Origin of the sequence: Virgibacillus sp. Bac330 (assembly GCF_003667845.1) — a bacterium.
GTDB lineage: Bacteria > Bacillota > Bacilli > Bacillales > Amphibacillaceae > Virgibacillus > Virgibacillus chiguensis.
This window is the reverse complement of sequence record NZ_CP033048.1, coordinates 115,343-173,013: the sequence shown is the minus strand read 5'-3', so window position 1 is coordinate 173,013 and position 57,671 is coordinate 115,343. Positions and strand designations below refer to the sequence as shown.

General features: G+C 38.5%; 40 protein-coding genes, 4 pseudogenes and 1 other annotated feature (2 of these 45 running past the window's edge). Of the genes and pseudogenes, 18 read left to right on the top strand and 26 right to left on the bottom strand.

Annotated features, from left to right (window positions below):
- Window positions 1-251 carry the 5' portion of an IS200/IS605 family transposase gene (gene tnpA, locus D9780_RS00745; protein ID WP_121638915.1) on the bottom strand. Its footprint begins 181 nt before the window's first position, so 251 of the gene's 432 nt are visible here — the first part of the coding sequence; its start codon is at window positions 249-251; its stop codon lies beyond the left edge, outside the window.
- 340 nt (window positions 252-591) lie between these two features.
- Between tnpA (D9780_RS00745) and D9780_RS00740 the strand changes: the two genes are divergently transcribed.
- The 5 genes from D9780_RS00740 to D9780_RS20910 all read left to right on the top strand — a co-directional run bounded on the left by D9780_RS00740 (window position 592) and on the right by D9780_RS20910 (window position 5,328).
- Window positions 592-882 (top strand): DUF4181 domain-containing protein, encoded by a 291-nt coding sequence (locus D9780_RS00740; protein ID WP_240458758.1) that lies wholly within the window; start codon window positions 592-594, stop codon window positions 880-882.
- A 747-nt stretch (window positions 883-1,629) separates the two neighbouring features.
- Complete coding sequence (locus D9780_RS00735; RefSeq protein ID WP_121638913.1) at window positions 1,630-3,213, top strand: Vga family ABC-F type ribosomal protection protein; 1,584 nt, start codon at window positions 1,630-1,632, stop codon at window positions 3,211-3,213.
- A gap of 412 nt (window positions 3,214-3,625) precedes the next feature.
- Window positions 3,626-4,048: a MarR family winged helix-turn-helix transcriptional regulator gene (locus D9780_RS00730; protein ID WP_116277821.1), complete on the top strand. Its 423-nt coding sequence runs from the start codon at window positions 3,626-3,628 to the stop codon at window positions 4,046-4,048.
- A 13-nt stretch (window positions 4,049-4,061) separates the two neighbouring features.
- Window positions 4,062-4,664 carry an alpha/beta hydrolase gene (locus D9780_RS00725; RefSeq protein ID WP_121638912.1) on the top strand — a complete coding sequence of 201 codons (603 nt, stop codon included), beginning with the start codon at window positions 4,062-4,064 and terminating at the stop codon, window positions 4,662-4,664.
- 190 nt (window positions 4,665-4,854) lie between these two features.
- On the top strand, window positions 4,855-5,328 hold the full coding sequence (locus tag D9780_RS20910) for a hypothetical protein (protein WP_162985751.1): 474 nt from the start codon (window positions 4,855-4,857) through the stop codon (window positions 5,326-5,328).
- Between the two features lie 19 nt (window positions 5,329-5,347).
- On the opposite strand, the pseudogene D9780_RS00720 reads toward D9780_RS20910, so the two are convergent.
- From D9780_RS00720 to D9780_RS00705, 4 genes and pseudogenes are all read right to left on the bottom strand, one after another.
- Window positions 5,348-6,302: pseudogene (locus D9780_RS00720) on the bottom strand (calcium/sodium antiporter).
- A gap of 506 nt (window positions 6,303-6,808) precedes the next feature.
- A pseudogene (gene tnpA / locus D9780_RS00715) lies at window positions 6,809-7,065 on the bottom strand (IS200/IS605 family transposase); the annotation flags it as partial.
- A gap of 218 nt (window positions 7,066-7,283) precedes the next feature.
- The gene (gene ltrA / locus D9780_RS00710; protein ID WP_121638889.1) at window positions 7,284-8,546 is read right to left on the bottom strand and encodes a group II intron reverse transcriptase/maturase; all 1,263 of its coding nucleotides are present in this window, start codon (window positions 8,544-8,546) and stop codon (window positions 7,284-7,286) included.
- Between the two features lie 655 nt (window positions 8,547-9,201).
- Window positions 9,202-10,056: a VOC family protein gene (locus tag D9780_RS00705; RefSeq protein ID WP_121638911.1), complete on the bottom strand. Its 855-nt coding sequence runs from the start codon at window positions 10,054-10,056 to the stop codon at window positions 9,202-9,204.
- Window positions 10,057-10,352: 296 nt separating this feature from the next.
- Here D9780_RS00705 and D9780_RS00695 point away from each other — a divergent pair, with 296 nt between their 5' ends.
- The gene (locus D9780_RS00695) at window positions 10,353-11,111 is read left to right on the top strand and encodes a DUF3891 family protein (RefSeq protein WP_073009731.1); all 759 of its coding nucleotides are present in this window, start codon (window positions 10,353-10,355) and stop codon (window positions 11,109-11,111) included.
- Between the two features lie 391 nt (window positions 11,112-11,502).
- Here D9780_RS00695 and D9780_RS00690 read toward each other — a convergent pair whose 3' ends face one another.
- The 4 genes from D9780_RS00690 to D9780_RS00675 form a co-directional block, all read right to left on the bottom strand.
- The gene (locus D9780_RS00690; RefSeq protein ID WP_073009728.1) at window positions 11,503-12,600 is read right to left on the bottom strand and encodes a mechanosensitive ion channel family protein; all 1,098 of its coding nucleotides are present in this window, start codon (window positions 12,598-12,600) and stop codon (window positions 11,503-11,505) included.
- A 318-nt stretch (window positions 12,601-12,918) separates the two neighbouring features.
- Window positions 12,919-13,194: a YesK family protein gene (locus D9780_RS00685; RefSeq protein ID WP_162985750.1), complete on the bottom strand. Its 276-nt coding sequence runs from the start codon at window positions 13,192-13,194 to the stop codon at window positions 12,919-12,921.
- Window positions 13,195-13,389: 195 nt separating this feature from the next.
- Complete coding sequence (gene yfkAB / locus D9780_RS00680) at window positions 13,390-14,487, bottom strand: radical SAM/CxCxxxxC motif protein YfkAB (protein ID WP_121641394.1); 1,098 nt, start codon at window positions 14,485-14,487, stop codon at window positions 13,390-13,392.
- A 281-nt stretch (window positions 14,488-14,768) separates the two neighbouring features.
- Window positions 14,769-15,512, bottom strand: a complete 744-nt coding sequence (locus D9780_RS00675; RefSeq protein ID WP_121638909.1) for an EcsC family protein — start codon at window positions 15,510-15,512, stop codon at window positions 14,769-14,771.
- Window positions 15,513-15,694: 182 nt separating this feature from the next.
- On the opposite strand from D9780_RS00675, the gene D9780_RS00670 reads away from it, so the two are divergent.
- Entirely contained in the window at window positions 15,695-16,351 is a 657-nt protein-coding gene (locus tag D9780_RS00670; RefSeq protein WP_121638908.1) for a GntR family transcriptional regulator, read from the top strand.
- A gap of 650 nt (window positions 16,352-17,001) precedes the next feature.
- Here the strand turns inward: D9780_RS00670 and brnQ are convergent.
- The 5 genes from brnQ to D9780_RS00650 form a co-directional block, all read right to left on the bottom strand.
- Window positions 17,002-18,360, bottom strand: coding sequence for a branched-chain amino acid transport system II carrier protein (gene brnQ, locus D9780_RS00665; protein ID WP_077706289.1), 1,359 nt, complete (start codon window positions 18,358-18,360; stop codon window positions 17,002-17,004).
- A 239-nt stretch (window positions 18,361-18,599) separates the two neighbouring features.
- Complete coding sequence (locus D9780_RS20905; protein ID WP_162985749.1) at window positions 18,600-18,758, bottom strand: hypothetical protein; 159 nt, start codon at window positions 18,756-18,758, stop codon at window positions 18,600-18,602.
- A 165-nt stretch (window positions 18,759-18,923) separates the two neighbouring features.
- Window positions 18,924-20,675 carry an ABC transporter ATP-binding protein gene (locus D9780_RS00660; protein WP_121638907.1) on the bottom strand — a complete coding sequence of 584 codons (1,752 nt, stop codon included), beginning with the start codon at window positions 20,673-20,675 and terminating at the stop codon, window positions 18,924-18,926.
- 257 nt (window positions 20,676-20,932) lie between these two features.
- The gene (locus D9780_RS00655; protein ID WP_121638906.1) at window positions 20,933-22,537 is read right to left on the bottom strand and encodes an ABC transporter permease; all 1,605 of its coding nucleotides are present in this window, start codon (window positions 22,535-22,537) and stop codon (window positions 20,933-20,935) included.
- 13 nt (window positions 22,538-22,550) lie between these two features.
- Entirely contained in the window at window positions 22,551-23,432 is an 882-nt protein-coding gene (locus D9780_RS00650; protein ID WP_121641393.1) for an ABC transporter ATP-binding protein, read from the bottom strand.
- A gap of 537 nt (window positions 23,433-23,969) precedes the next feature.
- On the opposite strand from D9780_RS00650, the gene D9780_RS00645 reads away from it, so the two are divergent.
- From D9780_RS00645 to D9780_RS00620, 4 genes are all read left to right on the top strand, one after another.
- Window positions 23,970-24,527 carry a TetR/AcrR family transcriptional regulator gene (locus tag D9780_RS00645; RefSeq protein ID WP_240458757.1) on the top strand — a complete coding sequence of 186 codons (558 nt, stop codon included), beginning with the start codon at window positions 23,970-23,972 and terminating at the stop codon, window positions 24,525-24,527.
- A 1,455-nt stretch (window positions 24,528-25,982) separates the two neighbouring features.
- Entirely contained in the window at window positions 25,983-26,738 is a 756-nt protein-coding gene (locus D9780_RS00630; RefSeq protein ID WP_121638902.1) for a GTP cyclohydrolase II, read from the top strand.
- Complete coding sequence (gene ribD / locus D9780_RS00625; protein WP_121638901.1) at window positions 26,735-27,826, top strand: bifunctional diaminohydroxyphosphoribosylaminopyrimidine deaminase/5-amino-6-(5-phosphoribosylamino)uracil reductase RibD; 1,092 nt, start codon at window positions 26,735-26,737, stop codon at window positions 27,824-27,826. The genes D9780_RS00630 and ribD overlap by 4 nt, the downstream gene beginning before the upstream one ends.
- Window positions 27,827-28,483: 657 nt before the next feature.
- Window positions 28,484-31,612 carry a hybrid sensor histidine kinase/response regulator gene (locus tag D9780_RS00620; RefSeq protein WP_121638900.1) on the top strand — a complete coding sequence of 1,043 codons (3,129 nt, stop codon included), beginning with the start codon at window positions 28,484-28,486 and terminating at the stop codon, window positions 31,610-31,612.
- A gap of 185 nt (window positions 31,613-31,797) precedes the next feature.
- On the opposite strand, the gene D9780_RS00615 is transcribed toward D9780_RS00620, so the two are convergent.
- Together D9780_RS00615 and D9780_RS00610 are read right to left on the bottom strand one after the other, a co-directional pair.
- Window positions 31,798-32,400: a hypothetical protein gene (locus D9780_RS00615; protein ID WP_121638899.1), complete on the bottom strand. Its 603-nt coding sequence runs from the start codon at window positions 32,398-32,400 to the stop codon at window positions 31,798-31,800.
- Between the two features lie 702 nt (window positions 32,401-33,102).
- The gene (locus D9780_RS00610) at window positions 33,103-34,557 is read right to left on the bottom strand and encodes a hypothetical protein (RefSeq protein ID WP_121638898.1); all 1,455 of its coding nucleotides are present in this window, start codon (window positions 34,555-34,557) and stop codon (window positions 33,103-33,105) included.
- Between the two features lie 345 nt (window positions 34,558-34,902).
- On the opposite strand from D9780_RS00610, the pseudogene D9780_RS00605 reads away from it, so the two are divergent.
- From D9780_RS00605 to D9780_RS00595, 4 genes and pseudogenes are all read left to right on the top strand, one after another.
- Window positions 34,903-35,121: pseudogene (locus tag D9780_RS00605) on the top strand (IS3 family transposase); the annotation flags it as partial.
- Between the two features lie 200 nt (window positions 35,122-35,321).
- A pseudogene (locus D9780_RS00600) lies at window positions 35,322-35,537 on the top strand (transposase); the annotation flags it as partial.
- 181 nt (window positions 35,538-35,718) lie between these two features.
- Entirely contained in the window at window positions 35,719-35,937 is a 219-nt protein-coding gene (locus tag D9780_RS21320) for a UPF0236 family transposase-like protein (RefSeq protein ID WP_240458756.1), read from the top strand.
- Complete coding sequence (locus D9780_RS00595) at window positions 35,922-36,908, top strand: ISLre2 family transposase (RefSeq protein ID WP_240458755.1); 987 nt, start codon at window positions 35,922-35,924, stop codon at window positions 36,906-36,908. Before D9780_RS21320 ends, D9780_RS00595 begins: the two co-directional genes overlap by 16 nt.
- 310 nt (window positions 36,909-37,218) lie before the next feature.
- Here D9780_RS00595 and cydC read toward each other — a convergent pair whose 3' ends face one another.
- The 6 genes from cydC to sppA form a co-directional block, all read right to left on the bottom strand.
- The gene (gene cydC, locus D9780_RS00590) at window positions 37,219-38,940 is read right to left on the bottom strand and encodes a thiol reductant ABC exporter subunit CydC (RefSeq protein ID WP_121638896.1); all 1,722 of its coding nucleotides are present in this window, start codon (window positions 38,938-38,940) and stop codon (window positions 37,219-37,221) included.
- Window positions 38,937-40,673 carry a thiol reductant ABC exporter subunit CydD gene (cydD, locus tag D9780_RS00585; RefSeq protein ID WP_121638895.1) on the bottom strand — a complete coding sequence of 579 codons (1,737 nt, stop codon included), beginning with the start codon at window positions 40,671-40,673 and terminating at the stop codon, window positions 38,937-38,939. The genes cydC and cydD overlap by 4 nt, the downstream gene beginning before the upstream one ends.
- 373 nt (window positions 40,674-41,046) lie before the next feature.
- Window positions 41,047-42,060 carry a cytochrome d ubiquinol oxidase subunit II gene (locus D9780_RS00580; RefSeq protein ID WP_205601108.1) on the bottom strand — a complete coding sequence of 338 codons (1,014 nt, stop codon included), beginning with the start codon at window positions 42,058-42,060 and terminating at the stop codon, window positions 41,047-41,049.
- Complete coding sequence (locus D9780_RS00575) at window positions 42,060-43,409, bottom strand: cytochrome ubiquinol oxidase subunit I (protein WP_121638893.1); 1,350 nt, start codon at window positions 43,407-43,409, stop codon at window positions 42,060-42,062. The genes D9780_RS00580 and D9780_RS00575 overlap by 1 nt, the downstream gene beginning before the upstream one ends.
- A gap of 702 nt (window positions 43,410-44,111) precedes the next feature.
- Window positions 44,112-44,579, bottom strand: coding sequence for an RDD family protein (locus D9780_RS00570; RefSeq protein ID WP_121638892.1), 468 nt, complete (start codon window positions 44,577-44,579; stop codon window positions 44,112-44,114).
- A 12-nt stretch (window positions 44,580-44,591) separates the two neighbouring features.
- Entirely contained in the window at window positions 44,592-45,584 is a 993-nt protein-coding gene (sppA, locus tag D9780_RS00565) for a signal peptide peptidase SppA (RefSeq protein WP_077706302.1), read from the bottom strand.
- Between the two features lie 414 nt (window positions 45,585-45,998).
- Between sppA and pdxK the strand changes: the two genes are divergently transcribed.
- The gene (gene pdxK, locus D9780_RS00560) at window positions 45,999-46,805 is read left to right on the top strand and encodes a pyridoxine/pyridoxal/pyridoxamine kinase (RefSeq protein WP_121638891.1); all 807 of its coding nucleotides are present in this window, start codon (window positions 45,999-46,001) and stop codon (window positions 46,803-46,805) included.
- 69 nt (window positions 46,806-46,874) lie between these two features.
- Here pdxK and ileS read toward each other — a convergent pair whose 3' ends face one another.
- Window positions 46,875-49,955: an isoleucine--tRNA ligase gene (gene ileS, locus D9780_RS00555; RefSeq protein WP_121638890.1), complete on the bottom strand. Its 3,081-nt coding sequence runs from the start codon at window positions 49,953-49,955 to the stop codon at window positions 46,875-46,877.
- 130 nt (window positions 49,956-50,085) lie between these two features.
- Complete coding sequence (gene ltrA, locus D9780_RS00550) at window positions 50,086-51,348, bottom strand: group II intron reverse transcriptase/maturase (protein WP_121638889.1); 1,263 nt, start codon at window positions 51,346-51,348, stop codon at window positions 50,086-50,088.
- Between the two features lie 563 nt (window positions 51,349-51,911).
- Window positions 51,912-52,169: a binding site (T-box leader), on the bottom strand.
- 1,210 nt (window positions 52,170-53,379) lie between these two features.
- On the opposite strand from ltrA (D9780_RS00550), the gene D9780_RS00535 reads away from it, so the two are divergent.
- Complete coding sequence (locus D9780_RS00535; protein ID WP_116278476.1) at window positions 53,380-53,976, top strand: hypothetical protein; 597 nt, start codon at window positions 53,380-53,382, stop codon at window positions 53,974-53,976.
- A gap of 90 nt (window positions 53,977-54,066) precedes the next feature.
- Here the strand turns inward: D9780_RS00535 and helD are convergent, their stop codons facing one another.
- Window positions 54,067-56,364: an RNA polymerase recycling motor HelD gene (helD, locus tag D9780_RS00530; protein ID WP_162985748.1), complete on the bottom strand. Its 2,298-nt coding sequence runs from the start codon at window positions 56,362-56,364 to the stop codon at window positions 54,067-54,069.
- A 318-nt stretch (window positions 56,365-56,682) separates the two neighbouring features.
- Here helD and D9780_RS00525 point away from each other — a divergent pair, with 318 nt between their 5' ends.
- Entirely contained in the window at window positions 56,683-57,141 is a 459-nt protein-coding gene (locus D9780_RS00525; RefSeq protein ID WP_073009660.1) for an Hsp20/alpha crystallin family protein, read from the top strand.
- Window positions 57,142-57,283: 142 nt separating this feature from the next.
- Here the strand turns inward: D9780_RS00525 and D9780_RS00520 are convergent, their stop codons facing one another.
- On the bottom strand, window positions 57,284-57,671 hold the final stretch of the coding sequence (locus tag D9780_RS00520) for a heavy metal translocating P-type ATPase (protein ID WP_121638885.1). Its footprint extends 1,709 nt past the window's final position; 388 of the gene's 2,097 nt are visible here — the last part of the coding sequence; its start codon lies off the right edge, out of view; its stop codon occupies window positions 57,284-57,286.

Here is a 57,671-nt window from a genome sequence, read left to right as displayed (position 1 = left end):
CTTCCTTTTAGATACTGCAATATTTTACTTGGAGCAATACTTGGAGGACAAGATAATAATAAATGAACGTGGTCTTTCCCAACACTTCCTTGCAATATGGTAATTCCTCTGGCTTCACAACCTTGTCTTATCAAATCACGCACTCTCACCGCTTTATGCCCGCCCAAAACCTTATATCTATACTTTGTCACCCATATGACATGATACTTAATATCATACACAGCATGACTATTTTTTCTATATCCTTCCATACTTTCACCTCTTCACTTAGTATTGACAAAAAAGATAAGGCTAAAAGCGGATACCGTCTAAAGACGGTGGAGTTAGACCACGCATTTGTAAGTTAAAACAAGTTTATGCTCACGCTTGACGTCAAGCCCTCTTTAGTCAATTTTCCTCTTCATGAAGAAAAGGTGATGACTTGGCTAAGTTCGTAAAGTTGCCTCGTTGCGGTACAGTGGGGCAGAACGTCATAATAATATACTTTCCTATAGTTTCAGAAAAGGGTGTCTAAAATTGATTTACATCATTATGTTTTCTTTACTCGTTCTTCACATTATCCTCCGAAAACGGCTAGTGAAGAGATTGAACATGAACGTAAATGATGAAGAAGAAACAAGTAAGGAATATGTAAATAAACTTCATCGATACGGTGAAAAAACGCTTAACCTTTTAGTTCTGATCATCATTACAATAACCATCAAGGATTATCACGAATTTAGAGTATTTATCTTTATAAGTATGGCTGCCCTTTTCAGTTTTCGCACCTATATGGAATGGAAGCATATAAAGGAGAGCCAGCAATACCTGCTTAGCGGTACAACTATTGGATTATGCATTCTTGGTGCCATCGTTTACAGCATACTGGATACTATTATTTAAGCAAGCTATCGTGTTCTTATACTATTGTTCTTAGAAATACATAGCCCTTCGACATTTCTTAAGGTGGGAACCCCGCTAACTAAAAAACTTTCACTTTGCTATAAATAAGTACTAGTACATAAGCACTTTTACGACAAATGGTGCTTGCTGCATTTACCGACAGTATTAAATAAAGTGAATAAACTTTCAATTTTAGTTAGACAAAATAGCAAAAATTCTATATAATGGAATCAACAAATTACGGAAAGGGTGACCCAATTACATGAAGTATTAATCCTATTTACTGAAAAATTGTACAAAATGCAGCATTTGCAACAGAATCCTGTTCAATTTGTATGCATTTCAAACCTTTCAGAATAGGATGGTACGCTTTGTAATTGGCAAAACATTATTCACATTGCTTTTATATGTAGATATCACCAGCTTACATATACAGGCTTGTGTTTATTTATCATTGTCTTTACATTCGTCTTCTGTTCTGAAAAGTACAGGAGGCTTTTTTTTGTGCTATGGAAGTAGATTTATTCTATTTAGTAATGTTGATGAGATGCTACCATTTTCGATGGGTGGAAACCTTATAGCATGTTAGAAAAGCATAACTATGGATCAATCTTTATGACGATAGAACGGCGTCGTTTCGCTTATGCTAAAACACCTAACATCTCTACTTTCCTATTGTGCAAAAAATCCTCCTGTTCCCGCTAATTATTCGGTTTACATGAACCTATTTACACAGGAGGCGATCCTATGCATTTACTATTAGATGCAAGAAAGATTTCATACTATATAAAAGATCGTAAATTATTATCAATAGATGCATTACGTGTGCATCGAGGAAATCGAATTGGTTTAGTTGGTAAAAACGGTTGCGGAAAGACAACGCTATTAAAAATACTTGCACAGACCATGACAGCTGAAACGAGCCATATTTCTCTGTACGGTTCAATTGATTTAATACCACAATTAAAAGAAACAAAGGAAACAAAAAGTGGCGGTGAAATAACGCAAGCATATATAAACAAAGCACTCGCAAGAAAAGCAGACATTTTACTTGCTGATGAGCCAACAGCCAATTTAGACACCTCCCATATGGAAGCATTGGAAGCTAACTTACAAAACTGGCACGGTGCCTTCATTATTGTTTCTCATGATCGGGAATTTTTAGATGCCGTATGTACGAACATTTGGGAGCTAGAAGATGGCAGTCTTACAACATACAAAGGCAACTATTCTGATTATCAACAACAAAAAGAATTACAAATACAACAGCAAGAACAAGCGTATGATACCTATATAAAAAAGAAAGCACAACTAGAAGCAGCACTCGCTTTAAAAGAAAAAAAGGCTCAGCGGGCAACAAAAAAACCAAAGCAAACGAGCAACTCAGAAGCGAAAATAACAGGAGCAAAACCTTATTTCGCCAATAAGCAAAAAAAATTACGCAAAACCGCTAAAGCACTAGAAACACGCATTGAAAAACTAGAAAAAGTAGAAAAAGTTCGAGAAGTTCCCCTTCTTAAAATGGAGTTGCCGAATGAAACAGCAATTATAGGGAGAAACCTTTTACGAGTTGAAGATGTAACAGGAGAAGTACATCAACGTTTGTTATGGAATAAAGTTAGCTTTCAAATAAAAGGTGGCGATAAGGTAGCGATCATTGGAGCTAACGGAAGTGGGAAAACAACACTGATTAAAAAATTACTGCTACCAGCAGAGCAAGTTCACCATTCTCCAGCTATGAAAATCGGTTACTTTAGTCAAAATTTAGATGTACTTGATACGAAAAAATCGATTTTACAAAATGTACGTGAGACATCCCATCAAAACGAGACCTTAATCCGTACAGTATTAGGAAGGCTTCATTTTTATCGCGACGATGTCCATAAACAAGTAGCTGACCTTAGTGGTGGTGAACGTGTGAAGGTTGCTTTTGCTAAGTTATTTGTAAGCAATATTAACACCATTATTCTTGACGAACCGACTAATTTTCTTGATATTGAAGCAGTGGAAGCTTTGGAATCCCTGTTAATAGAATATCAAGGCACTGTCATATTCGTCTCCCATGACCGAAGATTCATTCAGACCGTCGCAACTAAAATTTTCGCTTTCGAAGATCAGACCATAAAGATTTTTGAAGGCACTTATGAAGCGTATAAGCAAGCATCATCGCAACCGAAAGAAGAGGCAAATGAGCACGAACGAATGGTTATTGAAACAAAAATCACTGAAGTACTAGGAAAATTGAGCATAGAGCCTTCAGACCAATTGGAACAAGAATTTCAAGAACTTGTCGCCAGAAAAAATGAATTACAAGCAAAGAAAAAACGGTAACTCTATGGAACGCTGGACGGAGATATTGCTTGGATAAGCAATATCTCTCTTACATAAACTAAATTTATGCAACAAGCTTTGATGATATTATACTGTACTGCATCGTATTAGTAAAAAATGGTCTTCGTTTATGTTTTTACTTGCCCCACAATGAAAATTGACATAAAATTAATAATCATTTTAACATGTAGCCTTCATTAATAATGTTTCATCTCGCTCTATCTATGTAAACTTTTTTAATCCATATACCTTTTTGCTTAACAATTAAAGACTTTCTGAATTCAAGAATTTAGGAAGTCTTCTGAACCATAAAACGGTAATCACCATACTTTGACACATGTTAGAAAACCATTTATATTTAATTAAGAATATATGAATTAATATATTTCGTAAGATAAGGAGATTGACAACTATGAAAGAAAATCTATCGTTAAAAGCTTTTGTCGTATTAATTAAAGCGTCAAAAGCGTTACAAGACTATGTTATGGAAGATATGAAGAATTATGGTATGAAAACTTCTGAATTCACCATTCTAGAAACACTTTATCATAAAGGAAAACAAACCGTTCGGGAAATTTCTGAAAGTGTACTAATTAAAACTGGTTCCATTACGTATGTTATTGATAAATTAGAAGAAAAAGGATTACTCCAAAGAAAACATTCCCAAGAAGATAGACGTGTCGTTTATATTGATATTACAGATAAAGGAAAGCAACTGATGGATGAAATTTTTCCAAAGCATCAGCAAGTCATTGAAGAACTCTTTACGGATGTAAGTGATGAGCAAAAGAAAGTCGTTATCGACGTGTTAAAAAAAGCTGGAAAGCGTTTATAAGGAGAGGTTTGAGATGAAACATATTTTTCAAAAAGGAAGCGACCCTACAAAACCTACATTGTTATTGTTGCACGGTACTGGTGGTACAGAACAGGATCTGCTTCCATTAGCTAAAAAAATAGATGAAGGGGCAAATGTCTTAAGCGTAAGGGGAAATATTCTTGAAAATGGCCTGCCTCGCTTTTTCAAGCGTTTAGCCGAAGGAATTTTCGATGAGGAAGACCTCATTTTTCGAACCAAGGAATTAAATACCTTTTTAGATGAGGCCGCGGAAACATATACCTTTCATAGAGATAACATCATTGCTATCGGATACTCTAACGGTGCAAATATCGCAGCAAGCCTACTTTTTCATTATCAACATGCACTTTGTGGTGCAATACTCCATCATCCTATGGTACCGCGTCGAGGTATAGCGTTACCAAATTTAGCTCATAAACATGTGTTTATCGCTGCAGGAATGAATGACCCTATTTGTCCAGCACAAGAGTCAAAAGACTTAACAAAAATATTAAAGGATGCCGGCGCAAATGTCCACTTGCATTGGGAAAATCAAGGTCACCAATTAACATTACAAGAAGTAGAAGCCGCAGCACAATGGTACCAACATTTATAAGCTTTTTTACGCTTACGTTTATTTGAATAGCTGACGATGTATGTAAAAGTGCGTGTTTCTTGCTCTCATTTCTGCGCCTGACTTGCTTAATCGACACGCATCTTGCTAATCTTTGTGCGCAACTTTCTTGATATGCCTCTCGCCTTTTTCCATTCCAGAGACAATTTTTTTTGCAAGCGTGCGCCCGCTATTGCTTCACACAATGAGCGGGCGAATTTTTGCATGGAACGAGCGATTTTCTTGTTTCGACGAGCGATTTTCTCACTTCGACGAGCGATTTTCTTACTTCGACGAGCGATTTTCTTACTTCGACGAGCGATTTTCTTACTTCGACGAGCGATTTTCTTACTTCGACGAGCGATTTTCTTACTTCGACGAGCGATTTTCTTACTTCGACGAGCGATTTTCTTACTTCGACGAGCGATTTTCTTACTTCGACGAGCGATTTTCTTACTTCGACGAGCGATTTTCTTACTTCGACGAGCGATTTTCTTACTTCGACGAGCGATTTTCTTACTTCGACGAGCGATTTTCTTACTTCGACGAGCGATTTTCTTACTTCGACGAGCGATTTTCTTACTTCGACGAGCGATTTTCTTACTTCGACGAGCGATTTTCTTACTTCGACGAGCGATTTTCTAAGTCGCTTTGGAGAGCGACTTAGAAATGTTTCCAGTCTGTGTTTAATTTCTTACTATGATATACACCGTATAAACGATGTAGCCTATAACTAATACAAGGCCTTCGCGTTTGCTAATGCGAAAGTTCGTGCGTGAAAAAGCAAGTAATAGTACGGTGATAGCAATCATTATCAAAATGTCCGATCGTAATTTTCCCGCTGACTTCTAATGGAGAAATGACTGCAGAAGTTCCTAGGACGAATAAAATGTTAAAAATATTGCTTCCAACAATATTTCCTAAGGCTATTTCACTTTCCTTTTTTAAAGCCGCTGTAATGGAAGTTACCAGTTCTGGTAAGGAGGTTCCAATCGCTATGATGGTTAAACCAACAAGAGCTTCACTCATTCCCCATGAATAAGCAATGTCCTTGCCGTTTTCCACAACCATCTGACCACCGAGGACAATGCCTAAAAGCCCAAGAATGGTAATTGTAATGTTTTTTCCCCATTTAACGTCTTGAACAGCAGTAACTTCACTTCCATTTTCACGACTCTTTAACGCTACTTCAATGACATAGAACATGAATACAGATAAAAACAATAAAAATACAAGCCCGTCACTTCGAGATATTGTATTTAAATTTAGTCCTTGCAATACTTTATCATTCATTAATATTAATAAAGCAACACTTGCTAGCAAAGTAAAAGGAATTTCTTTTCGAATTGTTTCATTCTCTACTTTAATTGGAAACAATACCGCTGCGACTCCAACCACAAGTGTTATATTAAAAATGTTGCTCCCAATAACATTCCCCATCGATACGTCTGCTGTCCCTTGTAATGAAGCAATAATACTTACCGTTGCCTCTGGAGAGCTTGTACCAAATGCAACAATAGTTAAACCAATTAGTATTGGTGGAACTCTTAGTAGTCTGGCAATATTTGACGAACCATCTACAAAGAAATCAGCACCTTTTATTAATAAAACAAATCCAACAATCAATAGAACATACGCCATAAATGTGATCTTCCTTTTCTGTCAATTAGTATGTCATTCTGCCAAGAGGTAGTGATCAATTTCACAACCATCTTTTAATTTAAGTAACTGTACAATGTAACGTTGTAACGTATTGATGTACTATATGTAGCATTTCGCAGCTCATAAAATAATTACATTACCGCTTATAGGCTTATTCCCCTCATTTTAATAACCACTACACATTTTAACGTATATGTAGCAAAAACGTTATTAGAAAGCCTTGAAAAAAAACACCATCGCTTTGCTTACACTATAAATCATAGTAATTTCATACTTTCTACTAGCAAAGAAAAAGGGCTCAGGGCGCCCAGTTAGCAACGTAGCAACTGCAACGAATCAACGAAAGTCTTAGGAATTATGCTCCTGCAACAGAAGTATGCCGGCGCCCTCTGTCAAACCCTCTTTAGTCCATCTTCCTGTTTAGAACGAACCGATGATGACTTAGCTTAGGGCGATTTCGTGAAGTCACCTAGTGGCTGGGCGCTGGAGTCGGACGTGGTTAAATAACCCATAAATTGAGATACACTCTGTTTTGGTGGTATACTCACCAAAACATGGACGTGGTCTCTGCATGCATTTGCTTCGTGTATTTCAACATCTTTTCTTTCGCAGAGTTCTCTAATTATTTCCCCTATACTTTTTTTTATTTTCCATAGATAATTTGTCTTCTATATTTTGGTGCAAAAACTAAATGATACTTACATCTCCATTGCGTGTGTGCTAAACTATTCTTGTCCTTCATTGGACATGCCTCCTTCTATGGTGAGATTTGGTGGTCGGGAAACCAACCTTATCTTACCATGAAGAGAGGCTTTTTTGACCCCACGCTAGAAGCTTTCTGGAACCCCTGGCATAGCCAGGGATTTTGGATTTTCTAAGACCATAATCGAGTAGGAGGGGGCGACTAACCCCCGACCTCTCACACCACCGTACGTACGGTTCCGTATACGGCGGTTTCATTTAAGTCCAACGCATCGTTTGATATCGTTTATGTAGACTCTTTAAGCCTAGGTTTGACCAGTATCGATCACCTAATGCTCTATGTAAGATCGGACTTTTAGCTATACGCCAATAAGCCTTTCTCGTGTTTGCCCACTCCCATGCTTTTCCTTTACTAATTCCAAGTTTTATTAAATTCTTGTATTTTGTTTTGACTTTCTTCCATTCTTTCCAGCGTATCATTCGCATCCTTCTTCGAATCCAGCTATCCAAAACTTCAAATATAGAGGGCGTCTCTGCTAGCTGATAGTAGCCTAGCCAACCTACTAAGTATCGATTTAGCTTTGCGATTCTATCCTGCATATTCATAGACTTCTTTCTTGAGGTTAGTTCTCTGACACGCTGTTTAAAGCGTTTGATACTTTCTTTAGAAACCCGAATCTTTGGGTTCTCTTTATGGAATGTGAAAGAAAATCCTAGGAATTTACGCTTCCATGGGCGGTCTACTGCACTTTTCTGTTCATTTACTTTTAATTTGAGTTTTCCTTCGATAAATGTAGTGATACTTTTCATCACTCGCGATCCCGCTCTCCTCGATTGAACATATATGTTACAGTCGTCCGCATAACGGACGAAATGGAGCCCCCTTCGCTCTAATTCTTTATCTAGCTCATCTAAAACGATGTTGGATAGCAACGGACTTAATGGTCCGCCTTGAGGGGCTCCTTCTGTGTTTGGTTGAACGATTCCGTCCTCCATAATGCCAGCTTGGAGATACCTACGTATAAGTTTAAGTACTCTCGGATCTTTGACCTTTTGGCTCAGTTTCCTCATTAATCGGTCGTGATGTACTTTATCAAAGAATTTCTCTAAATCCATGTCTATAACCCAGCGATAGCCATCTTTCATATAGCTTCTCGCTTTCCTAACCGCGTCATGTCCTCGTCTGTTTGGGCGAAAACCATAACTATGTTCAGAAAATGTTGCGTCATAGATGGTTGTTAGAACTTGTGCGATTGCTTGTTGGATGAAACGGTCTAGCACGGTAGGAATTCCTAGCTTCCTCACTCCGCCGTTTGGTTTCGGGATTTCGACACGGCGAACGGGTTGAGGATAGTAGGTACCTGATTCGAGTTGTTCTCGAACGGAAGCCCAGTGTTCCATGAGATGCGCTCGTAGGTTTTGTACGGGCATTTCATCCACACCGTGGCTTCCTTTGTTACGTTCGACACGTTTCAGTGCACATATTAAGTTTTCTCGTGATAGAATGCTTTCCAACATGATATCTAACTCCTACGTGAATGGCTCTTTCTTCTTGTGTGGCAATTTCTCTCAGCCCTTCTAGTGTCCCCCACGGGATTCACCGCTTCCTTCACTAGGAAGGTTTTCTTGTTTCTGCTTCATCAAGTATTGCGTACTCCGAAGCGACCATTCTTCTTCAATGATTCAGCCCTTCCTAGAAATATCTAGTACTACGGCTTCGGCTGACTTCTGACAGTTCAGCGAACACTTACATGTTCGGTTACGGCGTGTGCACCGCTTTTCTGTCAGATCTCCCGGGGTAAGCACACATTCTTCCTCTCCATATCCCCACTTCATTTACTCTGTGTACCCTTTGGCAGTAAGGACTTTGACTTGTTGTGCAGTCTCATCCAAGTACACCTAGCCTTCTATGAAGTTCGTGTTCCTAAGGGCGGAGATTTGCCGCCGACTTCCTTCAGATTCTGGGTCACCCCAGACACCCTTGTCTTAGGCTAACCACTACTACTGCCTTCGTGGTTCGGGACTCGAACCCTAGAGAATGTGTGCATGCCTGGCACACACAAAACAAGCAAAGTCCCCTTTGCTTGTTCTAATATAACGCTTGTTTTTCTCCCTCACTGATTGTTAAAATCCCGTTGGATCTTTTCTCCTTTTGAAATCCAAATCTGACAGTAGCTTATACGGATAGAAAAATTTCATTTCCAGACGGGTCGTCAACGTATAACCCCTCCCCATCCTTTGCTCGAATCGCATGCCATCCCTTTTTCTTTAACTGATCATGAATTAGATCTATTGCTTGCGCTTTCGGAAATGCAATAGAAAAATACTTTAGACCAGCACTATATTTTTCTGGTGGTAGAGCATTTTCTCCATTCCAAACATTTATAGCAATATGGTGATGATAGTCACCAGTTGATAAAAATAATGCTCCTGGGTAATGGGCTACTTCTGTAAAACCTAGTATTTTCACATAAAACGCTTTCACTTGTTCCAAATTGTTTACATGTAAGTGTATATGTCCTATCAGACTTTCCTTTGGTGCACCCTCCCAATTACTAGATGGTTCCGCCAACAATCCAGCTGTATCTAACTGATATGTTGTCATCATTATTTGATCATCATCCCACTTCCATCTACTTGACGGGCGATCACGATACACTTCTATTCCATTTCCATCTGGGTCTGTTAAATAAATCGCTTCACTAACGTGATGGTCTGAGGCCCCAAAAGGAATTTGTTCCTCTAAACAAAACTGTAAGAATGATGCCAAATCACTTCTATTTGGAAGCAGTATAGCAAAATGATACAGCCCTGTTCTCCCCTGTTGTTTCGATAAAACAGATTCTGGCTGTTCCAAAGTTAATATTGGAGTAGCACCATTTGCTGACAGTACAGCTTGATGTTGAGATTTCTCTAATAAAGAAAAATCGAACAAATATTGATAAAATGCCAGTGAATACTCTAAATTTGTCACGTAAATCGAAACTTCGTTGACATGAGCCACCGAATGACCAAAAAACTTCGCCTCCATTACCGCACTCCTTTTTAATTACTATTTAACACAAAGTTATTTATAGTAAGTAATTGTATAGGTAAAATAATTTCTTGTCAATCTATTCGTGTAAGTTTGGCATCTATTTCGTAAAAACACTTCCAAATGAGAAATGACTTTGGATTCATATATAGAAAAATAAGCTCTGCTAAAATCGCCATAACAGAATAGGATGAAATTTTATAGCAAGTATGTTCGTTTCCTTTCGTGTAAAATGAGGAATATATAATAAAAGCATTCATTTCTTACTTCCAATTAAAAAGGAGGCTGTTTCATTGATTATTCGTAAGCAACAAAATAGCTTTATCTTCATAGAGCAAGATCAACATGCTCGCATATCTGAAAGTATGATTAAACATTGGAACAAAGCATATTTACCACAATCTCCATACCACGATTCAGCCATTTATGCCATCCAACAACATGATGTTGGATGGAGACCGTTTGATGAAGAACCATTTTGGAATGACCAATCGCAAGCACCTTACAATTTCACAGATTTTCCAACGCCGGCTAAGACAGTGTTATATACCGCTGGAATCGAAAAAGTCGCTTCCGCAGATTTGTATGCGGGTTTGTTATGCAGCTTACACTATACGCGGTTTCTTGAAAAAGATACTTCTTACTATAGTAAACAATTTGTTGATCAAGAAAGAAGGAGACAACAACGAATCATAAGTTCTCTGAAACAGTTTGATGAAGAAACATTAGCTATCCATCTTGATTTATTGCAGCTTTGTGATAATCTTTCTTTATTTATTTGCCTCAATAAACCAGGAGAAAACACGCACCCTTTCTTTAAAAATGGGATCCCATTATCAGCTAAATTGAAAGGCTTTACAAATCAACTACTAGAAACGACGTGGCAAGATAAACAAACAATTCAACTATCACAACTGCCATTTTCATCAGCAACAACATTCACTTACCCGTATAAGCAGGTGACGAAAACAGCTATTTACGAGCAAGGACTGATTTCAACATATAAACAAGCACCTATAAAAGAAATAGCTGTTACTTTTGTGCAAGGATAAAAGAACAGTAAGGATTTTCTCTCATTCTCCACGAACATAGCCTAAACGTATAAGCTAAAGCGGCTGGCTTCTGAAGGAAAAGGGGGGTTACTTGATGTAATCTCCCACTTAAGCTTCCCCGTTCACATTTGCCATTATGAAAGTGTAAGTCTTACAATTCTTTCTATCTGCCTTCAAATTGTTGCAACACAACCATTAGAACCCATATCCATTATCAGCATTTTTAGCCAAAATGGTCTCATGCTTGTAGTTGTTCTCGTATCACAACTACATTCCGATGAAGTTTTCCATTCTCCTATGAATGTGACTTCAGTTAGTTGAATCATTATAATGATTTTAAGAGGCACTTACCTCACTTTGTTGTTGTGCCTTAAAGCTTTTATACTACGCCCTAACCTTCCTCCCCTCCTCTTACACGCTTCAAAAAGTTATCCGCTTCATTTGTGACAAATAATTTTCGTGTAGGCAACGCGATGGTCACTTGCTCTTTTTCCAAAATATCTAAAATCATTAGATTCACTTCTTCTCTAACTTGCAAATACGCTCCCCAATCCGTCGTATTCGTGAAAAAGTATAAGAATATATCTAAACCATTTTCCTGATATTGATCAAAATGAACAAAAATAGTCTCTTTATGAATCGCTTCGTTTGCTAACAGTTTTTTTCTAATTTGCGCAATCACATTCTCCATTCGATCTCTTGGAGTGTCATAGGTCACCCGTAAATTAAATGTAATTTGCCGCTTTTCCATTTTACTCCAATTTGTGATGGATTCATTAGCTAGCGTTGCATTGGGGACGGTAACGAGCGCTTGAGCAAATGTACGTATTTTCGTACTACGAAAAGAGATATCTTCTACCGTTCCTTCTACACTTGGGGTTAAAATCCAATCATCAATCGTAAATGGTTTTTCCGTGATGATGATGATCCCACCAAAAAAATTAGCAAGCGCATCCTTAGCAGCCAGTGCGAAAGCTAACCCTCCAATACCGAGACCTGCAACAAACCCATTGACATCATAACCAAATTCCTGGGCAATAATGCTAAAACAGATAGCAACGATAATTAACCTCACTGCCTTTGATAAAAAAGGGATTAAAATAGAGTCGATATTAAATTGAAATTTTTCATTCAACTTTGTAAAGAGCAAGGAGGAGGAAGAAGATAGATGAAATAACCCCCAGCCAAATATAAAAATAATGGCAGAACGAATCACTTGCAGAAAAAAAGCGTTTGTATGATGAACATATGGAAATAAGACCACAGCAATATATAAGCCCATAATGACAATAAGCCCTTGTATAGGTCTTTCAAAAGAAGCACGCAACTGAACAAAAATGCCGTTTAATGTATGATTACTAATTTTCAATAACAATGCAAACAAATAACGAGTCGCTCGTTTGCGTAAAAAGAAAAAAGTTAGTAATACAATAATCGATATACTGCTATGAATGATTTTTTCATATGCTTGCAAAATATCCCATAACATAAACCAACCTTACCTCCACAACATAATGTCTTCCTTGCTACTATGTATATAAGCTATTACAGGAAATTAGACATACAGGTTTGTGAAAATTCGTTGCAGAAAAAAGAGAAGTATACCAATAAATGGCAACCATAGCAGGGGTTCTATCATTCCTATGAATTGTAGGGTTCAACTGGTGATATGTATAGCTACGCTTTGCATCTTTCTTACAAGTACAATAAAGGAGTTATCAATTATCCCACTTTCTGTCCCCCTTTCCTATAACACAAAAAACACGGCATAAGTACCGTGCTTTTTTTGCTTCCATTAATCTGTATTTCATCTATACTTTGAATGGATAAATGGAAGGAATGTTCCAATCAAAGCGCCTACTACAATGACAATCGCAAGGAAATAATTACCCATAATTTCCCATCCGTCTTCACTAAAAAGATATGTTAAAGCGAAAAAAATGAATGATGCCAAAGTTACCACGATTACTGGAGTCAAGTACGTTATTTTTTTATAATTTTTGTTTAGTAAAGTCCGAGAAGTAAAATAAAACACAATCATAGATACGACGCCAACGATGAAGAAAACCCCTAAGCCATCCATTACACTCCTCCTTGCTAAATGAATTTCTTTCATTGTCACACTTTTCTGTATAGAAAGCAACACTAAAATTCAGGGCAAATGTAAAATAATAGCAGTCAATGCCTCAAATGTTTCGTTATCGCCTACTCTTTTTAGCGAAAGATCGACCTATTTCCTTATCCTATCATGTAGTTCAAAACTACCTATACAATTTTCTTATCGCTTGATCCTTGCTTGTCGCTGTTGAAAATCAACGTCTTTGTAATACGTGTTTTTTACTAATACGTTGGGGCCAAGACATTTTACAGCAGGACAATGGCAGTTAAGAGATGTAGCCGTTTCGGTTGCCAGCCAGCGCTCATAAGCCTCCGGTAAACGAGTCGTTTGTATATTTCCGAGCTTCGGTTCATCACCAAAATCCGTTACAATGATGTCCCCGGAAAATATATTCACATTTAAGCGAGAACGACCATCTGGATCATTTCTTACCGAAACATTTTTCGCTTTAAATATACGTTTTTGCAGTTCTAAATCAGCCTGTGACGAGCTACATGGATAAAACGGCAATGTGCCAAATAACATCCAAACTTCTTGGTTTCGATGATTAAGTAATCGTTCTATTCCAGTACGAATTTCATCCAAAGTCAACGTTTCTAAGTTGCTTGCAAAATCAACGGGATACATCGGATGAATTTCATGTCTTGCACAACCCATCTCCAGAACATGATCGTGTATGCTCTCCAAATATGGATACGTACGACGATTTAACATCGTTTCGGCTGATACCATGACACCTTCCTCGGATAATCGTTGTGCATTTTCTACCATTCTAGAAAAATATTTTTTCCGGTTTTCTAACGAAGGTTTTCGCTCCATTTTTGCAAATCCTGTTTCCGCAAACTCATCGGCAGTGCCCCAGTTATGAGAAATATGTAAAACGTCTAAATACGGAATAATAGCTTCATATCTACTATATGGTAACGTCAGATTCGAATTCATTTGCGTTTTCACACCACGATGATGAGCATAGCGCAATAGTGGCACAACATGTTCGCGCACCGATTTTTTGGACATCATTGGTTCGCCACCCGTTATGCTTAATGTTCGCAAATGGGGAATTTCATCCAGCCTTTGCTGCAATAATTCCATTGGCAATGCTTCTGGATCTTTCGCTTGCAATGTGTAGCCAACAGCGCAATGGGCACAGCGCATATTACAAAGCGTTGTTGTAGTAAATTCAATGTTTGATAATGTCATCTTTCCATGCTGTTCCACATCTAAATATGCTTCCCAAGGATCATAGGAAGGTGACATTTGTTTCTTCGCTTGTATTTGTTTCACACGTAAAACCCCTTCTACTTTGGTTAGAAAACTTTACTTGTCGCCATGTCATATGGCGAAAGCTGTCATTTTCTTATACGATAATCCTGTAAACTTTTATTTCCTATCGTGTTAGAAAAACTTGGTTTAGCACCAACTCTTTATGGAAAAAACGCCTTCTGTCTAATTCTACTATCGATAGCATCAAAATATCATTTATTTTACATGTTTGAAAAGAATCTGTCTATATAGCCAAATACCAACTGCTTTTTACTTTATTCTTGTTTAGATATGAAAGACCCACCACCCGGAAGTGAAAGTAGACGTAAGCGATATGCATTCATCGCCGTGTCTCCTAATTGGTCCAATAAATTGTAGTTAGCATATGCACCGACTATCGCACCAAACCCTGGCACCATTTGCAGTAATTTTACCAAGTCGATATAATCGCGATATTCTTGTTGAAACACTTCCCAATCCATTTCAACTAGCTTATGTTTTTCCTGCTCCCAATTTTCAATCGTATACATCGTTTGTTTTCGCATTTCATCGCGAGAAAAGGCAAGCTGGAAAACATGTAACATAAATAACCGTTCTTCGTATTCTTTTGTATCAAAACCATAAATAGCCGCAGTTTCAAATAAAAACTTCACCTTAATAGACAATAAGAGTGGAAAGTCTGCCAAACCAAGAAATATACCTCCTGCTCCTGTTCCAGCCCCCTCAATCGTAGCTGTTTTGCGATAGCTTTCTAATTTTTCTTTTACTAGCGCATCCTGCTTGTATAAACTTTTTTCTGGAATAAGCGCTTTTTTAGTCGTAAGTTGCGATCCTACTAGCATAGTTTTCACCATATTTTTTATGCTTTCTGTAATAAAACGTTGCGCCTTAGCAGGAATCCAACTATTTATTTTCGTTTGCGCTTTTTTAGATACTTGATGAAACAGATTAGGATTTTGATACATCTTCTTTCGCCACTGCGCGAGTTCACGTTGTACAGACTGTTCGTAAGCATCCATAAAATAAAGCCTCCTTTATTGTATAAGAAAAACGACAGCGTTTTTCCGCCATACGACTTTCGACAAGTAAAGTTTTTCAAAAAGGGAAAAGAACACAAATATATTGTATATTTCCATGACTTCTTATTTTAATGTATACTATTGATTATACAATATATTTATTCGGTAAAGGGGGAAAAGAGATGCCTATACCTGTAAATCATTCGAAACCTGTTCGACAATCAGCAAAAGAAAGCGCATATAATCAAATACAGCAATGGATTATTGATGGTACATTACAGCCTGGTGAAAAGCTGAATGATTCAGAATTAGCGCAAGCATTGGGGATTAGCAGAACACCAGTGAGAGAGTCGCTGCAACTATTGGAAACAGAAGGATTTGTTCAAATGTTTCCTGGAAAAGCTACACAAGTAACCGAAGTGGAAAAAGAATCGATGAAAGATTTGCTACCGCCTTTAGCTGCTTTGCAAGCTTTAGCTGCTGAATTAGCTGTAGACAATTTAACGACAGATGTCCTCGACTTGCTAGAAACAACGAACGACAGATTTGCAAAAGCCATTCATTCCGAAAATTACTATGCCGCATTAAAGATCGATGAAGAGTTTCATCAAATCATTGTTGATATAGCAAACAACCCTTACATCCAGCGAATTATTGCACATCTGCAAGCACATGTCAGACGATTATTTTTTCATAACTCCATTGTTTTAACTGAAAAATCGATCGAAGAGCATGCAAAAATTATTGAACTAATAAAAAACAGTAACAAAGAAGCATTATCACCAATAATGAAAGAGAATTGGTTACGAACAATAGACGAAATTGAATCATCACAATAAATTTATACAGGAGATATAAAAGAAACTCATCTATACCTGACAAAGGCGTAGTCAACTGTAAACCCAACACGTAGTAAATCATGAACTTGGCTCACGCCACCCCTTCAGGTGCATGTATTCGTCCATTATCATTGGCTCACCTTCCTCAATATGACCGCATCTCCCCCTCATAGCATTTTACTATTTGCAACAGCAATCCTCTATGTTAGAAAAATCGGCTATTTGTCATAGCTTTTCAGAACGAAAGCCTTCTTTCTTTGCTAATTAGTGGGAGGTTTCTTTTATCTTCCACCGCTTATTTAATTGCTCAAAAATATGACTAAAGGCCGCTTACGAAAAATAAATAAGTTTTGTTCTCTACTACTTACACCTAGCTCCCATCTTCCAACTCTTAAAATGGAATTTTACAGCATCTTATCTACAGGATAAAAACGAAAATGATCTGCTCGCATATTTTTGCAAGCAGATCATTTTCACATATGAATAATAACGAATTGGCTCTTAATGGAAAAACCACTCAAAATCGCTGAATTCACACTCTTTAAACATCATATAGAACAAGTTTAGAAAACTTAGCTTTGTGCAAAATCATATGGCGTGGTTTTGCTTTACTACCAGAAATATATACCTTCTATAACGAAACATGGACGTTAAGAAGCATGAACCGTAGAAGGCTTTACTAATCTCAAAACCGTTCCAGATATAATCAATACGATAAAAGCAGGTAATAGCCAGCCAAGCCCTTGATTATAAAGAGGCAACATCGATTCATAAAAAGAAATAATTGGCTTTAACCACGGAAAGTACGCGATGCCTAACGTCTCACATAATGTTTTCAAACCATCAACCAAACTAATGCCAAATGTCACTAAAGTGACGGAAACATAAACGGCTCTTTTATGATGAAACAATGGTGATAGAAACGCTAATATCATTAATACAATGGCAAGTGGGTATATCAGCATTAAAACGGGTATCGAATATTTTATAATGTTAGTTAATCCAAAGTTCGCAATGGTAAAAGTAACAATCGTAAACAGTAATACGAACTTCCGGTAACTTAACTTTGGATATAAAGAATGGAAATATTCCGAACACGCAGTTGTTAAGCCAATACTCGTTGTTAAACAAGCTAACGTAATAACGATCGCAAGTAAAATCATGCCAGCTGTTCCAAAATAATGTGTTGCTGCACTACTTAAAACGGGGCCACCTGTGTCAAAAATACCATAGACACTCGTACTCGTAGCTCCTAAATATGCAATTCCGACATAAATAGTAGCAAGTAACGCAATTGCAACAGTTCCTGCCTTCGCTGTGGTGCGCATAATTTCTGTTTTTGATGTTACTCCAAAGGAACGGATAGCTTTAATCACTATAATCCCAAATACAAGTGATGCCAGTGCATCCATCGTATTATAACCTTCTAAAAACCCTTTAACAAACGCTCCACTCACATAACCGTCTTGCGGCATTTCAGCTGGCCCCATCGGGTTAACAAAAACAAACGTCAATAATACAAGTAGTAATATAACAATTCCTGGAGCTAACAGTTTACCGACATAATCGACAATTTTTGCTGGATATAGTGAAAATAGCATCGTTATAACAAAAAATAGAAAAGAAAAAATAAATAGTCCGATTTGTGAGAATTCTTCAGCCGTAAAAGATGAAAAACCAACATCATAAGCAACTGTAGCTGTACGTGGTGCTGCAAAAAAAGGCCCAATTGTTAAATATAAAACAGATGTAAATAAAACACCGTAAACAGGATGAATTCTTCCAGCTAAATCCTGTAGACTTTCACTATTTGAAAAACTCATAGCTAAAATACCTAATAGAGGTAGTCCAACTCCTGTAATCAGAAATCCAGCTACTGCTTGCCAAATGTTACCTCCTGCCAGTTGACCAAGTTGGGCGGGGAAAATTAAATTACCTGCTCCAAAAAACAAGGCAAACAACATAACGCCTATTGCTGTATAACTAGAAAAAGATAGTTTTTTATCCATATATTATGTTCTCTCCCGATGTTAAAATAGTTAAACAATATAATATGCAATATATCGCTGATGACATACATCATACTATGTTTTCGACAAACATGCAATATATTACTTAAATTATTTCAACATTTCGACATGAACGAAGAGAATTGTCACTATTTATTAATAAATCTGGTTATTATAGACAATTCTCCCACTACAGATAATCCGTATTGTTTGCAATTCGAACTTCTCTTGCTCTTTTGCTACAATATCATATAAAACATATCATCAGGAGGATCTATTCTGCAAAGAATCCATGTTATTCGTGTAATAACTGCGTTTACGATTGCTACAAATGCTTTAATGGCTGTGTTCTTAATCGATAATCGCAATCTCATTGCTTGGATAATAGCTCTTTCCACCACGCTTCTTCCGTTTGTTGGAAAGAAAATAGAAGTGCAATCATTGGAGGAGACAAATAGCTAGGGGGAAAATGTAATGCCCACATGATTGATTATTAGTTTCCTATAGTGCAAAAATAAGCTAGCCCACCATCAGTGAGCTAGCTTAAAAAGCTTACACACTAGCTAGTTACTGTTTTCGCCATTCGTTAATTGTTGCTCAGCAAACTCTCGATACAAAGTATGTTGCTCTAATAACACTTCATGCTTTCCAATACCTGTAATCTTGCCATTTTCTATAAAAATAATCTTATCTGCGTTTACAATCGTCGCTAATCGATGCGCAATAACAAACGTTGTCCTTCCGTGCATTAATTTTGTTAACGCCTGTTGGACAATTCTTTCCGATTGACTATCTAAGCTCGCAGTAGCCTCATCCATCATCAATATTTGTGGATCTCTTAGAAAAGCGCGAGCAATATTGATACGTTGTCGTTGCCCGCCAGATAATTTAATACCTCTTTCTCCTACTTTCGTATCCAATTGATCAGGAAATGCAGCAATAAATTCATCGGCGTACGCCATTTTAGCTACCGCCCATAGCTGATCATCTGAAATAGCTTCTACTTCTTCTAGCCCGTATGTTAAATTTTCACGAATCGTTCCAGCCATCATAGCACTTTCTTGAGAAACATAACCAATTTGCTTTCGCCAATCTTTGAGCGAGATCGTTTGTATGGAATGATCCCCAATCAAAATATCGCCTGACGTAGGAAGGTAGAACCTTTCTAACAAACCAAATAAAGTTGTTTTTCCACCACCACTAGGACCAGCAAAAGCAACCATTTCCCCTGGTTTTGCAGTAAACGATACATCTTCAAGCACCGTATCGTTCCCTTCATACGCAAACGAAACATGTTGCACATGAATCGGTTCACTCACCTTTTCCTTAACAAAGCCTTCTCGATCGGCTTCTTCAGGTAAATCCAAAATCGAAATAATTCTCTCTGTAGCCCCTTGTGCTTTTTGCAATTGGGTAAAGAACATAGCAAACGACGTAATCGGCATCACGATTTGAAATAAATAAAGTAGGAAGGCAACTAACGAACCCGTTGACATGGTTCCATTAGCTACACGAATTCCTCCATAACCAATAATGAGGACAACTACTGCCATAATGATAAAATACATCAATGGCCCAATCAAAGCTAAAATTTTTGACTCTTTCAAGCCAAGTGTAAGTAGCTTGCCAATCCCTTGGACACCTTTTTTCGCCTCATATGGCTCTGCAGTAGAAGCTTTCATCAGTCGTATTTCACTTAATGTTTGCTGAATATCTCCAGAAAAATTTGCTGTTTCGTCCTGCAGGCTTCGAGAAATGGACGCCATTTTTCTCCCAAGAGGTATCATAAAAATAATTGTCACAGGTACAGAGATAAGCATAATGAGCGTCATTTTCCAATCCATAATTAATAAAATAGCCACCGCGCCGATAATCGAAATAATCCCGCTGATAAACTGTGGAAAGTGTTGGGAAATAAGATCTTTCACAATCCCAGTGTCATTGACTACACGACTAACGGATTCCCCACTTTTCGTTCGATCAAAGTAGCTCACTGGTAATTTAATAAGCTTTAACCACATGCGTTCACGAAGCCTGGCAACAATTTTTTGCCCTACTGCAGCTAGTAGATAGGTGGAAACACCATCAATAATGGCCTGCAAAATAAATACAATCCCGATGACAACAACGAGCGTCCAACTTAAGGTAGCTACAGAAAAACCATCCACTAGCTCTCTCGTTAACAACGGTATACTTAAACCAACGATTGTTGTAATTATACTTCCTACAAGCCCCATAATAAGGGAGGCTTTTGGGATGTTGGTAGAACGAATTAAAGTGATAAAAGATGTAAAACGACGTTTATGATGTTCCATATGTAACGCTACCTCCAGCTTCCATAAGCACTCAACTTCATTATCCATGAAAAAGCCGAACAACTTTCATGGCATTATGTTAATTATACCAAATGCTCATTGTATTATATACATATACAGTAGCATATGACGTTACGTTATAGGCAATATAGTTTTTATTTGGATGCATATGAATGCTTACTTTAAGCTATATGGACAGCTTTGTCATGAAATCGCGCACAAATATTAAGCATTAAAATGAAAGCCGCCTTATAAAATTACCCTTCTAGATCACGCTTTCGGTAGCCAATAAAACCGATGAACATAAAAACAACCGCTAGCAAGGTTAAACTTACGGTCACTCCCCAATCCATATCTTCAATAGGTAGTTGAGGAATATGTCCGAATGGAGATAGCTTCATCATCCACTCAGGGAATTGTAGGAGATTTCCTAAATAAACAACAATGAACGAATACAACAAATAACCCCAAACAAAACTTGAAAACTTCACTGATATTCCAATTAACGTCACTGTAATTCCAAGCATGACCCATATAGCAGGTAAATAGACGATAGCAGCTTTATACACAACTATAAAGTCTAATCCGTCTTCTACAACTGCAGCCCCTGCACTCCATAAGCCAACTGCGGCAAGAGAAATCATAATAAACGCTACGATAAACGCAATTGCTAGGGAACTACCGATTAAACGCGGACGAGAAACAGCACGGCTAAGGAAATGTTCCGTACGGTTCTTTTTTTCTTCACTAATGATTTTCAACATAGCAAGCAATACGGGGATCGTGCTGATCATTGCCATAATGCTCATCAGCATAGCAATGAATTGCTCCATTAACGTATATCCTTCCACCGGATTTAACATTTGTTGCATCATATCTACATCAGCAAAAAACGAGTCTAAGTCCCCAAGTACTGAACCGTAAGACACACCTATAGCAAATAAAGCGATTGCCCAGGCAATCATTGTTGTGCGTTGAATACGAACAAACAATCCAATAGGTGTAGTCAACCATTTCGTTGCCTGCCTTCTCCCACCTATTGCAGGTAGAAAGCCAGCACCCATGTCTCTAATATGATGTAAATAAAGAGCGAGTAACCATAAGAAGAACGAAGCCATAATGGTAATCAGCACTGGCCACCAATAATTGGAGACGAAAACTTCTCCACCTAAAATCCAGCCTAATGGCGAGAACCAAGATAACGTCTCATTACTGACGTCTCCAATTGCTCGAACGATATACGCCATACCTAAAAGTAAAAAAGCAAATCCATTTGCACCTCTAGAGCTCTCAGACAACTGCGCAAAAACAGCGGTAATTGCAGCGAAGAAATAGCCAATTGCTCCGAGTGAGGCTCCATATAATAAGGAACCTTGGACATCGATACTCTCTATTCGAAGCGAAAACAACCCTATACCTACTATTAAAGCTAATAGTAGATTTATTACTAAGGCAAAGTTTTGCACGGCACCCAAGTTGGCTAAACGCCCTGTGGGAAGTGATCGGATAAGCTCCATCCGTCCATCCTCTTCTTCTGCACGGGTATGGCGAGTTACTAACAAGATACTCATAACAGCAACGATAATCGCTGTAAATAATAGCATTTGATGAGCCATCATCGCCCCAAATGTATAGTCATCTAATCCGTATCCTTTCCCTACCATCGCCGTCATCGCTGGATTATGCATCGTTTCAGCAATTGCTTGTCTTTCTGCCTTATTATCATATAAATCCGTGAACGATACAGCAATCGTTAACGTTAACATAACGATAGAAAGAATCCAAATAGGCATTCTAATACGATTTTGCCTAAAAAGAAAGCGTGATAAGCGCCCCGTTTGTTTCCACAGTAAGTGACTCATACAATCCCTCCCCTCATTTTCCTTCATAATGCCGCATGAATAAATCTTCTAAAGTTGGCGGAGCGCTTTCTAGTTTTGTAATTCCAAACGTGCTCACATACCGAATAATTTGATCTAAATTTTCTGTATCAACTTGGAATGTTACTTCAACGCCTTCTTTTTCTATTTCATGGACGCCAATTTGTTTTTCCAAATCAAGAATCGGCTGTTTCGTTTCCACTAGTAAGTTTGTACGCGTTAAATGTCGCATTTTACGAAGAGAGCCTGATTCAATGATTTCCCCTTGTCTAATAATTCCAACGTGATCACAAAGTTTTTCCACTTCTGATAATATATGGCTAGATAATAAGACGCTTTTTCCTGCTGCTTTTGCTTCCATCACACAAGATTGAAAAACCTGCTCCATTAATGGATCGAGTCCAGATGTTGGCTCATCCAATATGTATAAGTCGGCTTCTGAGGAAAAAGCAGCTATTAACGCAACTTTTTGCCTATTCCCTTTTGAATAGGTGCGACATTTTTTACTAGGATCTAAATCAAAACGTTGGATAAGTTCTTCTTTACGGTTATTCTTAACACCACCACGTAATTGAATAAATAAATCAATGACTTCACCGCCAGATAAATTTGGCCAAAGATGCACATCTCCTGGCACGTAAGCCGTCCGTTTATGAATTGCCACCGCATCTTTCCAAGCATCCATTCCAAAAATGCGTGCTTCCCCACTCGTTGCTTTCAAAATCCCTAACAAAACACGAATTGCAGTCGATTTTCCTGCTCCATTAGGTCCAATAAATCCATATACCTCCCCTTCATTCACGTCTATATTGACTTGATTTAAGGCAGTGAACTTTCCAAAACGTTTGGTTAAACTTTTTGTTTGTAAAACTGTCATCATTTATCATTCCCTTCAGGTTTATAAAGCAAGTACATGGTACGCAACCAATTTGTAGTCATACTTCCATAGTGGAGAACGTTTTGTAATAGCAATTTTTCTCCTTATCCAGATCGTGGTTCGTTAATGGGAAAATTCAGGTTGCCACCACGCTTTTATAGTGAACGGACTCCATTCTTTATATAAAAATCTTCCTGCATATACTTTTCATAGTATATGGTGATTATCCTCATGCAATCCATGAGGGTTTCCTACAGAATTAACACTTACCTTAGGTTACACTAACTACAAATTATGGTGGGTTCCTATATCATATTTTTGTTACTGTTATCTCTTTGAACTTTTTCCTTATACAAAGCAATTCATCTTATGTTCATGCTAGTGTATAATATGAAATAAATTTACTTATATATTTCATATTATACAATTTATGATACATTTACAATGAGATATGAAATATTTTTATTGTTTTGTTTCATTTTTTATTACACTAGTGTTGAGGTGAACTACATGGATGGGTTTCAAAGAAGGCGTGAAATGAAAAAAGCGGATATTTTACAAGCATCGCTTCATCTGTTTATGGAATACGGGGTACAAAAAGTATCGATAAAAGAAATTGCCAGTAAAGCAGATGTTTCTCAAGTTACCATTTATAACTATTTTGTCAGCAAAGACATTCTAATAGATGAAGTCATCAACTATTATATAGATCGTGAGTTAGCAAATTTTGAGCAGTTAATAAAGAGCAATGATACATTCCCACAAAAAATAAAGGCGGTTATTTTTAATAAAAGCCAAACAGCAAAACAGATAAATGATAACTTTTACCAAAAAATTATGGAGATATATTCTAGAAAAGATAGTTATATTCAAGATGTATACAGTAAAAAAGCAGTGCCCATGATGATGGATTTTTTTGAAGAAGGGAAACGACAAGGCTATATCGACCAAAACATATCGAACGAAGCATTGTTTGTTTATTTACAAATTTTTCAAGAAGCTTTTCAACGTAAAGAAGTGTTTCAACAAATTTTACCCATAACAGAAGACATTACAAAGCTTGTTTTTTACGGTATTGTCGGAAATAATGGGTAGGCAGAAGAATATTAAGCAGCGGATGATGTTTAGTACTCTTTTTTTATTTAAATGTCACATCCGAGCAAGCTTGTCAGAGCTGCGGTTCCGTCCTCTTCCACGAGGCGAGCAAGTTTTCTACGTTTACGAGCGCTTTTTTGCACAGGGCGAGCGATTTCTTGACGAACAGGAGCGATTTCTGCGCAAGGGCGAGCGAGTTTTCTACGTTCATGAGCGACTTTTTGCACGGGAGGAGCGCTTTGCCGACGAACGGGAGCGGTTTACGCACGAGGAGGAGCGCTTTTTCGACGAACGTGAGCGAGTTACGCACGTGGAGGAGCGCTTTTCGACGGTCATGAGCGGTTTACGCATGAGGAGGAGCGCTTTTCGACGGGCATGAGCGAGTTACGCACGTGGAGGAGCGTTTTTTCCGACGGGCAAGAGCGAGTTACGCACGTGGAGGAGCGTTTTTCGACGAACGTGAGCGAGTTACGCACGTGGAGGAGCGTTTTTCGACGGTAGGAGCGAGATTCCGCGCGAGGAGGAGCGCTTTGCCGACGGGCATGAGCGGTTTACGCACGAGGAGGAGCGCTTTTCGATGGTCATGAGCGAGTTACGCACGAGGAGGAGCGCTTCTCCGACGGACGGGAGCGGTTTACGCACGAGGAGGAGCGCTTCTCCGACGGACGGGAGCGGTTTACGCACGAGGAGGAGCGCTTTTTCGACGAACGTGAGCGAGTTACGCACGTGGAGGAGCGCTTTTCCGATGGGCAAGAGCGGGGTACGCATGAGGAGGAGCGCTTTTCCGACGGGCAAGAGCGGGGTACGCATGAGGAGGAGCGCTTTTTCGACGAACGTGAGCGAGTTACGCACGTGGAGGAGCGCTTTTCGACGGTCATGAGCGAGTTACGCATGAGGAGGAGCGCTTTTCGACGGTCATGAGCGAGTTACGCACGTGGAGGAGCGTTTTTCGACGAACGTGAGCGAGTTACGCACGTGGAGGAGCGTTTTTCGACGAACGTGAGCGAGTTACGCACGTGGAGGAGCGCTTTTCCGATGGGCAAGAGCGGGGTACGCATGAGGAGGAGCGCTTTTCCGACGGGCAAGAGCGGGTTACGCATGAGGAGGAGCGTTTTTCGATGGTCATGAGCGAGTTACGCATGAGGAGGAGCGTTTCTCCGACGAGCAGGAGCGGTTTACGCACGTGGAGGAGCGTTTTTCGATGGTCATGAGCGGATTCCGCACGAGGAGGAGCGCTTCTCCGACGGACGGGAGCGGATTACGCACGAGGAGGAGCGCTTCTCCGACGGGCAAGAGCGCTTTTCCGACGGCAGGAGCGGATTACGCACGAGGAGGAGCGCATTACTGACGGACAGGAGTGGATTCCGCGCGCGGGGCGAACGACTTTTAAATCCGAACCGTTGAAGTAGCTTATTTTTTTCATTATACTTAATAGATACGAAGGGAGATTATAAAATGGAACAACAAAAGAAGCTAACTCCTCATGTTTTTTCTATTTTGAAAGATAAAATTCAGCGGATAGATAATGGTGACGAAGCAATATATTTAGTTGGGCCAATTCAACTCCCTGTGAATTTACACGGAGAGACAAGCCTATTTCATTGGTATTGTTGGCTGAACGCTGAAGTAGTTACGAATGATTATCAATCTATTATTGAGAAATTATCCTCTGCAAATTTAGCTGATTCGCAGCAATCCAGTGTTTTAGTTTATGGTGATTTCGGTAAAGCAGATAATGCGCTTGTGCGGATGCATTCGATATGCCATACTGGGGATATTTTCGGTAGCAAGCGTTGCGATTGTGGATTTCAATTAAGGGAAGCCATGTTGCGTATAAAAGAAAATGGTTCAGGTGCGCTGTTTTATTTGGCCAATCATGAAGGCAGAGGTATTGGACTGTTTAGTAAAGCAATGGCCTATATCTTGCAAGAAAATGGCTACGATACAGTCGAAGCTAATGAAAGCTTAGGCTTTGTAAATGATTCCAGAAATTACATGGACGCGCTTCGTGTGTTAAAACAGTTACGTCAAAAACCTGTAACCGTTATTACCAACAACCCTGAAAAACTGGACGCTTTTAACGAAGCAGGTGTGCCTATACACGGTAGGACTCCACTATGGGGGGATATATCAGAGTACAATCGTAACTATTTACAAACAAAAGTGACAAAGTCTGGACATTATCAACCAGAAGGAGCTTTATTACGATGACCACAGATGCATTTTATATGAACATAGCTTTGAATCATGCTCGTGCTATGAAAGGACAAACAGATCCCAACCCGTTAGTCGGTTGTGTCATTGTTCATCATAGTCGGATCGTTGGCATTGGTGCGCATTTAAAAGCAGGAGAAGCCCATGCAGAAATACACGCTTTGCGTATGGCAGGCGAACAAGCTCGTGGAAGCACGTTGTATGTTACATTAGAACCTTGCTCGCACCATGGTCGGACAGGACCATGCGCTGAAGCGATCGTTCAGGCAGGTGTTAAAAAAGTAATCATTGCCACGTTAGATCCAAACCCAATGGTATGTGGAAATGGGGCTTCTATTTTAAAAACAGCGGGTATTGATGTAGAAATTGGTGTTTGCGGAGAAGAAGCACGCAAAATGAATGAAGTTTTCAATACATTTATGGAACAAAAAAGACCATTTATTACCTTAAAAACAGGCATTACGATGGACGGGAAAGTAGCCACACATACGTCTCATAGCAAATGGATTACATCGGAGGAAGCACGAAAAGATGTTCATCAATTACGCCACGAACATGTAGCTATTTTAACGGGAATAAATACCGTTTTAAAAGATGATCCTGCGCTGACAGCCCGTATTCCAAATGGACGAAACCCAATTCGTATTGTGATGGATTCAACATTGAAAATACCACTGCATTACCAACTCATTCAAGATAAGCAAGCAGAAACATGGATTTTCACAACGTCCATTCATGATATCGAAAAGCGAAACGCATTAGAAGCAGAAGGAATAAAAGTTATTGTAACAAATGATTCTCAGGTGATAGATCCTTGTAACATTGTGACCTATTTAGGAGAACAAGGCATTTCTTCTTTACTTTTAGAAGCAGGCGGCACCATCAACGCCGCTTTCTTGGAACGCAAGCTCATAGATAAATTCATTCTATACATGGCACCAAAGGTAATTGGCGGCAAAAATGCACCTACTTTTTTGGAAGGGGCTGGAGTTGAAACAATGGAAGAAGCCATTGAATTCACCGACGTATCCATTGAAAAAATAGGCAAAGATATAAAATGGACAGCATATCCACTATATAAATAACAGCTCTAAAATAACTCAACAGCAAGGCATGTTTTACACTTGCTGTTTTTTATTGAACTTAGCTTAACCACTTATTCAATTCTCCATCTTTAGAAAAATGTTAAGTGGGATTCGTAGCCTTAGAAGAACGCTGTTTCTTATAAAAATCAGTAAGTAAAGGGCTTTCTTTCATCTCCCACTGATTGTTCGTACAGAAAGAAAAACTTAGCATGTCGCCAAATCTTATGGCGAAAAAACGCTACGTTTTTGTTATACTAATAAACTTTTACAGTTGCTGAACGATTGGAGGACTTAGATGTTGCTGTTATCTTCCATTGAAACTTTCCCAGTTCGTAGCGTAGCTTCCAGGGGTCTTGCACAGCACTTTGAATTTGGAAAAAACTCGCCTGCAAGTATCATTCATAGTATGTAGTGGCTCCCAACGTGCGATACAAGGCGATTACCTAAACGATTAAAAGCAAGTATTCTTCTTCCCTATCGCACAGAGAGGGATGTAAATTTCCTAAAGAAGGAATTATATTTACAGATGTAATGCTTCACATTGATTTTATAGCTATAATAGATTTTAGATATTAATGTAAAAGTATGGAAAGTAGCCGAACAAGAAATGTGGTGATAACCATTCCGTACACATTATAAACTAGAGGAGCATCTATCTTGAGCAACAAATTAACTCGTTTTCTAAGGAGAAAAAAATATTTTTTATCCATTACTATTCTTTTCCTCATCTTATTGTCTGGTTCACGCTTTTTATGGACGAACGTTTTCCAATCGCAAGAACAGCTATCTATTAAAAATGGGCAATTAGATTTACGAGATTGGGATGCTACCAGTGATGACATTCTTTTATTAGATGGAAAATGGAAATTTTATCCACAATCTCTAATCACAGGGGAAGAACCTTCACAGTTAACGAAAACACCAAAAACAATACAAGTTCCAGGTGAATGGAATGAAGCCTTACAATCTCCATATGGATTCGGTACCTACCGGTTGCAAGTACAAGTAGATCCTAACCAAGATATCAATTACAGTATGCGCGTTTCTAGCATACGAAGTGCTTCTAAAATCTTTGTGAATGGGCGACTCATCGATGAATCTGGACAAGTAGGCAAAGAGAAAGAAACATATCTATCTAAAAACCTCCCTTATTCAGCTACGTTTACAGCAGATGAAAACGGGAAGGTTGATATTTGGGTACAGGCAGCAAATTTTACGGACAAACGAAGTAGTGGGATTGTTCGTTCGATGAAGTTCGGTTCAGAAGACGCCATTTTAACAGACATTAAATTTTCCTATACGATGCAGATTGCTTCAGCCATTGTATTTCTAGTCCATGTAGTATATGCCCTGTTACTATATTTCCTTGGAAACAGAGAAAAAAGATTACTATTCTTCTCCATTCTAGTATTTAGCGCGATGATGGGAAGTTTATTAAGTAGTGATGAAAAATTATTTCACCAATTCATTTATATGGGACAGGAATGGGATTTTCGCTTAGCAAACACTCTACTACTCCTTGCTTTTTATGCTTTGATAAACTGTACCGAGCATCGAACTTTACCGTATTGGCAACGAATCTATCCTATTTACGCTATTATGTTGCTTTGTACGGCAGGGATAACATTATTTTTAAATGTGACACAAATTATATCCCTTTTTCCGGTTTATTTTTTATTTATTGGAATCGCAACAATCATTTCTGTAATAGCCATTTGGCGTCAATTTACAAGCGATCCAAAAGTAAATGTTTTGTTGCTCTTTTCATTAACCGCATTAACCCACCATTTTATCTGGACTATTATTTGGAGAGAAAGCGGCGTTACTGTACCGCATTATCCATTTGATCTGTTTATTGCCATGGGGTGTTTTGCTAGTGTATGGTTTAAAGATTATTTTAAAATGTACGCTGATACGAAAAAATTGGCGTCCAGATTGCAGCGTATGAATGAACATAAGGATCAGTTTTTAGCAAATACGTCGCATGAATTTAAAAATCCGCTCCACGGCATCTTAAATATGTCGCAAGCAATCTTAGAGAGAGAGCAATTCTCTTTACAACAAAGAAGCGTCAAAGAACTGGAAACTATTTTATCCGTTGGGCGTAGAATGGACTTCATTCTCAATGATTTGCTTGACGTAACCAGTCTTAAACAAGGGAGTTATCGATTAAAAAAAGAACCTATTTCCATTACTTCCATTATTGCAGGAGTCAATGACATGCTAAGATTCACCATAGAAGGGAAACCGATTAAAATTGTTCAACACATACCACAGGATTTCCCCAGCGTATTTGCAGATGAGAACCGAGTTATTCAAATCGTCTTTAATTTACTCCACAATGCGGTGAAATACACAAATGAAGGACAAATTACGATCCATGCATATGTCGAAGGTGAAAAAGCCATCATTTCCATTACAGACACGGGGATTGGTATGGGCAAAGAAATGTTAACACGACTATTTCAACCTTATGAACAAGCGAACGCAAAAGAAACTAGAATTGAAGGCGGATTTGGACTTGGATTAAGCATAACGAAACAATTGGTTGAGCTTCACGGTGGGACATTAGAAGTGGATTCCACTTTAGGTAAAGGATCTACATTTACTTTTTCCTTAGAGCTAGCAAATGCTCAAGAAGTAGATTCATTTTACCAAGAAACACAAACGTTCTTGGACCAAACGACCTATTTTCACACGGAGTCTTCTGCCCTTCAAACGGAAACTGCTTCAACAACGGAAGCTAAAAGAAAAAATAACCCAACAGCTAGACAAGCAAACATTTTAATAGTGGATGATGATCCAGTTAATTTAGAAGTAATGAAAACAATTCTCCACCAAGAAAATTATAGGATTACTACTGTAATGAATGGACAGCAAGCTCTTGCCATTTTGAATGAGAAAGAATGGGATCTCATTATTTCCGATGTGATGATGCCACAAATGTCTGGTTATGAGCTCACAGAAAGGATTCGCAAACAATATTCTTTAACCGAACTGCCTATTCTTTTATTAACAGCACGAAGAAAGACAGATGATATACGTAGCGGTTTTCTAGCTGGAGCAAATGACTATGTAACAAAACCGGTGGAAGCGATGGAAATCAGATCCCGAATTGAAACATTAACGAGCATAAAACAAGCTGCTCAGGAACAACTACGATTAGAAACGGCTTGGTTACAAGCACAGATTCAACCGCATTTTTTATTTAATACATTGAATGCCATAGCTAGTTTAAGCATCATTGACGTTGAAAAAATGCAAGATTTACTAAATGAATTTAGCCATTTTCTTAGAAATAAGTTCAAATTTAAAAATATGAATGAATTAATTCCGCTTGAAGAAGAATTGAAAATGGTCCGCTCATATTTGTACATTGAACAAGTAAGGTTTTCAGACAGGCTACAAGTGGATTGGGATATAGATACACATGAAGAGATTAAAGTTCCTTTTCTGACTATCCAACCTCTCATAGAGAACGCCATCCGTCACGGCATTATGAATCGCGTTCAAGGTGGAACTATTTGGATAAGAGTTAAAAACTATGCAACGTATGTAGAAATATCCATAGAGGACAATGGAGTCGGCATAGATGAAGCAAAGTTAGCCCATATTTTATCTAAACAATCGGCTAGTAAATCAGGAGTTGGGCTTGTCAACACAGACTTACGCTTAAAGCGGTTCTTTGGAGAAGGCCTATCCATCGCTAGTATACTTGGAGAAAGTACGATTGTATCTTTTCAAATAAAGAAGGAACAGACAGAAAACCAAACTATTTACGATTGAACGATTAGAAAAACTTGGCTTGTCGCCGCCAAGTCTTATGGCGAAAGGCGGAGTTTTTCTTATACTATGAACCTTTAACTTTTATGCTTTCCTACAGTGCAAAAAAGCCTGAAGTCGTGAAACATTCAGGCTTTTTCGTTCACATCAAGCACCAACGATAAGAATAAATACCTTCATGAACTGTTTTAATTTAATCCCTGCCCCTCTTTTACATATGCCTCTAAAAAGCGGTAATGATGAATCTCATTATACACATTCTCTGTTAAAACCCTGTCAAATCGAACCTTATCCAGATCACGAATTGGAACATCCGAACGTTTTTCTAAGCCGTTTAAGGCATACTGTACTTGTAGTAAAAACGAGTTTAATTCTTGTAAAAATGCCCGCTCTTGTCCATTTAACCGTCCATCTTCTAAAAATGGCGGAATGAATTGACCTTTATGTTTTGTACCTCTTTCTATGTAGTTGGCTGCTGCGCCTACACTGTTTGAAACGCCACCTTCTGAGAAAAAATAATAAGGAACTCTACGTAACATAAAATCTATTCTAGTAAGTTGGTTTAAAATAGAAACCATACTATCTATTAGCTTGTTCCCTTCAGGGTCATGCGTTAAAAGGAATTCTAAGCTATCGATTGTCTCGTCGACTTCATAATAAAAATCCGTAAATAAGTATGCGAATTGTTGCTCTTCTTCTTTTATGGTTTGATAATAGCGATAGTTAAAAAAAATACTAAGCAGAAAAACACAAAAGAAAAGGTAAACTCCTATTTTTTTAAAGCGAGTCAATTTTATTCACCATCTTTTTTGAAAAATTGGCTAGCAAATACTATACGAAAGCAAACAAAGAGTTTTAATCTATTTTAGAATAAATAGCACGAACCGCCTGTTCAACAAAAATTTAATTAGTTTCGTCATAACATATTACTTACAACGCTTCACAATACGTGATTATACTAAGAATATGTGTCAATTTTTCCTCCGCATAGTTATTAAACTCTATATTTCAAACAATCAATTAATGTACATTTTTACTGGGGATTAATACAACAATCATTTTATAAACGTACAAGCGAAATATAACTAGTGACTGTACGAACAACACTAAGTTTTTCGTTACCCCCGAGATCAGCCTTCTCCAAGAAGCCGTTCGCATCTTTCCTCCTCTAGCTTAAGCATATTAACTGTCTCTATATCCGGACTGCAAAACATCTCTTCACGCGATGCGAAATTAAAAAACTACCGCACTACCGTTTTCTTTCCTGAAATTTTCTATTATAAACCAAAACCTGCCAAAAAAGCAGGATATTATCGAGAACTCTTTCTTAGCTTCTGATCTGTTAAAAAGACCACCCGCTAAGCGGGTGGAATTAGATGTTATAAATGTCTCATCATAGTTCTTCTCTCTAAAGTAACATTTTCCTAAATAACGCATCTTTGTAATTTTGTTTTTTTATCAATGACTTATTTTAAAGGAAAACCCTAATATCATTATAAATTTGCAGCCACATTTGTTTTAAATGACCATGTTAAGTTTATATATCCAGAAGGAGAATGAATTTCACTGACGAGGTTAACATGTGCCTCTTCATCTTCAAAATGGCGCTTTTCTAAAGAACCTGCTGAGGCACGATATACCTTGCCATCATGCATTTTTATCTGTTCTTCATAGGTACTACCAATAAATTTTTCCCTGTTTCCTAATTTATCACTCTTTGATCTTTTCAGCGTTTTCCACAAATCAACCACTTTATCTCCATAAGGGACTAGTCCAACAAAATAACCGATAAGATTGTTGCTACTTTTGCTTAAATTTAGCCCATTTAAAGTCTGAGCTATATAAACATTTTTATCCTTTAATTTTCCTTGTGCGATTTGAAGATCCTGTAATGATAACCCCCATCCATAATAAATAACATTTATATCCTTAGTGTGGTGATCATATTCAATAATCATACCATGCTTATTAGTGAATGCGATTTCAAAATTATTTTTCTCTTCATTATACCAACCTTGAAAACCATTCTCTTGCTGAAACATTGTTATTTGAGTGAGGGTTTTATCCAATTGTTGTGCACTTTTCGCATAATAATTCCAACCAACGTCCGAACCAAAATTAGTATATTTTTTCCAATCAGAACCTTTAAAAAGAGATTCTGGTAAATCATAATCTGATAGATTGACATTATTATTAGACTTTTTTAAATCTGATAATAATCTGTTGAGTTCACTAGTATTTAAAGGTATGTCTTCAAAACTATTAGTTATTGGCTGACTATTAACATGTTCCTTTCCATTTGTATTTGCAATTCCACTTTCCTCCACCTTTATTTCTTTTGGCAACAATTTTATCTTATCACTTTTATTATTTATATTTAACAAATAAATAGTCTTCTCAATAACCTCATCTTCACTTAATTTTTTTCTCTTTATTAAATTATGTGACCCTTTAAAAGCGTTCTCAAAAAACCCCTTGGAAATATCACTATTTATATGGATTATATTACCACTACCCTTTTCTTCTAAAATAAGACTTAGCTTTACGTAATTACCAATTTCTTCTTTTATACCTTGTTGTTCTTTTTCTATTTTAAACTGTAAAATATTATAATTTTCATTTGTGGATTTCATATCGCCAAGAATTACTTTCTTTGAATAAGGTGAATCGGATGATACAGGGTATAAATCCCCGCTCATAGCAACACTGAATTTTTTTCCATTTAAATCAAAAGTTCCATTACTAGTTACTTTTCCTTTATTTTGATGTATGCTTAAATTTTTCATTAATACTTTTTCATTATTCTTGTTGCTTTTATTTTTAAGTAATTCTCCTTCAACATTCTTTAGTATTATTTCTGGTGTTGATTGAGCTGAAATTGTACCTAAGTCCAATAGAAAACAAAAAAACAAAATTGGAAAAAAGATAATTAAAATATACTTTTTCATAACAAACGCCTCCTTAAAATTTTGTGACTTTTAACATTAATTTTCTTTTTAAACCTCCTCCCTTTATTTTAAATAAATTCTCTTTATATTTAATATTTTAACATTTATACTAAGTTTTATGTTTGAGAAAATTAGACTTATTTTCTGCATTATAAAATATTTTCAAATCAAATTTGACCTAAAACGACAAAAATTGCAGAAAAATGGAAAAAAAGTAAAAAAACGTTTAAAGTGACCTGCACTCAAATTTTTAACACCTCTCTAATAATTGGAGGTGCATTTTTTTATGGCTAAATTCACCAATGTTGAAAAAATACAAGCAGTCACTCACTATCAAAGTGGCGCATAACGCGTAAAGGCAACTGTCATGATAATGCTATTATTGAAAATTTCTTTGGCATTATGAAATCAGAATTTCTTTATTTAAATGAATTCGAAAGTATAGAGCATTTTAAACAAGATCTAGAAAAATATATAGAATACTATAACAACAAACGAATCAAGGCAAAACTAAAAGGCCTGAGCCCGGTACAATACCGAATTCAGACCTTAATAGCTGCTTAGTAAAATTATCTGTCTAATTTTATAGAGTCACCTCATTCAACGGGTGGTTTGACTCAGCCCTATAAGGGCATGTTACTAGCAACGCCTTAAAGGCGTAGTTTCGTAAGCTGGACTTTGTTCTTTATTGTTGATTTTATCTTCTAGAGAGTGTAAAAAGTTTTGTGTAAATGGATATTTTTCTAATAAGGAGATGATCATTTATGCAAGACTTTTGTCATGACAAAACCATTAAAGATTTGGTAAAAGAATGTCGTACTGTAGAAGATGTACAAGAGATGATGAAGCTTTTATTTAAGGATACCTTTCAACGGGTATTTGAAGCTGAATTAGAGGATGAACTGGGTTATCAGAAACATAGTACCACTGGCAATAACACTGGAAATCGCCGAAATGGGTATAGTAAGAAAATGTTAGAGTAAAATGTTTATGGGAGAACATACACCCCCGTCATAGGTGTTGAAGTCGGAAGAGTTCAACACCTATGACGGGGCCAGCAAGCGAAGCGCGGTAGTTCTACTGTCGTTTTAGATGAAAAAAAGGACCTTCTTTTGTATAGTTAAGTCTACGACAACATCAACTATAGAAAGAGATCCTCCATTGAAAGATATCATATCTACAATCACAATGAAAGAGTTAGAACAAATTACATACCGTGCATTACAGGAAAGTTTTTCCCAGGTGATGTCACAAACGCTTCAGGAATTAGAAGAAACCATTGCAACAACAAGGGATAAGAAAAGGTTTTATTTAAAGGATAAGAGAACGTTAAAATTTGAATCTGTCTTCAGGCTAGTCGAGCAATGGAAAAGCTTCTAGGCTACCCTGTAATCAGTCATGAAGGCATACGCCAGCAGTTGTTGAATACGGAGGTTGTGCCAGAGAAGTCTGTCCCGCTTGAGCAGGATGTCGTGTTCTTGGAAGTGGACGGGCTTTATACGAAAAGTCAAGAAAAAAATAAAAAAGGAAGGGAAATTAAAATTGCCAGTGTACATCAGGGCTGGGAAATGAATGGCAAGCGGGCAAAACTGATAGAAAAAAGACATTTTATTCATGAAGGAAAGCTGCCGTTCTGGGAAGAGTTTGAGCAATATTTAATGGCTACATACGAGTATGATCCGACCAAACACCATCTCGTTATAAACGGGGACGGGGCAAAGTGGATCACGTCCTGCCGCGACTATTTCCGAAGCAATGCCACCTTTGTCATTGATCGCTTTCATGTTGCCCGTGATGTACAACGGTTATTTAGGAAACATCCGAGATATCGAGCCATTCGAAAAAAACTGGCAAACTATGACTGGGAAGGCTTTATGGTGGAGTTGAATAGTGCAGTTGGTACGCTTGAAAATGATAAGAGGGAAGAACGGTTTGAAGAGTTAATAGCCCAGCTTTCTCAATATCCGGAAGCACTTGGAGACTACTGTGAGAAGCTGAGAAGCAAAGGTATAGACACCACAGGATTTCGCCCCACGAGAAGTGCAGAAGGAACGATGAGCGTGTTCGCCAGACGCCTTAAAAATGGGCGCAACTGGTGCGAAAACGGACTTGATAAATTTATCGACATTATGGTTGCCCTAAAAGATAATCTTGAGATTAAGACATTACAGGGTATGCTTCAACCGACAATGGAAATAGCAGAAAAAAGCAAGAAAGAGAAGCCACCTAAACACTTTGTAGAGAAGTTGAAGGACAGCGCTGCAGAAGCCGACCGGAACAACTTGGGTTATTTAAAAGGGGCTCTTGGGAAACCAGTTACGGCTGCTTTAAAAGGGTTGCGAGGCATTTGAAAAAAGCAAAAAAGCTTTAAAGAATAAAGGAAGGAAGAACTGAAATCGCTACCAAAAACTGAATCTAAAACCATGCAAAATAAGGGACTTTAAAAAATCTCCCACAAGTACTTGACTTAATCAAACACAATATGCTACATGCAATTCCACTTTGTATGTGATAAACTTGATTTATCCACTATGGATGTCCTCTTCTGCCCGACATTGGCTTGCGAAACCTTTGTCATTATAACAGAGGAGGACTTTTTTATCATACGTAAAGGTACTTCCGTTTCTGTTCTTCCACGCTTGCGTGGGACTTAATCTGGAGTTACAACAAATTATTCTCCAATTCCTTCATTTCATAGAAATACCCTTGTTTTTCCATCAATTCTGTAAATGTACCAACTTCCACGACTTTCCCTTCATCCATGACAATGATTTGATCCATTTTTTCCAATCCTGCTAAACGGTGACTAATGAGCACAACGGTGTCATCTGCCGCTTGCCTGAATAAGTGATCATAGATGGCTTGCTCTGTAACCGCATCTAAAGAGGATGTCGGCTCATCCAATACCCAAAATGAGCCGCCTTTTAACATCGCTCGGGCGATAGCAAGTCGTTGTTTTTCACCGCCGGACAAGTTTTCTCCTCGTTCATACACTTTATCCTCTAAATGAAAATGCTCCAATTGCACCATAGCTAAAATGGATTGTAATTCCTTATCGGTAGCTGTATCATTAGCCAGCAATAAGTTATCGCGAATAGTACCATAAAAGAAATGATTCTCTTGTAAAACAACATTCGCTAATTGCCAAATACTTTCCTCATCCACATGCGCTAATTCTATTCCATTTATCATGACCCTTCCTTGCTCCGGTGTAACCAAATAAAGCATTAACTGCATAAGCGTTGACTTCCCTGAACCACTTGCCCCTACAAGTGCTGTTTTTGAACCGCTAGGAAGGTGAACATCTACCTGTTCAACAGCTCGCCGCTCTTCTCCAGTAAATGTGAAGCTAACATTTTCCAATGTGATTTCTGGTGGCTCATTGATTGTTAACGTTTTGGCAACCGAAACGTGCTCCTGTTCCTGTCCGTCTTTTTGCTCCATAATGGAAAATAACCGTTTGGCAGAACGACGACTATCGTTAAAATGAATCGGGAACACAGCCATTGCTGGCGCATCTTCAAACACAGTTAACGTAATCATAATCAGCATAGCAAGAAAAATCCCGTCCAATTCACCTGTATCAATGAGATAGGCACCTACTGCTAATACGGCTACTGTTACAAGTAAGGAGACAAATTGATTTAACGACTGATTAAATAACGTCGTCTTTTCTTCTTGTTCTTGCTCCGTAATGTAAGCATCAGAAGCTTGAAGTAACTGTTGTTCTTTATCATCTAACTGCTGATAAATCTTCAAATCGCGAAATCCGTATAGTAATTCCGTGACCTCTGTAGAAAGAGCCGCTCTTTTTAAGCGTACCTTGCTATCAATAGTTCGTTGACGTGCCGCAAAAATAGCTGGTATCACGATCGCAGTGAGTAAAAATCCGCCAAACAAAATTACTGCTGTTTCGATAGAATAAAACATTGTAAAAAAGATGGTACTCATAAATACGAGCGCCAATACAATCGGCGGATACACAACACGTAAAAAGAGATTTTGCAAACTCTCCACGTCACCGACAATACGAGATAGCAAATCCCCACTACGATATTTCTGGAAGATTCCTGGCGCTAATGGCTCTAATTTTTCATAAAAAGCCATCCGCAATTGGCTAAGCATCGTAAACGTACCTCGATGAGATACATATCTCTCACCATAACGACTAAACGCGCGAATAAAGCTTAATAATTTCACAGATGCAATGACAAGCATTAATGTGTAAAAAGGCGGGGCAAATGCTGCTTTTGATATTAAATAACCACTAGCAGAAAATAACAGCACGGCAGCCAAACCAGCAATAAATCCCAATATGATAGAAAGGACGATATCTTTTTTTTCTTTCATCATCATTCGCATGATAGAGGTTAATTCTTTCATCGCTGCAGCCCTCCTCGCTGTATGGTTACCATCTTCCGGTAGCCCTCTGCATGTTCCAGCAGTTGTGCATGCGTTCCTTCCGCAATTAACCGTCCTTGATCAAGGTATAGAATATGATCCGCATCTTTAATCGTGTGCAGGCGGTGTGCAACGGTAATGATAGTTGCTGTTTCCGACAATTTTTGAATGGAAGCCTGAAGAATACGCTCCGTCTTTAAATCAAGCCCAGTCGTCGGCTCATCAAATAAAACAATTGCCGGTTGTTTTAAAAAAGCTCTGGCTAAAGCTAAACGTTGCTTCTCACCACCAGATAGCCCTCTCCCACCTTCACCAACATGGGTATCATATCCATTTTCTAAAGCCATAATCATGTCAGCTAGCCCCGCTTCTTCTGCCGCACGTGTGATGGCTTCCCGTGTTGCTGTTTCCCGACTGCCTATGGCAATATTTTCAGCAATCGTTCCAGCAAATATATACGGATGTTGCGAAATATAACTCAGTTGAGCGAACCAATCGGCTTCCTTGTATGCAGATAATGGATTACCTCCTAGTAATATCTTTCCTGCATCTGGCACGACAATTCCCGCAAGCAAATGCAAAAGCGTTGATTTACCAGACCCTGTTTTTCCTACAATGGCGTTTTTAGATTTGGGAGCAAAAGTCGTACTCATAGGATGTAACGTAAACGCATCCTCTCCATACTGAAATGTAACTTGTTGCAGTTCCAAACTTGCAGGGCCCTCTGGTTTAGAAAATGGCTTTTCTCCCCAAATAACAGCAGAATCCTCCTCTAGCGCCAATTCTTCTGCTACTTTTTTAGCAGCTCCCATGCTACTTTTTCCATTATGAAATGCCGTTCCCAACTGACGAAGCGATGTAAAATATTCCGGTGCCAAAACGAGTACAAGAAATGCAGTGAAAAAAGCAATTCCGTCAAAAACGATAAGCTGTAAAGCCACTTCTAAAGCAACCAAGCCGATTGCTAGCATGGAAATGAGCTCAAGCATAAACGAAGAAGTAAAGGCTACTTTTAAAATTTCCATGGTTGCATCTCGAAATCGTAAACTGCTCGTTTGAATGACCTTTTTTTGTTGTTTCGCTTTGCCAAACAATTTCAACGTAACAAGCCCTTGCAACGTATCCAAAAATCGACCAGAAAAAGCAGCTAGCTCCTCCACTTGCTCTTCCGATTTCTTTTTTGTTTGCATACCAATGATCACCATAAACAACGGAATAAACGGGGAGGTAATCAACATGATGAGGCCAGAATTCACATGTTCTGTAAACACAACAATTAAAATGATGAGGGGAATAACAGATGAGCGAATAACTTGTGGAATATAACTGCTAAAATAACTATCCACTTCATCAATAGCGTCCATCATAAGACTAACCTTTTGCCCCGATTGTCCTTTTAAAGAAGCTTGGACTGGGTTATTAGCAAAATGGGCAAGCAACTGCTTACGAAAATGGCTTTTCGCTGATGTACCAAGGCGTATCCCAATCTTTCCGCTTATGAAAGGAATGAAGCTTCTAGCTAGTAAAATAAAGAATAGAACTGCTAATAATGGAATAGTTTCTTGAAAGCTCCAATCTTTCAAAAAAACACCATCAATAATAGTGACAAGTAAATACGCCTGTACAACGATGGCACCGCCCATTAAAAGGGAAAGCAGCAGCAAATAGACCGCACTTTGTTTATTTTCATATAAATAATTTTTTATCTGATTCATGTAGACGCTCCTTCATCTGTAGAGCTATGATTCATCTTCATTATACATGAAGGCAAACGCATTGTATAAGCAATAATTTATAGCGTACCGAAATCGTAAAACTTGGCTTATCGTCAAGTCTTCATGGCTCATTCTTTTGTTTTTCTTATACTATAAACTCTCTTATAGCGGAACAAATGACAATTTAGGTGCTGTTCATCTCCCAAATCCATACAGCCACCAAAACTCAGGAATGGAAATCTTACAGCACCTAATTTTTTAACTTTCCTTTTAGAAAACGTGGATTATGTCCAAATTCTTATGACATAAAAACGCCATCGTTCCTAATAGTACTAAGAAAGAGGGGATCAACGGGAGATAAGCTCGAAGTCCCCTATTTTTTCCCTTTTACATAATCAGCATCAAATAAGAACAAGCGCATGAGCAATATTAGTGAAGGAATGAGAAGGAATAGCCCTGCAATAAATACGATAATTAAGGCAATTCCTGTCGACTCATGTGTCGCATTTTCGTAAACCGTAATATAAGGATCTAATATATATGGGAGGTGACTCACACCATACCCAAAGAAAGCAAAGAAAAATTGCAACATCACACTAATAAATGCTAGTCCATACCGTTTTCCTTCATAGATTAACCACATGGCAATCATAAAGAAGCCAACGGATAATCCAAACATCCACCAGTAATCGAACATATTTTGATAATGACGCTCATTATGCTGGCCTAAGGCAATAAATGTTGTCAAGGCAGCGATAATCGTTGGTGTCGCCCAAAATAGTGCATATTTACGAACAAGCTTTAATGCCGCAACGTCATTGGCTCTCGCCGCATAGAAAGTCAAAAATGCGGCACTAATAAACAATACCGAAACGATCGCTAAGAAAACGACGCTCCAAGAATATGGGCTTGTAAATAGAGCGAAATAATCTAAAGCTACTTTCCCATTTTGTTCAGTAATAAAGCCACCTTCAGAAAGTGTTAACGCAACGGATAAAGACGCAGGAATTAATAAACCTGTAGCTCCGTATAGAAACATATACAGATTACTTTGTTTCGAACCATAATTTTCAAATGCATAAAACGAACCACGAATCGCCAACAAAATAATCGCAATACTACCAGGCACAAGCAGAGCTGTACCGTAATAATAAGCTGAATCTGGGAAAAAGCCAACAATACCAACGAAAAAGAAAACAAAAAACACGTTGGTCACTTCCCATACTGGGGACAAATATCTCGATATCAGTTGGTTCATAATATGATCTTTTTTTGTCACTTTCGCATAATACGCATAAAACCCTGCACCAAAGTCAACCGAAGCAACAATTAAATACCCATATAAAAAGAGCCATAATACAGAAATCCCAATTATTTCATAGTTCATTATTTATCACCCTTTTCAATGGTCGGATATTTTTTCTCCAATTCGTCTTCAACTGGATTATTTTTAAAGACTTTACGTAGCACAACTGCTCCGATAACTCCTAAAGCAATATAAAGGAGTAAAAACAACACAAACATCCAACCGACATATGGTGACGTCGTCGCTGCTTCTTCCACCGTCATATATCCTCGTAGTATCCACGGCTGTCTACCTTCTTCAGCGTAAATCCAGCCAAATTCAATAGCAAGCATCGCTAAAGGTCCACTTAAAACGAGCATCCAAAGCATGAATTTGTTATTTTCATTCCATCGTTTTAACTTCGATAGGAGTAGATAAAGGAATGATATCCCTAGTAAGAAAACGCCAATCGTAACCATCAAGTCAAACATATAGTGAATCCATAACGGTGGTCTCTCCGCTTCAGGAAATTCTTCTAAACCAGTAACCTCCGCGTTAAAATCACTATAGGCTAAAAAGCTCAGTAATCCTGGCAAACGAATGACACCTTCTGGCTCATTCTCCTCATTTAACCAACCAAATAAGATGAGGTCAGCATTTCCCTCTGTTTCAAAATGCCATTCCCCTGCTGCTAGTTTTTCTGGTTGATATTCAGCAAGAAACTTAGCAGATACGTCTCCAGCAATGGCTGTAAAAATCGCAAAAATAAACGTTAACGTTACGGTCAGCTTCAATGCTTTTTTATGGTATTCTTTCGTTTTTTTCCGCAACAAACCAAACGCCGCAATCGCTGCTAAGATAGCTGCTACCGTTAAATAAGCAGAAGCCAACACGTGAAACACTTTTGTCGGTGTTGCTGGGTTGAACATGGCTTCAAGCGGATTGATCGCTGCAAACCCATTTCCACCAATTTCAAACCCTTCTGGTGTATTCATAAACGCATTGACGGTAGTAATAAAGAAAGCAGACATTGCCCCACCAATAACTATCGGTAATGATAACCACCAATGTGTCATCGGTTTTTTGAAACGATCCCACGTATACATGTATATACCTAAGAAAATAGCTTCAAAGAAGAAAGCAAATACTTCCATAAATAACGGTAAAGCTATGACGTTTCCACCAACTTGCATAAACTCCGGCCAAAGCAAAGATAGCTGTAAACCAATCGCCGTACCTGTTACAACCCCAATCGCTACTGGGATAACAAATCCTCGGGCCCATCGCCTTGCCAACATGGTATAATGTGGGTCTTTTTTCTTTATCCCAATAAATTCAGCAATGGAAATCATCAATGGGACTCCGACACCTAATGTTGCAAAAATAATATGAAAAACTAAAGTGATTGTCGTTAACAATCGACTCATTAACACCGGATCCAAATCCATCATAATCGGTAATCCCTCCTAATTTAACGGCATAAACCGTCTTGTTCAGTAATGATCAATTTGTGATTTATTTCGTTGTCTTTTTAACTTTACATTGTTTTAATGAAAAGTTAATAATTAGTGATTTACTCACATAATAATTAGTATAAACTATTTTCGTATAAAAAAGAGGAAAAAGCTATGACAAAAGTATGACAAACTACAGACAAATATTTGTCTGTTTTTCTCTTTGCCATGAAAAAACAAAGATTGTTATCACCCTCATTGTCTATCCGTTTTACATAGTAGATGATCATGATTAAATTTCACAGTTATCTATACAAAGTTATCATTATTACATTCCCTATTATTGATAATTTACACGTAAAAATGAGAATTTTTTTAGCTGAATTCAATAGATTTAAGTTCATTTGTTCAATTATGAACATAACATGAACCTTCCATGAGCGAGAAATTTGTTTTACCCTTCACGCTTTACTTAATAGCCTAAGGATATGACTTATAGGCCTCTATTGGGCACTGCTCTCCATCTCCACTTAGACAGCTTACATCTCCTGATTTGAAATGAATTTTCACAACACCTTCTATACTCCCATTAAAAAACCACAGTGAAGAAGTCTGTGGCACCACTTATATATATATTGAATAGAAAAACATACAGGCAGTAAACGTAACTTAGTTTACACCCTGTATATTTTTTCTACATCAGTTAACAAATACCACTCTCGTATTCCCTATCATATCATGAATACCTTGCTTTTCATGCGAGAAAGCAACGACGATATACAAGAGCGCAAAAATTTGAAACACACGATAAAAAAATCGACCAATGACCTCGCGAAAGAATAAATCACTCCACCTTAAAGGTTCGCCATCTTCACGTACAACTTTAATACCTAAGATCATTTTTCCTATCGTTTGGCTGAACTTTTTTGTCATTAGCAGAAAATACAAGTAAAAAACAATAGCTGATAGAATCCCCGTTAAGGTCCAATAACCGATATCAACGACTTCTCCATCATTGATAAATTTAAGCGGGGTTAAAAGAATGCCATTGATACTAAACAGAACAACTAAATCAATGAGATACGCCCAAAATCGCATCCAGAAGCCAGCATATCTCCTCGTTTCTGGTACGAATTCTGACGCTTCTGCAACAGTAAGTTCACTCATTTTATCCCCCCTTTAATTGGTGTATAAGTACATAGCACGCGGTGCGTTCGATTGACGGATCATATCCATGATACCGAGGAATTCTGCTTCATCTGTAAACATCGATTGTACCGACATTCCCAGCCATTCATTAAAACCAGCAGCATGATTGTATTTTACAACCTGCACATCATTAAAATCATTGTCCTCTGCCATATAAGCAATCGTATCGTCTAACGAGCCTAGTTCATCTACTAGCCCATTTTCTTTCGCTTGGCTTCCAGTATATACGCGACCGTCTCCTAATTCTCTTACCTTGGATTCAGACATATCTCTTCCATCAACAATGACATTTACGAAATCTGCGTACATATCATCAACCATTGTCTGCAAAATCTCTCGTTCTTCATCTGTCATTTCTCTTGAGAAAGACAAAATATCTTTATATTCGCCACTTTTAATCGTATTAAAATCAATTCCCCATTTTTCCGCTAAGCCTGAAAGGTCATAACCTTCCATAATGACACCAATGGACCCTGTTACCGTTGCTGGGTGCGCAACTACTTTATTGGCTGGTGCGGAGATATAATACCCTCCAGAAGCGGCTGTATTCCCCATCGAAACATAAATAGGCTTTTCATATTGCTCCTGAATTTCAATGATCTTGTCATGGATTTCCGCACTTTCCACAACACCACCGCCAGGAGTATTCACGCGCAAGATAATACCATCGACGGTAGAATCTTCTCCCGCCTGCTCTAACATGTCCAAAAAGCGTTTATGGTTGTACGAAGTAGTATTCAACACTGGGCTTGGCGCTGTGTCTTGAATAATTCCATTAAGTTCAAGAACAGCTATTTTGTCTCCTACACCTTCTTCGATAATTTCTTCTTCAAATTGATTATCATCTAATTTAAACATGTCTTCAAAATTAGTAGTTGCTATGCTCCCCATAAATCGAAACCCCAGCGAAGCAAGCAATAAAACCGCAGCTATTAAAATAGCCCACCAACGTTTTGCATTCACACAATCCCCTCCATATTATCCCAAATTTCTTGAGCAATTCCATCATACACTATAGTTTTCACATGAAGCAATAAAACGACAAACGAATATGTATGAAGTTTCCCTCCACATAGTTATAGCCCCATATTTCCAGCATTTTTTTTATGTACATTGATACTGGTTTTTAAAGCGACTTTTGTTTCGTACTATAGGAGAAACTATTCCTTTTAGTATAAGCAGTAAGAAAGCATCCTATGCGAATAATCCTTCAACAAGTTTTTATTAAGCAGTTTTTCTTGAACATGCGCTTCAAACATAATCAAATGAGTGGAGGCAATCCCATTAGTATCTATTACTTTCCATCTCCCAACTTCTGTTATATCCTATATAGATAGAAGAAAATATCGAATAATTTACACGTTTGGAGCGATAGCTATGACGATGAAAAAAACTTTAACACTTGCAGGTTCTGATTCCAGCGGCGGGGCTGGCATTCAAGCTGATTTAAAAACATTCCAAGAACATGATGTGTATGGCATGACAGCCCTTACTTCCATCGTAACAATGGACCCAAACGGATGGAGCCATAACGTGTCCCCCATTGATGTATCCATTGTGGAGAAACAATTAGATACTATTCTATCCGTTGGTGTCGATGCAATGAAAACCGGAATGTTAGGCTCCGTTGATATTATAGAATTAGGTGCGAAAAAAATTGCCGACTACGACATACCAAACTACGTCCTTGACCCTGTTATGGTTTGTAAAGGAGACGACGAAGTTTTGCAACCAGAAAACACGGATGCGATGCGTGAATGCTTACTTCCTCATGCTATCATAACAACACCTAACCTATTTGAAGCTGGTCAACTTGCTCAAACAGGTACTATTAAAACGCTAAATGATATGAAAGAAGCGGCTGTAAAAATTCATGAATTAGGTGCAAAAAATGTTGTTATTAAAGGTGGCAAAGCTTTTTATCACGAGAAGGCAATTGACCTTTTCTATGATGGGCATGAATTTACGGTATTAGAAGAAGATAAAATCAACACAAGCTACAACCACGGTGCTGGATGTACGTTTGCTGCTGCTATTACCGCTAACCTAGCACATGGACGTACTGTAAAAGATGCTGTAAAGGGAGCAAAAGATTTTGTAACAGCGGCGATTAAGTATGGCTGGAAACTCAATGAATATGTCGGTCCCGTAAGACATGGTGCTTATAATAAGTTTACGAGATAGATGAAAAAATTTTTTAACACTATGGCACAAAAAATCCAGGGCAGATTTTCCCTGGATTTTTTGCCAAGATTAATGTATTCCTATTCGAACGGTCTCATTCTCTAGTTGAATGCTTTTCATCTCAGCACGCTCTCCAAAATGAATGTCCTTTAGGAGCAGGTTCATTTCTAACAAAGATTGAAACGATTTAATGACGGTTTTCATTTCTTCACTAGCAGCAAACGTAATATTTACCCGTTGATCAACCGGTAAATTCAACTCTTTCCGATAGAGTTGCACTGCTCGTATAAGCTCGCGAGCTAAACCTTCCTGCTGTAATTGCTTCGTTAATTGCGTGTCTAAAAGAACGGTAAACGTTGGGTTTACAGCCATTTCCAGCCCTTTTTTTGTCACCTGTTTTACTAACAGATCTTCCTCCTCAAGTTGTAACGTCTCTCCAGACGGTAACGTTAATGTTCGATCTCCTTTTACTATCTGAGTGATTGCGTCTTCTGGTAATTGTTGCAATCTTTTCTGCACTATCCCTACCTGTTTTCCTAATTTCGGACCGGCGACAGGGAAATTCAGTTTAACCTCATAACACACGTTTTCGCCCATTTCTGTTGCGACATCCACTCGCTTCACATTAATTTCGTCTTTAATAATTTCCGCATATTTATAGACATAGCTTGCGTGTGACGCATCGCTAACCACTGTTAAAGAGGCTAATGGTTGCTTTGTCTTTATTTTAGATACGTTACGAGCCTGCCGTGCAAGTTCTACAACTTGGACCACGCCACTCATTTCCTCTTCTAATTGAACATTAATCGCCGCATTGTCATCGTTAGGAAAATCAACGAGATGCACACTCTCACCTGTTAACTTTACATGAATATCCTCGGTAACAAACGGAATAAACGGAGCAAGCAACTTACTCGTTGTTATCAATACTTCTCTTAACGTATGATAAGCAGCCAATTTTGTACTCCCCATTCCCTCACCCCAAAAACGGTCACGAGAACGACGAATATACCAATTACTCACTTGATCTACAAATTCCGCTAAAACCTTCGCGGCAGATGTAAATTCATAAGCATCCAAATAGTGATTCACCTGATTAACAACGGTCTGCTGACGAGATAAAACCCATTTATCCAATAATGTTTGCTCCCCTTTATCATGCTGATGAGGATCAAATTGATCAATAGCCGTATACATTGCATAAAAAGCGTACACATTTTGTAACGTATCGACCACTTTTGATTTGGCTTGAGCAACTAAATTTGCTGAAAAACGTTTATTGTTCCACGGTGCGCTATCTGCTAATAAAGCCCAACGAAGCGCATCCGCTCCATACGTTTCCACCAGTTGCATCGGATCAATCACATTGCCTTTACTTTTCGACATTTTTTTACCATCTTCATCTAAGATATGCCCTAAAGATAGCACTCGTTTATAAGAAGGTTTGCCGACGAATAAGGAAGCAACCGTTAATAAGCTGTAAAACCACCCTCTCGTTTGATCCACACCTTCAGCAATAATATCTGCTGGGAACTGTTTTTCAAATAACTGTTTGTTTGCAAATGGATAATGATATTGCGCAAACGGCATTGAGCCACTATCAAACCAGACATCAATTACTTCTTTTGTACGGTACATATCACTATGGCAGTGCGGGCAACAGAGCACGATCTTGTCTACGTATGGTTTATGCAACTCCAACGAATCAGGAACCGGATCTTTCGCATATGCTTGTAGCTCTTGAATACTATTCGGAACTACTTGATGCTCACAGTCTTGACATATCCACACATTTAATGGTGTTCCCCAGTAACGGTTTCTCCCTAAATTCCAATCCACCATATTTTCCAAGAAATTCCCAAATCGACCGTGCTTCATATGCTCTGGATGCCATTCGATTTGTTCGTTATTTTGTAAAATCGTATCTTTTATGGCTGTCGTTCGGATAAACCAACCTTCCATAGCGTAATAAAGAAGCGGCGAATCACAACGCCAGCAGTGTGGGTAGCTATGCTCATATTTTTCCTTTGCAAACAACAAGTCTTTTTCCGCCAACATTTTAATAATTGCTACGTCGCTCTGCTTCGCTAATTGCCCTTTTAAAGGAAGCATATCTTCCTTATACCTACCCGTCTCATCAACGACATGAATAAAATCAAGATTATTTTCTTCTACCGCATGATAGTCATCTTCTCCATACGCAGGAGCGACATGAACAATACCTGTACCGCTATCGTTTGTAACAAACTGCGCACCAATGACTTGGTACCCACGCTTTACTTTAGACATTGGAAAAGGAGGTTGATAAGAAAGTCCAACAAACTCTTTTCCTTTATGCCAGCTTAACACGTCAGCTTCTTTACATATTGCTTGTAAACGATCAGCTGCTACAATAAACACTTGCTGATTTTGCTGAACTTTAACATAGTCCATGTCAGGATGTACAGCAAGAGCAATATTTCCTGGCAACGTCCATGGTGTTGTCGTCCATCCTAAAAAGAATGTATCCGCTACATCTTTTAGTGGAAATTTCACTGTTACGGATAAATCTTTGACATTTTTATATCCCTGTGCGACTTCATGAGAACTTAGCGAGGTTTGACAACTTGGGCAATAAGGCGTTACACGATGCCCTTTATCCAATAATCCTTTTTTATGAATGGTAGCTAAAATATACCAAACACTTTCAATATAATTATTTTCGAGCGTCACATACGGATCATCCATATCTACCCAGTACCCAATTGCCTCTGTAAATTTCCGCCATTGTTTTTCATATTCAAAGACACTATCTTTACAGGCTTCAATAAATTTTTCTACGCCATATGCTTCAATTTCTTGTTTACCGGAAATACCTAGTTTTTTCTCCACACCTAATTCAACGGGTAAGCCATGTGTGTCCCAACCCGCTTTTCTTAACACTTGAAAACCTTGCATTGTTTTATATCGCGCAACAAAATCTTTGATTACGCGACCAAGCACATGCCCGGCATGTGGTAAACCATTCGCTGTAGGTGGCCCCTCGTAAAATACAAACGTTTCTTTCCCTTCTCGTTGTGTGATGGATTTTGTAAATATATCCTGCTGCTGCCACCACTTCTTAACCCGATTTTCCCTTTCAACTACCGTCTCTTCTACATGATGATCCAACTCAATTCACTCCTAACTTTTTTATCACTTTTGATTTGTCAAATTAAGCGAGACAATCGAGTAGGAGGGGGCGACTAACCCCCGACCTCTCACACCACCGTACGTACGGTTCCGTATACGGCGGTTTCATTTAAGTCCAACGCATCGTTTGATATCGTTTATGTAGACTCTTTAAGCCTAGGTTTGACCAGTATCGATCACCTAATGCTCTATGTAAGATCGGACTTTTAGCTATACGCCAATAAGCCTTTCTCGTGTTTGCCCACTCCCATGCTTTTCCTTTACTAATTCCAAGTTTTATTAAATTCTTGTATTTTGTTTTGACTTTCTTCCATTCTTTCCAGCGTATCATTCGCATCCTTCTTCGAATCCAGCTATCCAAAACTTCAAATATAGAGGGCGTCTCTGCTAGCTGATAGTAGCCTAGCCAACCTACTAAGTATCGATTTAGCTTTGCGATTCTATCCTGCATATTCATAGACTTCTTTCTTGAGGTTAGTTCTCTGACACGCTGTTTAAAGCGTTTGATACTTTCTTTAGAAACCCGAATCTTTGGGTTCTCTTTATGGAATGTGAAAGAAAATCCTAGGAATTTACGCTTCCATGGGCGGTCTACTGCACTTTTCTGTTCATTTACTTTTAATTTGAGTTTTCCTTCGATAAATGTAGTGATACTTTTCATCACTCGCGATCCCGCTCTCCTCGATTGAACATATATGTTACAGTCGTCCGCATAACGGACGAAATGGAGCCCCCTTCGCTCTAATTCTTTATCTAGCTCATCTAAAACGATGTTGGATAGCAACGGACTTAATGGTCCGCCTTGAGGGGCTCCTTCTGTGTTTGGTTGAACGATTCCGTCCTCCATAATGCCAGCTTGGAGATACCTACGTATAAGTTTAAGTACTCTCGGATCTTTGACCTTTTGGCTCAGTTTCCTCATTAATCGGTCGTGATGTACTTTATCAAAGAATTTCTCTAAATCCATGTCTATAACCCAGCGATAGCCATCTTTCATATAGCTTCTCGCTTTCCTAACCGCGTCATGTCCTCGTCTGTTTGGGCGAAAACCATAACTATGTTCAGAAAATGTTGCGTCATAGATGGTTGTTAGAACTTGTGCGATTGCTTGTTGGATGAAACGGTCTAGCACGGTAGGAATTCCTAGCTTCCTCACTCCGCCGTTTGGTTTCGGGATTTCGACACGGCGAACGGGTTGAGGATAGTAGGTACCTGATTCGAGTTGTTCTCGAACGGAAGCCCAGTGTTCCATGAGATGCGCTCGTAGGTTTTGTACGGGCATTTCATCCACACCGTGGCTTCCTTTGTTACGTTCGACACGTTTCAGTGCACATATTAAGTTTTCTCGTGATAGAATGCTTTCCAACATGATATCTAACTCCTACGTGAATGGCTCTTTCTTCTTGTGTGGCAATTTCTCTCAGCCCTTCTAGTGTCCCCCACGGGATTCACCGCTTCCTTCACTAGGAAGGTTTTCTTGTTTCTGCTTCATCAAGTATTGCGTACTCCGAAGCGACCATTCTTCTTCAATGATTCAGCCCTTCCTAGAAATATCTAGTACTACGGCTTCGGCTGACTTCTGACAGTTCAGCGAACACTTACATGTTCGGTTACGGCGTGTGCACCGCTTTTCTGTCAGATCTCCCGGGGTAAGCACACATTCTTCCTCTCCATATCCCCACTTCATTTACTCTGTGTACCCTTTGGCAGTAAGGACTTTGACTTGTTGTGCAGTCTCATCCAAGTACACCTAGCCTTCTATGAAGTTCGTGTTCCTAAGGGCGGAGATTTGCCGCCGACTTCCTTCAGATTCTGGGTCACCCCAGACACCCTTGTCTTAGGCTAACCACTACTACTGCCTTCGTGGTTCGGGACTCGAACCCTAGAGAATGTGTGCATGCCTGGCACACACAAAAAAGCCCGCCCCTAATTATCATTAGGGACGAGCTTAAACCCGCGTTACCACCCTGGTTCCAGAGTTATCGATGTAAACCATATTCTCCGGCACTCATCAACGTACATTTCATACGCGCCTCTATGATAACGGTGAGGATTCCGGAAAAGCTTACTTACAGGATCAGCTTTTCTTCTCGGAGAGGATCTTCAACATAAGTGGAACATTGGCTTACAGCAAGAATGCCAACTCTCTGGAGAACCATCATTACGCTTACTCATTCTCCTCAATGAATGTAGTCGTTTGTTTCATCATTACTATAAACCTATACGAAAGCCTCATTGCTGTCAAGTTGGATAAAGAATTACAGTAAAATTTCTATGCCTGAAGCGAGTTTTGCTTATATGGTATTCCCTATAAATTGTTGGAGGAAGTGAATTTATTTTTAAATTTTCAATTAAAATGGTTGATTTTCTCCAAGAAATATTATATGTTTCATATATGCAACTTTATTAGTTTTAGGTAAATTTTATTCCTTTGGTTATTTTTTTTACCTAAAGGAATAAAGATGGTAGTACAGGTAATTCAACATGCTCTCCCGGGGTGGTAGCCGGGAGAGCGCCCCTTCTTAACGTACACTTTTTTATACTATAGATGAGCGAATTTACGACGAACGGGAGCGAGTTCTGCGCAGGATGAGCGAAGTTACGACGAACATGAGCGATTTACACGCAAGCAGGAGCGAGGTTAAGACGAACATGAGCGATTTCTGCGCGGGGATGAGCGAGGTTACGACGAACAGGAGCGATTTACACGCAAGCAAGAGCGAGGTTACAACGAACGGGAGCGAGTTATGCGCGGGGATGAGCGAAGTTACGACGAACAGGAGCGATTTTCAGCGGGCAGGAGCGAAGTTACGACGAACAGGAGCGATTTCTGCGCGGGGATGAGCGAGGTTACAACGAACAGGAGCGAGTTCTGCGCGGGGATGAGCGAAGTTACGACGAACAGGAGCGATTTACACGCGAGTAGGAGCGAGGTTACGACGAACGGGAGCGATTTCCAGCGGGTAGGAGCGAAGTTACGACGAACGGGAGCGATTTACACGCGAGCAGGAGCGAGGTCTGCGCAGGGATGAGCGAATTTACGACGAACAGGAGCGATTTACACGCAAGCAAGAGCGAGGTTACAACGAACGGGAGCGAGTTCTGCGCGGGGATGAGCGAAGTTACGACGAACATGAGCGATTTACACGCGAGTAGGAGCGAGGTTACAACGAACGGGAGCGAGTTCTGCGCGGGGATGAGCGAAGTTACGACGAACGGGAGCGGATTTACACGCAAGCAGGAGCGAAGTTACGACGAACGGGAGCGATTTCCAGCGGGTAGGAGCGAGGTTACGACGAACATGAGCGATTTACACGCAAGCAGGAGCGAATTCACAACGAACAGGAGCGTTTTCCAGTAACTTATCTCTATACGATAAAACCTAGGAATGGAGGATAAGAAATTGTTCAAACTCATGCGGAAATCCTTACAATGGAGCAGTAGAATTAGTTTATTAACATTTGGAATGGCTTTTGTGTTTGCATGTATATCTACATTATTTCAGGAAGGTGCGGGGTTACTTTTAAGTTTGTTTATTGTATTTGTCTTTATACTAATCGGTATTACCGGAGATACGGTTGGACTTGCTGCAGCTACGTCAAACGAGAAACACTTTCATGCTATGGCAGCTAAGAAAATAACAGGGGCAAAAGAAGCGGCTTTCATCGCTAAAAAAGCACCATTATTTTCCAGTTTATTTAATGATGTAGTTGGGGACATCGCAGGTATTGTTAGTGGTGCAGCTTCTACAGCTGTTGTATTTCAACTCGCTAAATTGATCCGTACTTCAGAAGGATCCATCACTTTCATACTGATTTCTGTTATTTTAACAAGTATCATTGCAGCCCTTACAGTCGGTGGAAAAGCAATTTGTAAAACGATTGCTATCTATCATTCAACAACTATTATTCTATTTACCGGAAGAATGATCTACTACACGAAAGCTACCGTACATATTTTTTCGTTACATCGTCCATACAGATTAAAAGATAAACATTAGAAAACAGCAAATGAGTAATAAAAAAACACTTGGCTGCTCAGCCATTGTACAAGCAGCCAAGTTTCATTTAGATTCACCACTCTTCTTATGTTATTCTTCCGTCTCATATGTGCTTACAGGTGCTTTTTGGATAAACATATTTGGCTCCTTATTAACAATCATGACTAACTCATGCATTGCTCGCGTACAAGCCGTGTAAAACAAAGTTTGATCTGCCTTTGTATAGTTACTATTCGTTGCATCTGGAATAATAACGGCATCAAATTCAATCCCCTTCGCTAAATATACAGGGATGATCAAAACTCCTTTTGATAATGTATACGTTTCTTCATCCAATAAGGTACATGGAACCTCCCCTGTTAACGCATCATAGATATGTTTACTCTCCTGTAAAGATTTCGTAACTAGAGCTATCGTTTCATAGCCTTCATTCATTAGATCCTTTATCTGATGCTTTAACACTTCTTTACGTTGCGTCTCTTCGTTTACATAGATAAGCTTAGGCTTGTTTCCTTCCCGTTCAAATGGTTCAATTTCATGTTCACCCGGGGCAAAATGCTTCGTGAATTGGACGAGTTGCTTTGTAGGGCGGTAGCTTTTTGTTAATGTAATGCGCTCTACCTCTTCTCCATCTTTTAGAAGCAACGGATTTTGTTTCGATACTGGGGCATAAATAGCTTGATTTATATCGCCTAATAATGTCATTCTCGTATGTGGAAATAATTCCGAGATATACGCGAATTGAAAAACTGAAAAATCTTGCGCTTCATCTATGACTAAATAACGTACGGATCGATCCTTCATATCTCCTAATAACTGCCCTTTAAAATACACATATGGCGTTACATCTTCCCATTGCAGACGGCTAGCTTGAATATGTTTCACTGTTTGCGCAGCTATATCCTTCCAAAACTTAGGGAGCTCAGCTTGCTCTGGATAATGTTTAAATAACTGTTCAAATGTTTTTGCGACATCCACAAACGCAAAGTCCTGCACTTCCGCTTTCATACTAGCAAACATTTGATGAACGACGGCCTTTCTTAAAATAGCCTCTTCATCTACCACACTGTCCGCACCTTGTTGTTGCGCTTTATAATACGCTTTAGCATAGGCTTCTTTATCCAACAGCTCTATCTTTTCTCCTACCCAATCCTTCGAAACCTCCTCCTGTTGAATGCTAATTAATTCCTTCAACAGCCAATCCACTACTAGCTCCATTCGGTTTGGTAAAGAAATGGATGATTCCATAGTATAAAAGTAATCAGCGATCGCCTCTTTGGAAATGAGGACTTCTCCGCGAAATAAAACAGGGCGAAAACAAATCCCCTTGTCATGTAAAGTTGCCAAATAGTCATCCACCATTTGTTTAAATGCTAAAGAAGATTTATATTCAATTCCCCACATACGTATTTGATCCGTCATTGTATGTTTATTTGTTAACATGTACTCCATTTGATCAAAAGGAGATTCAACAGAGAAATCATCTCCTACTTTTTTTTGCACAAAGTGATAAAAGGTAGTTTGTTTCACGTTCTCTTCCCCAAGCTCAGGTAATACATTATTAATATAACTTGTAAACAAAGGATTAGGGGAAAACAACATCACATTTTCTGGGTTTAACTGTTTACGGTAACGATACATCAAATAAGCTATTCGTTGTAATGCTGCGGAAGTTTTGCCACTACCAGCAACACCTTGCACCAACAATAATTTACTCTTCTCATTACGAATAATCTTATTTTGCTCTTTTTGAATGGTGGCGACAATATTACGCATCGTTGTACTTGCATTATTACCTAACGCCTCTTGTAACAATTGGTCGCCAATGGTAAGCCCCGTGTCAAACATCGCCTTCATCTTTCCTTGGCGAATAATAAATTGCCGTTTCAAAGAAATTTCTCCAGCGATTTCGCCCGCTAAGGTTTGATAACTTGCTTCACCTAATGCATAGTCGTAATAAAGGCTTGATATAGGCGCTCGCCAATCATAAATGAGGAAGTCCTCCTCTTCTTTATTCATAAGAGAAGCAATGCCAATGTAAATTTTTTCTTTTTCTTCTCCATCTTCTTTAAAATCAATGCGTCCAAAATATGGATTATCTTTTAACTTATTTAATGTTTTTAATTCTTTAGCCAAACTGCCATGAACGGTTTCTTTTTGTGCTAACAGTTCTGCTTGTTGTTTTATACTTGCCTCTGTTTCAATGACATCATCCGGCTCATCCAAATTGACAGTTACATCGTCCCAAAATGTCTTTCTTAACTCGATGACATTTTCTTTTAATTGTGCAGTTTTCTCCAATAATTTGTTTTCTTTCTGATTAATTTCTCCTCGAATACGATCTACACGTTGTTGTTCTTGGAGCAAATCTTTATGCATTTCATGCATTTCCGCAACCCCTTCCCATTTTCCTTGACCCTCTTTTTCAAACATGATATAATGTAAATTAGGATAAATGTATAAAAATCTAAATACAATACTTCAACCTATTTAGCATAGCATCTTTCTGTCTTTGCTTCAATAGGTTTATTTTAATGACTTCCATTATTTACCACTAGACCTCCCCTTGGATTTTAAAACTATGTAATACGTTATATTTTGTAATCCCTACATTCAGTTATTTCCTGTTGCGCAAAAGTTTATTTATAATTTCTCATAAAATACATACACTAAACTAGAATACAACAGGAGGAGGTTTAAAAAACAATGCATACAAATCATTCACAACACCCTATTAAACATGTTAAAAACGAATTAGATAATGTGTTTCAATCTTTTTTTAACGACACTTCGCTTCTCAATCATTCTCCATGGAACAGATTTTTCAGCAGTCCGATTGCATGTAATATGAAGGAAAAGAAGCATGAATATGTCATAGAAGCACAAATTCCCGGAATGGATCCAGCTCATATTGACATTGAGGTAGACCATAATACAGTAACCATTAAAGGCGAGAAAAAAGAAGAATTAAAGACAGAAGACGACAATGATACAAAAATGCACTTTATCGAACATAGCTACGGAGCATTTCAACGTTCATTTTCTCTTCCAAACAATGTAGACAGTAATGCAATTCATGCCGACTATAAAAATGGAATTCTTTATATTCATGTACCCAAAACTGAAGACGACAAGAAGCGGAGCATCAAAATAAATACACATTGATTTTGCACAGTTTAATCTCATAACATGTATGCAGTAATTCTAAAAGCCGATACTACCCACCTTACAGGGAGTAAGATAGTTCGGCTTTTTAACATGCTAAAAAAGTATAGATTTTTTGGTTTATCGTATATGACACATCCGTTTACGCTTTTAACAATTTCGCATTAATCGCAACAATGACCGTGCTTAAACTCATCAGTACAGCACCAACTGCCGGACTAAGTACAATACCTATTGGAGCAAGTACTCCTGCAGCTAAAGGAATGGCAAATATATTATATCCCGTTGCCCACCATAAGTTTTGCAGCATTTTGCGATATGTTTTTCTCGATAAATCCATTAGAGAAACAACATCTTTTGGATTACTTTTCACTAGTACAACATCTGCCGTTTCCATGGCGACATCCGTACCTGCGCCAATCGCTATTCCTAAATCAGCAGTTGCTAATGCCGGTGCATCATTAACGCCATCTCCTGTCATAGCAACCTTCCATCCTTGCTGCTGAATTTCTTTTACTTGGCTCGCTTTA

Excerpts from the sequence above, each read along its gene's own strand:
- D9780_RS00740 (WP_240458758.1), top strand. The coding sequence starts at position 592 with ATGAACGTAAATGATGAAGAAGAAACAAGTAAGGAATATGTAAATAAA.
- D9780_RS00735 (WP_121638913.1), top strand. The coding sequence starts at position 1,630 with ATGCATTTACTATTAGATGCAAGAAAGATTTCATACTATATAAAAGAT.
- D9780_RS00730 (WP_116277821.1), top strand. The coding sequence starts at position 3,626 with ATGAAAGAAAATCTATCGTTAAAAGCTTTTGTCGTATTAATTAAAGCG.
- D9780_RS00725 (WP_121638912.1), top strand. The coding sequence starts at position 4,062 with ATGAAACATATTTTTCAAAAAGGAAGCGACCCTACAAAACCTACATTG.
- D9780_RS00705 (WP_121638911.1), bottom strand. The coding sequence starts at position 10,056 with ATGGAGGCGAAGTTTTTTGGTCATTCGGTGGCTCATGTCAACGAAGTT.
- D9780_RS00690 (WP_073009728.1), bottom strand. The coding sequence starts at position 12,600 with ATGTTATGGGATATTTTGCAAGCATATGAAAAAATCATTCATAGCAGT.
- D9780_RS00685 (WP_162985750.1), bottom strand. The coding sequence starts at position 13,194 with ATGGATGGCTTAGGGGTTTTCTTCATCGTTGGCGTCGTATCTATGATT.
- yfkAB (WP_121641394.1), bottom strand. The coding sequence starts at position 14,487 with ATGTCACCTTCCTATGATCCTTGGGAAGCATATTTAGATGTGGAACAG.
- D9780_RS00675 (WP_121638909.1), bottom strand. The coding sequence starts at position 15,512 with ATGGATGCTTACGAACAGTCTGTACAACGTGAACTCGCGCAGTGGCGA.
- D9780_RS00670 (WP_121638908.1), top strand. The coding sequence starts at position 15,695 with ATGCCTATACCTGTAAATCATTCGAAACCTGTTCGACAATCAGCAAAA.
- brnQ (WP_077706289.1), bottom strand. The coding sequence starts at position 18,360 with ATGGATAAAAAACTATCTTTTTCTAGTTATACAGCAATAGGCGTTATG.
- D9780_RS00660 (WP_121638907.1), bottom strand. The coding sequence starts at position 20,675 with ATGGAACATCATAAACGTCGTTTTACATCTTTTATCACTTTAATTCGT.
- D9780_RS00655 (WP_121638906.1), bottom strand. The coding sequence starts at position 22,537 with ATGAGTCACTTACTGTGGAAACAAACGGGGCGCTTATCACGCTTTCTT.
- D9780_RS00650 (WP_121641393.1), bottom strand. The coding sequence starts at position 23,432 with ATGACAGTTTTACAAACAAAAAGTTTAACCAAACGTTTTGGAAAGTTC.
- D9780_RS00645 (WP_240458757.1), top strand. The coding sequence starts at position 23,970 with ATGAAAAAAGCGGATATTTTACAAGCATCGCTTCATCTGTTTATGGAA.
- D9780_RS00630 (WP_121638902.1), top strand. The coding sequence starts at position 25,983 with ATGGAACAACAAAAGAAGCTAACTCCTCATGTTTTTTCTATTTTGAAA.
- ribD (WP_121638901.1), top strand. The coding sequence starts at position 26,735 with ATGACCACAGATGCATTTTATATGAACATAGCTTTGAATCATGCTCGT.
- D9780_RS00610 (WP_121638898.1), bottom strand. The coding sequence starts at position 34,557 with ATGAAAAAGTATATTTTAATTATCTTTTTTCCAATTTTGTTTTTTTGT.
- D9780_RS00595 (WP_240458755.1), top strand. The coding sequence starts at position 35,922 with ATGGAAAAGCTTCTAGGCTACCCTGTAATCAGTCATGAAGGCATACGC.
- cydC (WP_121638896.1), bottom strand. The coding sequence starts at position 38,940 with ATGAAAGAATTAACCTCTATCATGCGAATGATGATGAAAGAAAAAAAA.
- cydD (WP_121638895.1), bottom strand. The coding sequence starts at position 40,673 with ATGAATCAGATAAAAAATTATTTATATGAAAATAAACAAAGTGCGGTC.
- D9780_RS00580 (WP_205601108.1), bottom strand. The coding sequence starts at position 42,060 with ATGAACTATGAAATAATTGGGATTTCTGTATTATGGCTCTTTTTATAT.
- D9780_RS00575 (WP_121638893.1), bottom strand. The coding sequence starts at position 43,409 with ATGATGGATTTGGATCCGGTGTTAATGAGTCGATTGTTAACGACAATC.
- D9780_RS00570 (WP_121638892.1), bottom strand. The coding sequence starts at position 44,579 with ATGAGTGAACTTACTGTTGCAGAAGCGTCAGAATTCGTACCAGAAACG.
- pdxK (WP_121638891.1), top strand. The coding sequence starts at position 45,999 with ATGACGATGAAAAAAACTTTAACACTTGCAGGTTCTGATTCCAGCGGC.
- helD (WP_162985748.1), bottom strand. The coding sequence starts at position 56,364 with ATGCATGAAATGCATAAAGATTTGCTCCAAGAACAACAACGTGTAGAT.
- D9780_RS00525 (WP_073009660.1), top strand. The coding sequence starts at position 56,683 with ATGCATACAAATCATTCACAACACCCTATTAAACATGTTAAAAACGAA.